The 57,671-nt window shown below is 63.9% G+C and carries 48 protein-coding genes, 1 tRNA gene and 1 pseudogene (1 of these 50 running past the window's edge); 29 read left to right on the forward strand and 21 right to left on the reverse strand.

Annotated features, from left to right (window positions below; all coding sequences use genetic code 11):
• Positions 1–2,530, reverse strand: a 2,530-nt coding sequence (locus tag DUPY_RS06705) for a hybrid sensor histidine kinase/response regulator (protein WP_070247060.1), incomplete at its 3' end; no start/stop codon positions are given.
• Between the two features lie 174 nt (positions 2,531–2,704).
• Between DUPY_RS06705 and DUPY_RS06710 the strand changes: the two genes are divergently transcribed.
• Positions 2,705–3,931: a glycosyltransferase gene (locus DUPY_RS06710; RefSeq protein ID WP_229255263.1), complete on the forward strand. Its 1,227-nt coding sequence runs from the start codon at positions 2,705–2,707 to the stop codon at positions 3,929–3,931.
• Positions 3,932–4,007: 76 nt separating this feature from the next.
• Here DUPY_RS06710 and DUPY_RS06715 read toward each other — a convergent pair whose 3' ends face one another.
• The 6 genes from DUPY_RS06715 to DUPY_RS06740 form a co-directional block, all read right to left on the reverse strand.
• Complete coding sequence (locus tag DUPY_RS06715; RefSeq protein WP_070247062.1) at positions 4,008–4,991, reverse strand: PEP-CTERM sorting domain-containing protein; 984 nt, start codon at positions 4,989–4,991, stop codon at positions 4,008–4,010.
• A 146-nt stretch (positions 4,992–5,137) separates the two neighbouring features.
• Entirely contained in the window at positions 5,138–5,818 is a 681-nt protein-coding gene (locus DUPY_RS06720; protein WP_070247063.1) for an acyltransferase, read from the reverse strand.
• Positions 5,819–5,831: 13 nt separating this feature from the next.
• Positions 5,832–6,989, reverse strand: a complete 1,158-nt coding sequence (locus tag DUPY_RS06725; protein ID WP_084640575.1) for a nitroreductase family protein — start codon at positions 6,987–6,989, stop codon at positions 5,832–5,834.
• Entirely contained in the window at positions 6,986–7,855 is an 870-nt protein-coding gene (locus DUPY_RS06730) for a ThiF family adenylyltransferase (RefSeq protein ID WP_070247064.1), read from the reverse strand. Before DUPY_RS06730 ends, DUPY_RS06725 begins: the two co-directional genes overlap by 4 nt.
• A 126-nt stretch (positions 7,856–7,981) precedes the next feature.
• Positions 7,982–8,182, reverse strand: coding sequence for a YbdD/YjiX family protein (locus DUPY_RS06735; RefSeq protein WP_019922558.1), 201 nt, complete (start codon positions 8,180–8,182; stop codon positions 7,982–7,984).
• A 2-nt stretch (positions 8,183–8,184) separates the two neighbouring features.
• Complete coding sequence (locus DUPY_RS06740; protein ID WP_070247065.1) at positions 8,185–10,260, reverse strand: carbon starvation CstA family protein; 2,076 nt, start codon at positions 10,258–10,260, stop codon at positions 8,185–8,187.
• Positions 10,261–10,447: 187 nt separating this feature from the next.
• On the opposite strand from DUPY_RS06740, the gene DUPY_RS06745 reads away from it, so the two are divergent.
• The 6 genes from DUPY_RS06745 (at position 10,448) to DUPY_RS06770 (ending at position 17,280) form a co-directional block, all read left to right on the forward strand.
• Complete coding sequence (locus DUPY_RS06745; RefSeq protein ID WP_070247066.1) at positions 10,448–11,809, forward strand: cache domain-containing protein; 1,362 nt, start codon at positions 10,448–10,450, stop codon at positions 11,807–11,809.
• A 5-nt stretch (positions 11,810–11,814) separates the two neighbouring features.
• Positions 11,815–12,432, forward strand: a complete 618-nt coding sequence (locus tag DUPY_RS06750) for a response regulator (RefSeq protein WP_070247127.1) — start codon at positions 11,815–11,817, stop codon at positions 12,430–12,432.
• A 232-nt stretch (positions 12,433–12,664) separates the two neighbouring features.
• Complete coding sequence (locus DUPY_RS06755) at positions 12,665–13,840, forward strand: EAL and HDOD domain-containing protein (protein WP_070247067.1); 1,176 nt, start codon at positions 12,665–12,667, stop codon at positions 13,838–13,840.
• Between the two features lie 5 nt (positions 13,841–13,845).
• Entirely contained in the window at positions 13,846–15,936 is a 2,091-nt protein-coding gene (locus DUPY_RS06760) for a putative bifunctional diguanylate cyclase/phosphodiesterase (protein ID WP_070247068.1), read from the forward strand.
• A 62-nt stretch (positions 15,937–15,998) separates the two neighbouring features.
• A tRNA-Ser gene (locus tag DUPY_RS06765) sits at positions 15,999–16,088 on the forward strand.
• A gap of 445 nt (positions 16,089–16,533) precedes the next feature.
• Positions 16,534–17,280, forward strand: a complete 747-nt coding sequence (locus DUPY_RS06770) for a Fic family protein (protein WP_070247069.1) — start codon at positions 16,534–16,536, stop codon at positions 17,278–17,280.
• Positions 17,281–17,473: 193 nt separating this feature from the next.
• Here the strand turns inward: DUPY_RS06770 and DUPY_RS06775 are convergent, their stop codons facing one another.
• From DUPY_RS06775 to curA, 4 genes are all read right to left on the reverse strand, one after another.
• Entirely contained in the window at positions 17,474–18,016 is a 543-nt protein-coding gene (locus DUPY_RS06775) for a hypothetical protein (RefSeq protein WP_070247070.1), read from the reverse strand.
• A complete protein-coding gene (locus DUPY_RS06780; RefSeq protein ID WP_070247071.1) occupies positions 18,013–18,654 on the reverse strand; it encodes a hypothetical protein in 642 nt (213 codons plus the stop codon). The genes DUPY_RS06775 and DUPY_RS06780 overlap by 4 nt, the downstream gene beginning before the upstream one ends.
• Entirely contained in the window at positions 18,647–19,192 is a 546-nt protein-coding gene (locus DUPY_RS27135; RefSeq protein WP_071651593.1) for a PAAR domain-containing protein, read from the reverse strand. Before DUPY_RS27135 ends, DUPY_RS06780 begins: the two co-directional genes overlap by 8 nt.
• A gap of 236 nt (positions 19,193–19,428) precedes the next feature.
• Entirely contained in the window at positions 19,429–20,448 is a 1,020-nt protein-coding gene (gene curA / locus DUPY_RS06790) for an NADPH-dependent curcumin/dihydrocurcumin reductase (protein WP_070247073.1), read from the reverse strand.
• Between the two features lie 364 nt (positions 20,449–20,812).
• On the opposite strand from curA, the gene DUPY_RS06795 reads away from it, so the two are divergent.
• Positions 20,813–21,790: a right-handed parallel beta-helix repeat-containing protein gene (locus DUPY_RS06795; RefSeq protein ID WP_070247074.1), complete on the forward strand. Its 978-nt coding sequence runs from the start codon at positions 20,813–20,815 to the stop codon at positions 21,788–21,790.
• A 75-nt stretch (positions 21,791–21,865) separates the two neighbouring features.
• Here the strand turns inward: DUPY_RS06795 and DUPY_RS28340 are convergent, their stop codons facing one another.
• Positions 21,866–22,117, reverse strand: coding sequence for a hypothetical protein (locus tag DUPY_RS28340; protein ID WP_167359039.1), 252 nt, complete (start codon positions 22,115–22,117; stop codon positions 21,866–21,868).
• 371 nt (positions 22,118–22,488) lie between these two features.
• Here DUPY_RS28340 and DUPY_RS06805 point away from each other — a divergent pair, with 371 nt between their 5' ends.
• From DUPY_RS06805 to DUPY_RS06825, 5 genes are all read left to right on the forward strand, one after another.
• Positions 22,489–23,343 carry a hypothetical protein gene (locus tag DUPY_RS06805; protein ID WP_070247076.1) on the forward strand — a complete coding sequence of 285 codons (855 nt, stop codon included), beginning with the start codon at positions 22,489–22,491 and terminating at the stop codon, positions 23,341–23,343.
• 135 nt (positions 23,344–23,478) lie between these two features.
• Positions 23,479–24,210, forward strand: coding sequence for a hypothetical protein (locus DUPY_RS06810; protein WP_141749446.1), 732 nt, complete (start codon positions 23,479–23,481; stop codon positions 24,208–24,210).
• The gene (locus DUPY_RS06815) at positions 24,207–25,061 is read left to right on the forward strand and encodes a hypothetical protein (RefSeq protein WP_070247078.1); all 855 of its coding nucleotides are present in this window, start codon (positions 24,207–24,209) and stop codon (positions 25,059–25,061) included. Before DUPY_RS06810 ends, DUPY_RS06815 begins: the two co-directional genes overlap by 4 nt.
• A gap of 69 nt (positions 25,062–25,130) precedes the next feature.
• Positions 25,131–26,093: a hypothetical protein gene (locus tag DUPY_RS06820; protein ID WP_141749447.1), complete on the forward strand. Its 963-nt coding sequence runs from the start codon at positions 25,131–25,133 to the stop codon at positions 26,091–26,093.
• Positions 26,090–27,109: a hypothetical protein gene (locus DUPY_RS06825; protein ID WP_070247080.1), complete on the forward strand. Its 1,020-nt coding sequence runs from the start codon at positions 26,090–26,092 to the stop codon at positions 27,107–27,109. The genes DUPY_RS06820 and DUPY_RS06825 overlap by 4 nt, the downstream gene beginning before the upstream one ends.
• Before the next feature lie 22 nt (positions 27,110–27,131).
• Here the strand turns inward: DUPY_RS06825 and DUPY_RS06830 are convergent, their stop codons facing one another.
• Both DUPY_RS06830 and DUPY_RS06835 read right to left on the reverse strand, forming a co-directional pair.
• Positions 27,132–28,805 (reverse strand): phospholipase D-like domain-containing protein, encoded by a 1,674-nt coding sequence (locus DUPY_RS06830; protein ID WP_070247081.1) that lies wholly within the window; start codon positions 28,803–28,805, stop codon positions 27,132–27,134.
• Positions 28,806–28,902: 97 nt separating this feature from the next.
• Positions 28,903–30,282 (reverse strand): MFS transporter, encoded by a 1,380-nt coding sequence (locus DUPY_RS06835; protein ID WP_070247082.1) that lies wholly within the window; start codon positions 30,280–30,282, stop codon positions 28,903–28,905.
• Positions 30,283–30,495: 213 nt separating this feature from the next.
• Between DUPY_RS06835 and DUPY_RS06840 the strand changes: the two genes are divergently transcribed.
• From DUPY_RS06840 to DUPY_RS06850, 3 genes are all read left to right on the forward strand, one after another.
• The gene (locus DUPY_RS06840; RefSeq protein WP_070247083.1) at positions 30,496–31,449 is read left to right on the forward strand and encodes a 2-hydroxyacid dehydrogenase; all 954 of its coding nucleotides are present in this window, start codon (positions 30,496–30,498) and stop codon (positions 31,447–31,449) included.
• A gap of 84 nt (positions 31,450–31,533) precedes the next feature.
• Positions 31,534–32,451 (forward strand): LysR family transcriptional regulator, encoded by a 918-nt coding sequence (locus DUPY_RS06845; protein ID WP_070247084.1) that lies wholly within the window; start codon positions 31,534–31,536, stop codon positions 32,449–32,451.
• Between the two features lie 9 nt (positions 32,452–32,460).
• Entirely contained in the window at positions 32,461–33,555 is a 1,095-nt protein-coding gene (locus DUPY_RS06850) for a porin (RefSeq protein ID WP_070247085.1), read from the forward strand.
• 7 nt (positions 33,556–33,562) lie between these two features.
• Here the strand turns inward: DUPY_RS06850 and DUPY_RS06855 are convergent, their stop codons facing one another.
• Together DUPY_RS06855 and DUPY_RS06860 are read right to left on the reverse strand one after the other, a co-directional pair.
• Positions 33,563–35,425 carry a phytase gene (locus DUPY_RS06855; protein WP_070247086.1) on the reverse strand — a complete coding sequence of 621 codons (1,863 nt, stop codon included), beginning with the start codon at positions 35,423–35,425 and terminating at the stop codon, positions 33,563–33,565.
• A 211-nt stretch (positions 35,426–35,636) separates the two neighbouring features.
• Entirely contained in the window at positions 35,637–38,216 is a 2,580-nt protein-coding gene (locus DUPY_RS06860) for a TonB-dependent receptor (RefSeq protein WP_070247087.1), read from the reverse strand.
• A gap of 382 nt (positions 38,217–38,598) precedes the next feature.
• On the opposite strand from DUPY_RS06860, the gene DUPY_RS06865 reads away from it, so the two are divergent.
• Together DUPY_RS06865 and DUPY_RS06870 are read left to right on the forward strand one after the other, a co-directional pair.
• Complete coding sequence (locus DUPY_RS06865; protein WP_070247088.1) at positions 38,599–39,555, forward strand: GGDEF domain-containing protein; 957 nt, start codon at positions 38,599–38,601, stop codon at positions 39,553–39,555.
• On the forward strand, positions 39,498–40,595 hold the full coding sequence (locus DUPY_RS06870; protein WP_229255264.1) for an AraC family transcriptional regulator: 1,098 nt from the start codon (positions 39,498–39,500) through the stop codon (positions 40,593–40,595). The genes DUPY_RS06865 and DUPY_RS06870 overlap by 58 nt, the downstream gene beginning before the upstream one ends.
• Here the strand turns inward: DUPY_RS06870 and DUPY_RS06875 are convergent.
• Both DUPY_RS06875 and DUPY_RS06880 read right to left on the reverse strand, forming a co-directional pair.
• The gene (locus DUPY_RS06875) at positions 40,570–41,505 is read right to left on the reverse strand and encodes a hypothetical protein (RefSeq protein WP_070247090.1); all 936 of its coding nucleotides are present in this window, start codon (positions 41,503–41,505) and stop codon (positions 40,570–40,572) included. The genes DUPY_RS06870 and DUPY_RS06875 overlap by 26 nt on opposite strands.
• Positions 41,506–41,530: 25 nt before the next feature.
• The gene (locus tag DUPY_RS06880; protein ID WP_070247091.1) at positions 41,531–42,667 is read right to left on the reverse strand and encodes a pyridoxal phosphate-dependent aminotransferase; all 1,137 of its coding nucleotides are present in this window, start codon (positions 42,665–42,667) and stop codon (positions 41,531–41,533) included.
• A 194-nt stretch (positions 42,668–42,861) separates the two neighbouring features.
• Here DUPY_RS06880 and DUPY_RS06885 point away from each other — a divergent pair, with 194 nt between their 5' ends.
• From DUPY_RS06885 to DUPY_RS06900, 4 genes are all read left to right on the forward strand, one after another.
• Positions 42,862–46,386 carry a DUF748 domain-containing protein gene (locus DUPY_RS06885; RefSeq protein WP_229255265.1) on the forward strand — a complete coding sequence of 1,175 codons (3,525 nt, stop codon included), beginning with the start codon at positions 42,862–42,864 and terminating at the stop codon, positions 46,384–46,386.
• Between the two features lie 82 nt (positions 46,387–46,468).
• Positions 46,469–47,323: an EamA family transporter gene (locus DUPY_RS06890; RefSeq protein ID WP_070247093.1), complete on the forward strand. Its 855-nt coding sequence runs from the start codon at positions 46,469–46,471 to the stop codon at positions 47,321–47,323.
• Between the two features lie 85 nt (positions 47,324–47,408).
• On the forward strand, positions 47,409–48,608 hold the full coding sequence (gene alaC / locus DUPY_RS06895) for an alanine transaminase (RefSeq protein WP_070247094.1): 1,200 nt from the start codon (positions 47,409–47,411) through the stop codon (positions 48,606–48,608).
• A gap of 96 nt (positions 48,609–48,704) precedes the next feature.
• Positions 48,705–49,283: a hypothetical protein gene (locus DUPY_RS06900; protein WP_229255266.1), complete on the forward strand. Its 579-nt coding sequence runs from the start codon at positions 48,705–48,707 to the stop codon at positions 49,281–49,283.
• A 30-nt stretch (positions 49,284–49,313) separates the two neighbouring features.
• Here the strand turns inward: DUPY_RS06900 and DUPY_RS06905 are convergent, their stop codons facing one another.
• Positions 49,314–50,360 carry a zinc-binding alcohol dehydrogenase family protein gene (locus DUPY_RS06905; protein WP_070247095.1) on the reverse strand — a complete coding sequence of 349 codons (1,047 nt, stop codon included), beginning with the start codon at positions 50,358–50,360 and terminating at the stop codon, positions 49,314–49,316.
• Between the two features lie 96 nt (positions 50,361–50,456).
• Between DUPY_RS06905 and DUPY_RS06910 the strand changes: the two genes are divergently transcribed.
• On the forward strand, positions 50,457–51,368 hold the full coding sequence (locus DUPY_RS06910) for a LysR family transcriptional regulator (protein ID WP_070247128.1): 912 nt from the start codon (positions 50,457–50,459) through the stop codon (positions 51,366–51,368).
• 196 nt (positions 51,369–51,564) lie between these two features.
• Here the strand turns inward: DUPY_RS06910 and DUPY_RS06915 are convergent, their stop codons facing one another.
• Entirely contained in the window at positions 51,565–51,783 is a 219-nt protein-coding gene (locus tag DUPY_RS06915; protein WP_070247096.1) for a hypothetical protein, read from the reverse strand.
• A 173-nt stretch (positions 51,784–51,956) separates the two neighbouring features.
• Here DUPY_RS06915 and DUPY_RS06920 point away from each other — a divergent pair, with 173 nt between their 5' ends.
• The 6 genes and pseudogenes from DUPY_RS06920 (at position 51,957) to DUPY_RS06940 (ending at position 56,538) form a co-directional block, all read left to right on the forward strand.
• Positions 51,957–52,652, forward strand: coding sequence for a phosphatase PAP2 family protein (locus DUPY_RS06920; protein ID WP_070247097.1), 696 nt, complete (start codon positions 51,957–51,959; stop codon positions 52,650–52,652).
• An 8-nt stretch (positions 52,653–52,660) separates the two neighbouring features.
• The gene (locus DUPY_RS06925; protein WP_070247098.1) at positions 52,661–53,572 is read left to right on the forward strand and encodes a diacylglycerol/lipid kinase family protein; all 912 of its coding nucleotides are present in this window, start codon (positions 52,661–52,663) and stop codon (positions 53,570–53,572) included.
• Between the two features lies 1 nt (position 53,573).
• Complete coding sequence (locus tag DUPY_RS06930) at positions 53,574–54,392, forward strand: metallophosphoesterase family protein (RefSeq protein ID WP_070247099.1); 819 nt, start codon at positions 53,574–53,576, stop codon at positions 54,390–54,392.
• A gap of 141 nt (positions 54,393–54,533) precedes the next feature.
• Positions 54,534–54,811, forward strand: a pseudogene (locus tag DUPY_RS29100) (SDR family oxidoreductase); the annotation flags it as partial.
• A 70-nt stretch (positions 54,812–54,881) separates the two neighbouring features.
• A complete protein-coding gene (locus DUPY_RS06935) occupies positions 54,882–56,036 on the forward strand; it encodes a zinc-dependent alcohol dehydrogenase (RefSeq protein WP_070247100.1) in 1,155 nt (384 codons plus the stop codon).
• Between the two features lie 10 nt (positions 56,037–56,046).
• Entirely contained in the window at positions 56,047–56,538 is a 492-nt protein-coding gene (locus DUPY_RS06940) for a hypothetical protein (protein WP_070247101.1), read from the forward strand.
• A 3-nt stretch (positions 56,539–56,541) separates the two neighbouring features.
• Here DUPY_RS06940 and cls read toward each other — a convergent pair whose 3' ends face one another.
• Positions 56,542–57,671, reverse strand: the 3' portion of a protein-coding gene (gene cls / locus DUPY_RS06945) for a cardiolipin synthase (protein WP_070247102.1). Its footprint extends 265 nt past the window's final position; the window shows 1,130 of its 1,395 coding nt (coding positions 266–1,395); its start codon lies off the right edge, out of view; its stop codon occupies positions 56,542–56,544.

The raw sequence follows: 57,671 nt of genomic DNA on the forward strand, positions 1-57,671 counted from the left end.
GGGGGGGGGGGGGTGGCGGAGCGTCGGCATCCTGCACCGCCAGCAGGCCGGGGGCAACCCGCGGCAGGCTGATCCAGCGGGCGATGGTCTGGCCCAGCGCCTGCTGGGTAAAGGGCTTGCTCAGGTAGTCGTCCATGCCGGCCGCCAGGCACGCTTCGCGGTCGCCCTGCAGGGCGTTGGCGGTGATGGCGATGATCGGCAGGCTGCGCGCGCGGCCCAGTTGTTGTTCGCGGCGGCGGATTTCGGTGGTGGCGGCAAAGCCGTCCATGACCGGCATCTGGCAATCCATCAGCACCAGGTCGAAGTCGCCCGATTGCAGGCTGTGCAGCGCCTCCTGGCCATTGCAGGCGCGGCTCACGTCCAGGCCCAGGCTCTCGAGCATGGCGCTGGCCACTTCGACGTTGACCGGGTTGTCTTCGGCCAGCAAGACCTTGCGGCCGCGGCGCGCGCGGGCCGGCGGGCTGCCGGTGCTGAGCGCGGTCACCGGCGGCGCGGCCGGCGCCACGGCCGGTGTCACGGCAGGTTGTGGCGACAGCATCGCGGACAGGTTGGCGAGCCCATGGGCCGGAGCGCCGTGGCCGGGAAAGCGCAGCGCCGCCGGTGCGGCGCCGGCGCGGCTGAACAGGCAGTAGTGCAAATCGCATTCGCGCGGCGGCTTGATCAACTGAAAAGCGACCCCGGCGGCGCGTTGCTGGATGCTGTCGGCGGCGTCGCGCTCCGTGCTCAGCAGCAGGATGCGCAGGCCCGCCAGGTCCGGTTCGGCGTGGATCGCCGCCGCCAGCGCCAGGCCGCTGGTGCGCGGCAGCGCCATGTCGAGCAGCACGATGTGATAGGGCAGGCCGGCGGCTGCCGCCTGGCGCAGGAAAGGCACGGACTCGGTAGCGGTGGCCGTGGCGGCAGGGACGCGCCAGGTCGCCAGCAGGCGTTCCAGCTCGCTTCTGCTGGTGGGATTGTCATCGACGATCAAGGTGCGGATTCCGTGGGAGGTATGGATGGGATCGTCGGTATCGACGCGCGGCTTGTCGAAATGTACGGCGAACCAGAAGATCGATCCTTGCGTTAAAGCATGATCGACGCCTATCGTTCCTCCCATTAACTCCACCAGCTGCTTCGAGATCGCCAGGCCCAAGCCGGTGCCGCCATGCTTGCGCGTGGTCGAGCCATCGGCCTGCGAGAACGAGTCGAAGATGCGCCCGCGCGCCTCGTTGGACACGCCAATGCCGGTGTCGTGCACTTCGAAGCGCAAGGTCACGCGCTGGGCGTCCTCGGCCGCCACCACCACCTTGACCGTGATCTCGCCGCTGTCGGTAAATTTGACAGCGTTGCCCAGCAAGTTGAAGATCACCTGGCGCAGCCGGTTGGGGTCGCCGCTGATGGCGACCGGGATGTCGCAGGCCACGTTCAGTTCCAGCCGCAGGCCCTTGGCCTGGGCCTGCGGCGAAAACACGTGGTCGATATCGGCCAGCAGGTCGCGGAAATTGAACTGGATATATTCGACCGTGAGCTTGCCGGCTTCGATCTTGGAAAAGTCGAGGATGTCGTTGATGATCACCAGCAGGTGCTCGCCCGAGCGCTTGACCATGCTGGTGTAGTGGCGCTGCTGTTCCGACAGGCGCGTGGCCAGCAGCAGCTCCGTCATGCCCAGCACGCCGTTCATCGGGGTGCGGATCTCGTGGCTCATGGTGGCCAGGAAGGCGCTCTTCGCCTGGCTGGCGGCCTCGGCCGCGTTCTTGGCCTTTTCCAGCTGCTCGGTGCGCACGCCCACCTGGCGTTCGAGCTGGTCGCGGTACTGGGCCAGGGCGCCGTCGCGCGCCTCCACCTGGGCCAGCATGTCGTTGAAGCTGTCGATCAGCGCACCGAGGTCGTCGCCGCGCTGGTGCAGGATGCGTTCGGTAGGCTGGCCGCGGCTGACCAGCTGCGCGGCGGCGATCAGGCGCGCCACCGGTTCCGTCACGCTGCCACGCGAACGGGCGGCAACCAGCAGCGCCGTCATGAAGGCAAGCAGGGCCGCAACGCAGGCGGCGCCCAGGCTTTTCAGGATCTCGAACCACACCGGCAAGGCGCTGCGCTCGAGCATGATCACGCCGCCCGGCTCGCCCCGGACCAGGATCGGCCGGACCACCCGATTGACCGGCTGCCACAGCGCGCTGTTGCCACTAATGCTGCTGCCGACGCCGTCGGCTGGCAGCACGTCCGGTGCTGCCTGGCCCGGCCGCAAGCGCGGCGAACCGTAGCGCGCCAGCAGCGCGCCGTCGCGGTCGTACACGGCTGCCTGCAGCAACTCGCGATCATGGCCAAGCGCCTGCAGTTGCCAGGCGAGCTGCTGGCCGTTGGCGCGCTTGAGCACGCTTTCGCCAGCAGCGCCGAGCACCGCCGCCAGCGTGGCCAGCCGGTCGCGCTCGTTTTCCTGGCCGTGCAGCACCGAGGTGGCGGTAAACGTGAACAACACCAGCAGCAGCGCGCTGCCGGTCGAGAGCATGGAAAGGATGGTCAGTCGCTGGCTGAGGCCAGAACGTTCGTGGCTGGACATTGCGGTGGAACCCTCCAACGGTGGACGCCGAAATCGTCGGCACGGGCGGGCTCATCACTAGTGCCAGTAGGAAAAATATAGGCTTGAGGTTCGGGCGATATTGATCTATATCTAAACAGGGCACGTTTGCGCTATCTCAAACAACACTGGCAAAGGCAACGCAAGCTGATGACGATGGAACGACAAAAAATCCTGTTCATGGCCGAGGCCGTCACCTTGGCGCACGTGGGCCGCCCGCTGGCGCTGGCGCAAGCGCTGGACCCTGGCCGCTATGCGGTGGACGTGGCGTGCGCGCCCGGCTATGACATGTTTTTCAAGGGCAGCAATATCGAACCCTTGCGCTTGCACAGCATTTCCAGCGAGCGTTTTCTGGCGGCGCTGGCGGCAGGCAAACCGGTCTACGATGCGGCCACTTTGCAACACTACGTGGCGGACGATTTGCGCGTGCTGAACGCGGTGCGGCCGCACGTGGTGGTCGGCGACTTTCGGCTGTCGCTGTCGGTCAGCGCGCGCCTGGCCGGCATTCCGTACATCGGCCTGATCAACGCCTACTGGAGCCCGTACGTGCGCCAGCGCTACCGGGTGCCGGCGTTGCCGCTCGCGCGCGTGCTGCCCATCGCGCTGGCCGACCGCCTGTTCCGGCTGGCGCGCCCGCTGGCGTTCGCCTTGCACAGCATGCCGCTCAACCGCGTGCGGCGCGCGCATGGCCTGCCGGCGCTGGGACCCGACCTGCGCCGCGTGTACACCGATGCCGACCACGTGCTGTATGCCGATATTCCGCAAATGTTTCCCGCGACCGCGTTGCCGGACACGCACGCCTACATGGGCGCGGTCACCTGGTCGCCGCCCACGCCGCTACCCGCCTGGTGGCACGAACTTGATGGCGCCAAGCCGGTCGTGTATGTCACGCTGGGCAGCTCTGGCGCCGGCCAAGTGTTGCCGCGCGTGTTGCAGGCGCTGGCCACGCTGCCGGTGACGGTGATCGCCGCCACCGCTGGCGGCGCCAGCCCCGGTGTGGTACCGGCCAATGCGCGGGTGGCGCCGTACCTGCCGGGCGCGGCGGCGGCGCGGCGCGCGCAACTGGTGGTGTGCAACGGCGGCAGTCCCACCTGCCAGCAGGCGCTGGTGGCAGGTGTGCCGGTGCTGGGCATTGCCGGCAATCTCGACCAGTACCTGAACATGGCGGGGGTGGTGGGCTGCGGCGCCGGCCGCCTGTTGCGCTCCGACCGCCTGACCGAGGCGGCGGTGCGCGATGCGGCGCTGGCGCTGCTGGACCAGACCCGGCCCGCCTCGCGGGCGGCGGCGCTGCGGCTGGCGGGACACTTTGCCGGCTACGACGCCGGCCGGCAACTGGCGCTGTTGCTGGACCGGTTGCGGACAGCAGAACAAGCAGCGCCATAAAAAAGGCGGAGCGGGCTGGCACCCGATCCGCCAAAAGCAGCCGCTGGCACGGCGTGAAAACTGGCAATTTATGACATTACGCAGGGCACAGGCCGGCGCCACCGGCCATCTTCGCATCGCTGGCGCCCGATTTACGGCGGGCCAGCGCCAGTCCGGCAAAGCCCAGGGCCATGATGGCCAGCGTGGCCGGTTCGGGCACTGCCTGCGCGGCAAACGATTGCGACGAATCCACTTTCAGGAATGGCACCGTGGTGGGCGTGGTGCCGTCCCACATCATGGTGGGCGTGAAGAACGACGGTACGTTGGTGGTGCCGGTGGTCTTGTCCTGGAAGATCGAGCCGGTCACGATGTCGAGGTAGTTGGCATCGACGTAATCGATCACGAAGCGGGCGTCGAACGAGCCGGTGCCCACGCCGTTGGTGGCCGTAAAGCTGGCGTCGTTGAACACCAGGTGGCCCGACAGGATGATGATGCCGTCGCCGTCCGTGTCGCCTGGCGACGTGCCGCAGCCGGCCGAGGTGGAGCCGGTGCCATAGCAGGCCACGGTGTTGTTGCCATTGCCGGGCACGGCGGTGCTGCTGCCGGCGCCGGGCGTGATCTGGTCGAAATAGATGGCCAGGTTTTGCACGCCGGCGCGCAGTGGATCGACGTCCATGGCGGCCGACTGCGATGGCGGCAGGGTGAAGTGCGCGGTGGTGGGGGTCTGGAAATCAACCAGCTCCTGGAAGCGCACGACCTTGCTGATCTCGAAGGTCTGGTTAAGGCCGGCTGGGGTGACCAGGGCCGGGACATTGCTGTTGGACATGGTGCCAATCACCATCTGCGAACGCAGTTCGGTCAGGTAAGGCTGGGCGCCATTGGGACCACCGACGTTAAGGCCGGGAATGAAGCCGGTGGCCAGGCCGGTGTCGGTGACATTGGTCCACAGGTCGGCATAGGTGCTGTAGTTGCCGGTACCGGTCGTGTCGAGCCCGACCACGGGGCCGGCGCTGGCGGTGAGCGGGGCGGCCAGCGCGGCCGCGATCGTTGCGGCGGCCAGCGCGGTTTTGCATGTTTTCATGGTTGCTCCCAGGGGTAGGTGGCGCCCGGAAATCGGGGCCATGCCAGCTGTAGAGCAAAAGCCTTGCCAGGTTTGGCGATCGCTTTGGAATCAGGCACTTGCGCGCAGGCGGCCGTGCAAAGCGAAGTGAAGTGTAAAAAATTCCGTCACGGTTCAACCGGTGCAGCAGGCGCAGCTTTCAGGCGTCGCGCCGGTACCCCGCCCCATACCTCGCCGGCACCGATGCGGGTATCCTTGGTTACGACCGCGCCGGCCGAGACGATGGCCCGGTCGCCGATCTGCACGCCCGCCATGATGACCGCGGTGGCGCCGATGGTGACGGTGTCGCCGATCACGACCGCCTTCAGTTCGAGCCGTTCGCCTTCGATCACGTGGGCAAAGATCACGGCGTCGTGGCCGATGACGGTGTTGCTGCCGATGCGCGTGAGCGGCGGATCGAGCAGGGCGCCCGCGCTGTAGGTATTGGCGCCCAGCCGCGCGCCCAGCGCCAGGTACACCACCCGCATCAACGGCACCGGCACCACGTGCGAACGCACAAGAGAGTTGAACAGCAGCAGGTAGAACAGCATGTTGACGTTGGCCACCAACTCCTGTGGCGAGCCTGGCGCCACGTCGCCTTCGCGCAGCGGCATGACCCTTAGAAACAGGCGGTAGAGCGCAAACGCCCACAGGTACAGCAGCACCACGCCCGCCAGCAACACCAGCACACCGCGAAAGTCGCCCAGCGGCAAGCAGCCGAACGCGGCCGCGCTGGCAACGGCCAGCGCCAGGCTCGCGCCCAGCAGGCACAGGAACACAACAATATGACGGGGAGGAATCGCTCGCATGGTGATGAGCGCATCATGGCGCGATGATCAGGTCGGCCAGCGGCCGGCGCAGTGACCGCGCCTGTGCCGGCGGCCCGGCGCCGATGCGGCCCATGAACACGGCGCGTTCCCAGGCAGCCTGGCCCACCAGGCGTTCGCCGTCGTGGGCCAGGACGGCGGCGCGCTCCTGCATGCCGCGCGTGCCGGAAAATACCCGGCCGTCGCGCACGTAGCGGGAAAAAATCAGCGGCGTCATTTCCGGTTGCAATTGCAGGCCCAGCGCGGTGGCGGTGAGCCAGAAGCGCTGCATGGCGCGCCCGGCGGCCAGGTAGTCGCCGGTGCGGTGCGGACGGATGGGAGCTGCCAGCACGAAGTGGGCGGCGCAGGCCAGGCCGGGAATCAGGTCCATCTGCAAACGCGGCGCCACCGTGCCTGCCAGCCAGGTGTTAAAAAACTCGACACGGCGCCAGTCGTGCATCACCCAGCGCATCATTTTGGCGGTGAAGCGATCGACGCCGAGCGCGCGGTCGGGCATGCGGTCGGCGCTGTGGCGCGCGTTCCATTCGATGACGGCCTGGTGCACCTGGTGCGCCTCGGGCATGGTCAGGCGCAGCTTGGCGTTGCGAAACATCAAGCCGGCCGCTGCCGTGCGCTGCCTGCCTTCCAGCCAGCAGACGGTGTAGCCGGCGGGCAGGGTGGCCGTGAGCGCGGCCTTCTCGCTGGCCGTGAGCGGACGGCGGCTCAGCGGCAGCCGTTGCACGCTGCGCGTGATAATGTGCGCGGCCAGCGGGTCGGGCGCCAGGCCGGGCTGGTCGATGAATTCGACGGTGAGGGTGGGGCGGTGGGGCGGCGCATCCGCGTGCGGCGTGATGCGGGTGGCCAGCTCGACAGTGCTGGCGGCAATCGCCATGGTCTCGAGCAGGGCGCCGATCGAGATCTGGCTCGGGTGGCCGTCGAGGTCGTACACGCAATGGTCGCGCGTGTCGTGGCCGTGGACCACCAGCCGGCGCGCGTCGAGTAGCTCGAAACGCCACGGCTGGGTGTTGTCGCCGCTGGGCGCCCAGCGCGCCAGCTCTAAAATGCTTTCCAGCGTGGGGTCGAGTTTGTGCAGCAGCCCGCCCGTGGGCGCGGCGCCGGACACGCCAGCAGGCCTGGACGTGGCGTCGGCGCTTGCCGCTTGCGGCGGCTTCATGGCGCCGCCCCGGCCATGCGCTTGCGCGCCAGCATCATGGCGATGCGCTGCAAGGGGTGGCGGTTGCCGCCGGGCCGGTAAGTGCGGGTGAGCTTGTTGCGGTAGGCGTCGAACTGGTAGCCATGTGGTGCGGCCAGCACTTCGCCGCGGTTGAGCAGGATCTTGAGCGCTTCGGTGGCGGCGGCGCCGGCGCACAGCTCGCAGCCCATGATGGTGGACGGCCCGCGTTTTTCCGCCAGGTTGATGGTGGAGGGATCGACCAGGTAATCGCCATGCAGGCCGGCCGGCGCCAGGCCGATCAAAAACCGCAGGGCCTTCTCGCGTTCGGACAAATTACCCCAGCAAAAATATTCCTCGAACGTCATCTCGCCGGGCAGGAAGTTGAGTACGGCGGTGCCCATGCCGAGCGGGGCGGCGGTAATGGCCGGAATGTGGCGCGCCGCGCAGGCGGCAAAGGTGGCCTGGCGCGCATCGAAGGCAAAGAAATCGAGGCCATCGACGTACAGGTCCACGCCCAGCAGGAACCGGAGCAGGTTGTCGTCGTTGACGCCGTCGGTAAAGCTGACGATGTTGATCTCGGGATTGATGTCGCGCGCCATGCGCACCAGCACGTCGGCCTTCGGTTGCCCCAGCGTGGAGACGGTGGCGCCCACCTGGCGGTTGAAGTTGGCAACGTCGAAGGTATCGAAATCGGCCACGTGAAAATTGCCGATGCCGAGCCGCGCCAGCGTGAGCAAATGCACGCCGCCCACGCCGCCGAGCCCGGCAATAGCCACGCGCTTGTCGCGCAACACCGATTGCTCGGCATGAGTAACCCAGCCGATGTTACGGGCAAAGGCGCGTTCGTAAGAAAAAGGGGCTGTCATGGGTCTCCCGGATTGCGCCATCTGTGTGGCTGAGCTTATTTGACGACACACGCGCCAAAAAGTTCCGGAAGAAACGAATAAAAACGGCATTGCGAGCAATGCCGTTTTTATGAGATGGGGCAAGGATCAACAACACCCGCCGCGCTTACCGGCGCCGCCGTAGCGGGCCTCTTGCCGCTCCTTGAAAAACTCCTCGTACGTCATCACCGGCTCACCCGGGTGGGTGACCTCCCGGTGGCTGACATACGTGTCGTAATCAGGCAGGCCCATCATCAGGCGCATGCTCTGCCCGAGGTAACGGCCGGCCTTGGCGATGTCGCCTAACATGATTACCCCTTCGCCAGCACGAGTGGACTTTCGTTCACCGTCGGCAAGCTGTTGGCGCGCGCCTTCATCACGGTGCGGATACCGAACACCAGCACGCTCAGCACGACGATCACGAAGAAGCCGGCCAGGCCCGCGTCGAGGTAATCGTTGAAGACCACCTGCTGCATCTGCGCCATCGACTTGGCCGGGGCCAAAATCTTGCCTTCGTCGATCGCGGCCTGGTACTTCGACGCATGGGCCAGGAAACCGATTTTCGGATCGGCATGGAACATTTTCTGCCAGCCGGCCGTCAGCGTGCACAGCAGCAGCCAGATGGTTGGCACGATGGTCACCCACGCGTACTGGCCGCGCTTCATCTTGAACAGCACGCAGGTGCCCAGCATCAGTGCAATGGCCGCCAGCATCTGGTTGGCAATACCGAACAGTGGCCACAAGGTGTTGATGCCGCCCAGCGGATCGACCACGCCCTGGTACAGGAAATAACCCCACGCCGCCACGCACAGGCCGGTGGCGACCAGGTTGGCGAAGGTATTTTCGGTCTGCTTCATGGACGGCACGAAAGCACCGAGCAAGTCTTGCAGCATGAAGCGGCCGGCGCGGGTGCCGGCATCCACCGCGGTCAAAATGAACAGCGCCTCGAACAGGATGGCGAAGTGGTACCAGAACGCCATCATGGCCTGGCCGCCGATCACGTTCGACAGGATGTGGGCCATGCCCACCGCCAGGGTCGGGGCGCCACCGGCGCGCGAGATGATGCTGTGTTCGCCGACGTCCTTGGCGGTCTGGATCAGCATTTCCGGCGTGACGTAGAAGCCCCATTGCGAAATGGCGGCAGCGGCCGATTCGGGCGTGGTGCCGATCAGCGCGGCCGGGCTGTTCATGGCGAAGTAGATGCCGGGCTCGATGGTTGAGGCGGCCACCAGCGCCATGATGGCCACGAACGATTCCATCAGCATGGCGCCGTAGCCGATGTAGCGGGCATGGGTTTCGTTTTCGATCATCTTGGGCGTGGTGCCCGAAGCGATCAGCGCGTGGAAGCCGGACACCGCGCCGCAGGCGATGGTGATGAACAGGAACGGGAACAGGCTGCCCGCCCAGACCGGGCCGGTGCCGTCGATGAACTTGGTCATGGCCGGCATTTTCAGGTACGGAGCGACCACGATGATGCCCACGGCCAGGCCGACGATGGTGCCGATCTTGAGGAAGGTGGACAGGTAGTCACGCGGCGCCAGCAGCAGCCACACCGGCAGCACCGAGGCGACGAAGCCATAGCCGATCAGCATCCAGGTCAGTTCGGTGCCGGTGAAGTCGAACAGCGGCGCCAAAGCTGGGTGTTCCTGCACGTACTGGCCGCCGAAAATCGCCGCCATCAACAGCACGAAGCCGATGATCGACACTTCGCCGATGCGGCCCACGCGGATAAAGCGCGAGTACACGCCCATGAACAGCGCGATCGGGATCGTGGCAATCACGGTGAAGCTGCCCCACGGCGAGTGCGTCAGGGCCTTTACCACGATCAGCGCCAGCACGGCCAGGATGATCACCATGATCATGAAGGTGCCGAGCAGGGCGATCATGCCGGGAATTTGTCCAAGTTCGGATTTGATCAGGTCGCCCAGCGAGCGGCCGTCGCGGCGCATGGAGATGAACAGGATAATGAAATCCTGCACCGCGCCGGCAAACACCACGCCAGCGAGGATCCACAACATGCCGGGCAGGTAGCCCATTTGCGCGGCCAGTACCGGCCCGACCAGGGGGCCGGCGCCGGCAATGGCGGCGAAGTGGTGGCCGAACAGCACGTTCTTGTTGGTGGGAACGTAGTCGAGGCCGTCATTGAGGCGTTGCGCGGGCGTGAGCCGTTTGGCGTCGAGCCCGAGCACGTTCCTGGCGATGTACAGGCTGTAGTAACGATAGGCGATCAGATAGACGCACACGGCGGCGATCACGATCCAGATGGCGCTGATCGACTCGCCGCGCTTCAAGGCAATAAAGCCCAGTGCGGACGCGCCGAGCAAGGCGACGACGGCCCAGCCCAGCTTGGCGCCGAGTGTCTGGGGTGCGGTTGGTACAGGTGTCATGCTTCCTCCAAGGAATGGGGTCTGCTCTTGCCAATTCGGCATTGTGGCAGCTTATGGCGAGTATTCACGAATTACATAATTGCAGCAAGCGCAGCATTACGCAGCCGTGTTACGTAGTTCTACGTAGGGGAGTTGGCGTGTGGAGGCGTAAAATCCTGCCAATAGAAAATTCGATGGGCAAACCCTCATGAAGTTGCGGCAAAAAGTCATCTTCCTTGCCATCACCCCGCTGATCTTTGCCCTGTGCGCGATCGCGCTGGCGGTGCAGCACCAGTCCGCCTTATTGGCGCAGCAGCAGCGCGACACCATCCAGCAGGCCTACCTGAGCAGCAAGGAAGCGGAACTCAAGCACTACGTGGCGCTGGCCACCCATTCGATTTCGCACCTGTATAACTCCGGCCGCAATGACGAGGCCACCCGCAACGAAGCCAAGCGCATCCTGGAGTCGCTCAGCTACGGCGACGACGGCTATTTCTTCCTCTACGATATGCAGGGCAACACCCTGATGCATCCGCGCCAGCCCGACCTGGTGGGCCGCAACCTGTTCGAGATGCGCGACGCCCTGGGCCGCCCGACCATCCAGAACCTGCTGCAACGCGCCCGCAACGGTGGCGGGCTGGAGCGCTACATGTGGGTCAAGCCATCGACCCAGAAGGCGGTGGCCAAGCTCGGCTATGTGATCGCCATGCCCGAGTGGGGCTGGATGATGGGCACCGGCATCTATCTCGATGACGTGGACCGTGCGCTGGCGCGGATCGACACCCAGCAGTCCGGCAACATCCATAACACCATGCTGTGGATCGCCCTGATTGCGATTGCCGCCGCGCTGGTGGTGGCCGGGGCCGGACTGGCCCTGAACGTCAGCGAACACCGGGTGGCCGACGCCAAGCTCAAGGTGCTGGCGCAGCGGGTGGTGGAGTCGCAAGAGGAAGAACGGGCACGGCTGTCGCGCGACCTGCACGACGGCATCAGCCAGTGGCTGGTGTCGATCAAGCTGCAGATCGAGGCCGGGATGATACGGCTGGCGTCGCCGAAACTCGAGCAGCGCCAGGCCGCCACCGCCGTGTTCGAGCACGCGGCCGACCAGCTGAGCAACGTGATGGGCGAGGTGCGCCGCATTTCGCACAACCTGCGCCCGGCCATCCTGGACGACCTGGGCCTGGCCGCCGCGCTGCACCACCTGGGACAGGAGTACACGCTCAGTTCCGGAACCCCGGTACACTTCGATACCACGGGCGTGGTCGATACCCTGTCGGACGTGGCCAATACCGTGCTGTTCCGGGTGGCGCAGGAAGCGCTCACCAACATCGAACGCCACGCCGGCGCCAGCCACATCGGCATCCGCCTGACCGGCACCGTGCAGGGCGTGACCTTGCGGATCAGCGACGATGGCAGCGGTTTTGACGCGGAAAGCATCGCGCTGCATCCCAAGCACGGCATCGGCCTGCGCAATATGATGGAAAGAATGGACGCCATCGGCGGCCGTTTCGAGATCGTTTCGTCCACCGACGGCACCGTCCTCACGGCTTACGCCGCCAATAACAGTTAACTATGATGACCACACCTATCAAAATCCTGCTGGTCGACGACCACCCGTTAGTGCGCGACGGCCTGCGCGCGCGCCTGGAGGCCATGCCCCAATTCGAAGTCGTGGCCGAGGCCGGCGGCGCTGCCGAAGCGCTGGAACAGGCGGGCCGCCACGCCATCGACTTGGTACTCATGGACATCAATATGCGCGGCGCCAACGGCATCGAAGCGACCGCCCAGTTCAGGCAGGCGTTCCCGCGCATTGCCGTGCTGATCCTGTCCATGCACGACAAGCTCGAATATGTGTCGCAGGCGATCCAGGCCGGTGCGCGCGGCTACGTGCTGAAAGATGCGCCCGGCAAGGACATCGTGGTGGCGATCGAAACCGTAATGTCGGGCGGAATCTATTACAGCGCGGCGCTGGCCCGCCAGTTGGCCCAGCCGCAGAACCAGGACAACCAGCTGACCTCGCGCGAACACGAGGTGCTGCGCCACATCGCCAACGGCGAATCGAACAAGCAGATCGCCCGCGCGCTCGACCTGTCGGTGCGCACCGTGGAAACCCATCGCCTCAACATCAAGCGCAAGCTGGGCATCGAAGGGCAGGCAGAACTGATCCGCTTCGCGGTACAGCACGCGCAATAGTGTCGTCAATTTGTATGTATGCAACACTTTAGAGTCACTTTCCTAATAGTATTAAGCACTTTCTAATATTCCGTGTTTCTGCGGCAATATCTGCTATATTCAGGCTGCTTGGAAAACGGCAATTGTGTAAAAATAGAAATGTTTCCCCATCCTGTAAGTTGGCTCACTACTCGTCATATGGCACATCGCACAGGGTACGAACAACGCGCGCTGAACCTTCAGAGAGAATTTGATGTCTGCGCCTGAAAATAAGCCGTTCCCGCTGGTGGAACTCCAGGCAGTCTCCGACGCCCGCTACGCCTGGGTGGCGTTGCTGCTCCATCCTGTCGCCGCCGGCGAGCAGGACGACGCGCCTTTCCAGGCCGCGCTCACCTTGCTCAAAACCCCCGAGGTATTCGACCTGCTGGCGCCGCTCGACCTGGTCATCCCGGTCGCCGCGCCCGCCCGGCTGGAACTGTCGCAACTATCCGCTTTGCCACCGAACCGCGTCATCCTGCGCGTGCCGGCCGCCGCCTGCGCCGACCTGACCACGCAGAAGAAACTGGCCAGCCTGGCCGAAGCCGGCTACCGCACCATGATCGAAGGCGTGACATCGGGCTCCACCGCCACCCTGTGCGGCGCCCGCGCGCTGATGGTCGATGCCGCCACCACCTTGCCGCCCATGGTGGCCCTGGTCGGTCAGCCCGGCCCGCACCTGGCCACCGGGATGCCGAACGAAGCGCGCATTGTTGCCTGCGCCGAGGCCGGGTTCAGCTGGTTCGCGGGCGAGTTTGCCTGCAACCCGGACCGCGACAGCCCCGCCGACGGCACCACGCGCAAGCGCCTGCTGGCGCTGCTGGGCTTGCTGGCGCGCGACGCCGACACCTGCGAGCTCGAAGTGCTGCTCAAGCAGGATCCGTCGCTCTCATACCACCTGCTTAAATTGGTCAACTCGGCGGCGTTCGCGCTCAGTTCGCCCGTGCACAGCTTCAGCCAGGCCATCACCGTGCTGGGCCGGCGCCAGTTGCAGCGCTGGCTGCAGTTGCTGCTGTACGCGCGCCAGCAGGACGATGGCCTGCCCAACCCGCTGCTGCCGCTGGCGGCAGTGCGCGCCGCCCAGATGGAAGCGCTGTTGCGCGCGCAGGGCGGCAGCCGCGACCAGCAGGACATGGCATTTGTCGCCGGCGTGTTCTCGTTGCTGGACGTGCTGCTCGGCATGACCATGACCGAAATCGTCGCCGCCCTCAGCCTCGACCTCGACGTGGTGATGGCGCTGCTCGACCGCGCCGGCCCGCTGGGCGTACTGCTCCAGCTGGTGGAGGGCCATGACCGCGCCGCTTTGGCCCAGGCCGGCATCGATGCCGAAGCGTTCTGGCAGACACAATTGCACGCCCACCAGTGGGCGCTGCAAGTGAGCCGGAGCCTGTAGCGACCATGCGCACCCATCCCGTCACCGACTTCATCGCCAACAGCGCCGCCCTGTGCGACGCGGTGTTGCGCCTGCGCGGCCACGCGCTGGTGCAGGAGTTGGGACGCATCGTGCGCAGCGTGACCGGCAGTCCGCTCGGTGAATATTTGCCGGCCGAAGCCGCCTCGCTGCTGACCAGGCTGCCGGCGCCGGAAATTCACGCCGCCAACGACGCCCCGGTGCCCACGCTGACCCAGGACATCTGGTTCGACAGCAAGTACTTCGGCCGCTTCACCGTGTCCGGCCGCCTCGACTACAGCGACAGCGACCGCCAGCACCTGGCCAGCCTGGCCACGCTGGCCGGCAGCGTGCTGCAAGTGCACTCGCTGGCGCAGCGCACCACCCACGCCTACAGCCAGGTGGAAGCGCAGTTGCAGCACCAAGCGCAAATCCTCGACCACATCCACGAATCGGTGGTGACGATGGACATGAGCGGCTTCATCCTCAGCTGGAACAAGGGCGCCGAACGGCTGTTCGGCTACACCGCCGTCGAAGCGCTGGGCCGCAACATCCTGTTCCTGTACGAAGACGAGGACATGGGCTTCGACGATCCGTTCGTGGAGCAGGGCGGGCGCCTGATGGAAGTGCGCCGCAAAAAGAAATCGGGCGAAGTGTTCTGGGCCAGCCTGTCGCTGTCGCCGCTGTGCGACGCCAGCAACCGCTCGGTCGGCCTGATCGCGTATCTCACCGACATCACCGAACGCAAGATGGCCGAGGAGCGCATCCACCACCTGGCCTATTACGACGCCCTGACCAACCTGCCCAACCGCACCTTGCTGACCAAGCTGGTGGACCAGGCGTTGATGGTGGCCCAGCGCAGCCGCCTGCAAGGCTGCGTGCTGTTCATCGACCTCAACCGTTTTAAACTGATCAACGACACCTTGGGCCGCAAGATCGGCGACGCGCTGCTGTGCGAAGTGGCGCGCCGTTTTCGCACCGTGCTGCGCGACCAGGACCTGGTGGCCCGCCTCGGTGGTGACGAATTTGCCGTGGGCCTGTTCGACATCGGCCAGCATTTCGAAGCGAGCATGGTGGCGCAAAAGCTGCTGGCCACGCTCAACACCCCGATCATAATCGACGGCCACGACTTGCGCGTGGGCGGCAGCGTGGGCATCAGCGTGTACCCGCAGGACGGCGACGACGCCGAAACCCTGCTGCGCCTGGCCGACATCGCCATGTACCGCGCCAAGCAGGAGGGCGGCATGGGTACCGACGGCGACCACGTGGCGTTCTACAGCCAGGACATGAACCAGGGCATGCAGGAACGCATGCGCATCGAAACCGGCCTGCGCGCCGCGCTCGGCAACGGCGAACTGCTGCTGCACTACCAGCCCAAGTTCTGCATCGAAAACGGCAAGATCATCGGCGCCGAAGCACTGGTACGCTGGCGCCACCCGGTGCGCGGCCTGGTGCCGCCGGCCGACTTCATCCCGCTGGCCGAAGCGACCGGCCTGGTGGTGCAGGTGGGCGAATGGGTACTGGAAGCGGCCTGCGCCCAGGCCAGGCAATGGAAAGACGCCGGCCTGCCGCCGATCCGCCTGGCGGTGAACGTCTCCGCCCGCGAATTCACGGCATCGCTGCCGGGCCGGGTGCAGGACACGCTCGAGCGTTACGGCCTGGAGCCGACCTGGCTGGAACTGGAGATCACCGAAAGCACGCTGATGCACAACATCGACCGCGTGATCGGCATCATGGACCGCATCACCGCCATCGGCGTGACACTCTCGCTCGACGATTTCGGCACCGGCTATTCGAGCCTGTCGTACCTGAAGCGCTTCCCGATCGACACGCTCAAGATCGACCGTTCCTTCACCATTGGCCTGCCGAGCGACGCCAACGACTGCGCCATCGCCAACACCATCATCAGCATCGCCCAGCAGCTCAAGCACAAGGTGATCGCCGAAGGCGTGGAAACCGTGGAGCAACTGGCCTTCCTGAAAAACAGCGGCTGCGACGAAGTGCAGGGATATTTGTTTGCCAAGCCGCTGGAGGCGGCGGCGTTCGAGGAGGCGCTGCGGGCGAACTGGGCGCCGGGACATGCGCATCGCGCGGCCTGAGGCTGGTCGGTAGCCGGATTGATCGCCAAAGCGGGGTGGAATCTGTATAATGCCGGCACATAGGAAGCGTGGCCGAGTGGTTGAAGGCAGCAGTCTTGAAAACTGCCGACGGTGTGAGCCGTTCGTGAGTTCGAATCTCACCGCTTCCGCCAAGAAATAAAAAAACCGCCAACAGGCGGTTTTTTTATTTCTGGTCGGAAGCGAGCAAGGCCCCTGCTGGCCTTGCGTGTGAGATTCGAAGGGCATGGCCCTGCCGGGCCATCCCGCCGGGCGCCGCGCGCCGTGGGCGCACGGTCTACACCTGATGTTCGTCTGCGGATACATCGAGTCTTTGTAGCTAATTCTGAAGCTTTCGCTGGTGTACAATCGGCCTCAATTTCCAAGCCTTACCCCGGCCTTTTTCACCGTAGGCTACACGAACTTTGTCATACCGTAGAAAGAATCACACCAAGGCATTCTGGCCCCTGTTCGCGCGGCATATGCCTGAATCGCCTCAACAGTACCAGTTACTCGAACAGGGTGTATTTGGGGATGCGATTTGAACAGGACCAGATGCCTGTCTCGAGATCTCGGCGAGAACTACTGAAAGACGCCCCTATGAATTTTGACGAACTCGATGCCCTCAAGGCCAAGCTCAATGCGTTGCGGCCGTTACCTGCGGCGGCGCTGCGCAATCTGCATGACGAGCTGGTGCTGCGCTGGACTTACAACTCCAACGCCATCGAAGGCAACACGCTGACGCTGATGGAAACCAAGGTGGTACTGGAGGGCATCACCATTGGCGGCAAGCTCCTGCGCGAACACTTTGATGCCATCAACCACCGCGACGCTATCCTGTACGTGGAAGACGTCGTGCTGAAAGCAGAGCCGTTGAGCGAGTGGCAGATCCGGAACTTGCACAGACTGGTGCTCAAGCACGTCGATGACGACAATGCCGGCATCTATCGCAAGCTGAACGTGACGATTGCCGGTGCGCGCCACGTTCCGCCTGACATGCTGCTGGTACCCGAGCAGATGGCCGCGCTCATGCATTGGTACGATAACGAGGCGACAGCGGTGCACCCCGTCGTTCGAGCGGCCAAGTTGCATGTCGATTTCGTAAAAATTTATCCGTTTGTTGACGGCAATGGACGCACGGCCCGGCTGCTGCTTAATCTGGAACTGTTGAAGGGCGGTTTCCCCGCCATTGTGCTGCCGGTGACTCGTCGTCTGGCTTATTACGAGGCGTTGGACACTGCGCACATGGATGGCGATTTGGGTCCATTTATCGAGCTGGTAGTGGAATGTGTGCGTGAGGGATTTGCTCCGTACTGGCATATCCTGGGGATTGCTCCTGCCAAATGAAGCAACGGCGTGGTGCCATACTGATGGTGCTGTCCGAGCGTTCAAGGACTATCATGCCCGACACCGGTGATATCAACGTACCCGTAAAACTCGTATTTGACCGGGTTGTTACGATTATTTTCGATGGACTTGTCCGATCTGCCCGGCTCCTCGCCTCCATGCCTAGAACTTAGTGCCGGTCAGTTTGGCTTGGTCACTTTTTCTGGCCCTGGTTTGTCCGTAAAGCGTCGAGGTTGCCAGTCGCTGAGTACAAAACATGCGTTCCCTTTTTGTTGCCGAGTTCTAGCAGGTAAGCACTTCGATTTTTCTGGAAGCTTCCGCTTTGGCCAAGATCACCGTAGGGAAAACTGATGCAAAGGTAGGTGCCGTTTTGCTCGGCCAACGTCGCCCACTCTGCCGCGAATGGATCGAGCTCCGTGGGGCGCGTGTCGAAGCCGGTAAGAGGGAGTGCTCCGGCGATGGGGAAGAGCTGCTTGCTGTAGAAGACAGCTTTAACTGGGCCGCGCTCGGCGTATCCTATTGGCGCGCTGCCCCACTTGATGTAATAGACGGCATTGAAACCACCCACGTAATCATCTTCCGAAGTTATTTCTTCGGTGGGTAATGGGTTCCACTTGATGGATGTCGATAGAGACTGCGCGGACAGGCAGCTAACGACAGCCGCTTTCGACGGGGCTTTTGCCGGTACTTCCAGGGCAGCAGCGGAAAGCAAGATCAGTATGCAGAATTGCTTCATTTGTACTCCCATCCTCGCGTCACTTTGAGGAATTCCGGATTCAACTTCCAGAATATCGTACCGCCGTACGCCGCTGTGGAATCGTACTGGTGATCATAGCGTCCGACCTCTTCTGTTGCTGTCGATATCTTTCCCGTGGCGCGGCTTCGGGTCTTGGTCGTTTTCGAGAGGATCACGACTTTTGTGGATTCCTTGATCCCATAGATATTGTGGGATTGATCCGTGAACTTGATGCCGCGCCGGACCTTGAAGTGGCGCGCATAATTGGTCTTGATATCAGCACCATCCCAAAAATATGCGCCATTGGATTTGTCTTCGCCGCCGTTCATCGCATTCACCGCTGCCGCGACAGCGGCCTTCAGGCCTGGCTGTTTTGATATTTCCAGCTCGGACGCATTCATCAGCTTTTTGAATCGCACGTTCCCATCAATGGCTGCGTAAGCGAACGTCTTTTCTTTAGCGGCGAAGCTGGTCACGCTTTTATATCCTCTTGCCTCTTTTTGGCGAATGAGTACGCTCGCCAGCGCAAACATCTCGTCTCGGTCATCCTTGGTGGATGCTTCTCCATAAGTAATCGCTGCCAGCAGTCTCACCTCTGCGTCCAAGGAAGCTACGCTATCTTTGGTCACCTTAGTCATTTGGGTCAACCTCTTCTACGGTTGGCCAAGTGACCAGAGTCAATCGCTGATTGTCACCCGTGATGGTTTCGGTATTTCCATCCTGAAGCCCGACAGCAGCCACATGTATCGTATCGTTCACAAACAGGTCGTAACGGAACCCCTCAACCGCGTGGTTATTCTCATCATGAAGAGAGAAAAATTGTTCCAGGACGTCTTGGGCCTCCTCTGCCGGCCCGCCCGTTTCATGCTGCACATTCTGTGTCGAAGGGTCTTCGATCACCTGGCAGCGCAAACTTTGATTTGGCTTGAGTTTTGGAGGGAGGGCGCAGCCACAGATACAGAGGTCGTTTTCAAGTGCGACCTTTTTACCGTTCCAGGTTTCCGGGATACGGGGGCCTACGCACGTAATCTTCCCGCTGGATTTACAAGCGGGGCAAATTATCGCGTCGCCCTCCAAGGCGATCTTTTTGCCGTTAATGCTGCCATTGCTGCTGGCTGAGATTACTTTACCGCCGGCAGTCGTCGTCGCGCCTAAGGTGATGTGATAGCGCCGCATGCAGTTCCTCGTTCAAGGAGTTCAAGAGTAATGCAAGCGTAATGGGTTTGAGCGCCATTAAATTGATATTAGGCAATTAGTTATGTTATGGCCACTTGCCCCTCTCTTGTCCATATAACCTGAATGCAAGCGAACAACGCTCCTGTGGGCTTCGTGTGTGAAGTTCGAAGAGCACGGCCCTAACGAGCAATACCCCTTCGAACCGATAATTTGCCGGGCGCGCAGCGCCCAGTCAATCACTCCCCGATACGCACCACCAGCTTGCCAAAATTCCGCCCCTCCAACAACCCCATGAAAGCCTCCGGCGCCGCATCAAGCCCTTCCACGATATCTTCCCGATACCGAACCTGACCAGACGCAATCCACGCCGCCATCTCCTTGTAAAAAGCCGGCCGCTGATCAACAAACTCGCGCTGGATGAAGCCGCGCACGTTCAGGCTGCGACTGAGCACTTCCCGCATGAAGCCAGGAAGACGGTCCGGGCCAGCGGGCGGCGCCGTATCGTTGTATTGTGCGATCAAGCCGCACACCGGCACGCGCGCGAATTCGTTCAACAGTGGAAAAACAGCTTCCCACACGTGGCCGCCGACGTTTTCGAAATACACGTCGATACCTTGCGGGCAGGCGGCCTTGAGCTGGTCGGCAAAGTCCGGTGCACGGTGATCGACCGCGACATCGAAGCCGAGTTCGTCGCGCAGGAACGCGCACTTGTCGGCGCCACCGGCGATCCCGACCGCTCGTGCTCCCTTGATCCTGGCAATCTGCCCGACTGCCGAACCCACGGCGCCGCTGGCCGCTGCCACCACGACGGTTTCACCCGGCTTGGGCTGGCCGATCGTCAGCAGGCCGGCGTAAGCGGTAAAACCGGTCATGCCGAGCACCCCCAGCGCCGTGCTAACCGGTGCGACCGACGGGTCGAGCTTGCGCAGGGTGGCGCCGTCGGCGATGGCAAAATTTTGCCATCCCGAATGGGACAGCACGATATCGCCTTCGGCAAATGCGGGGTCGCGTGACTGGATCACCCGGCCGACCGTGGCGCCTTCCATCACGTCGCCAACTTCCAGCGGCGCAGCGTAGGATTTGGCCGCGCTCATGCGGCCACGCATATAGGGATCGAGCGAGAGATACAGGATTTTCAGCAGCACCTGGCCGTCGCCCGGCTCGGCCACTGGTACGGTGTCGAACTTGAAATTGTCGGTGGTGGGCTTGCCGTCAGGGCGGCTGGCCAGAAGGATGCGGCGGTTTTGTTCGTTCAAGGTAGGGCCTTTCGATGATGTAGGGGGAATGAAAAGCTTCAGCCTTCACGATGGAAGGCACTTCACCTTTGGAGCAGAAATTCTAACCTTCCAAACGACTTCGAGTCGTCCGGGACGGTAGTGCCTGTTGAGCATGCTGAGAAGCAAGGTAACGGTGGAATCATCGGCTACCAAGCCGCAAGTGTAACGAAAACGATCTCGCGCACGGTTCAAAAAACCGCCAAGATAGTTCTATTTAAAAAATATTTAAATTGTGACAATTAACGTATTTCTGGATGCCAAACACCATTTATATTCGTCCTTTGATGTGTATCCCAAGTAGCCCAATTAGCGGCCTTGCAAAGACGATGACAATCAAGCGCCCATGACTCTAGCTCTCCGCACGGTTATCGTGCTATCGATGGTTACCGCCGCACTCCCGGCAGCGGCAACCACACTTCCAAGCGACGACCTGCTGGCCGCCCGCTTTTTCGCCGAGCTGGTCGCGCAAAGTATCAAGCAAAAGTTGCTGCCGGGTTCCGAGCAGGCCGGGCAAGGCGTTCGCGCGATAGCGCCGCCTCTGGTGCCGAAGTTCACCGTGGACGGGTGCGAGGTGCTACAGTGGGATCGCAACAGGTTCAGCAAACTGTCGCTCTATATCAACCGTCCCGGGAAATATTGTCTTGACCAGGACTATGAATCTTTCTGTTCGCCGTTCGAGCATGGCTGTCCCGGCCCGGTGATCGACATCCGCGCCAGTGACGTGGACGTCGACTTCCGTGGCCACACGGTCAGCGCATCCGGAGCAGGCGTCGATGGGTACGGCCAGAATATCCGCATTCATAACGGGCGCATCGATGGCGCCGGCGTGGGCATTCATCTATCTGACAAGGGACATTCCCCTTCCGCTGCTTACCCCATTCTGCCGGTCAAGGTCAACGACGTTTTTACCGATACCGGCTTCGTGATCGAGTCCATGCAGTTCGTCGATGTGCGCAAGGCGATCATGTTGTCCGGCAGAGGCAACCTGGTGCGCGATAACACGATCAGCGCCATTTTCAACAAGCAAGATAGCACCCTCGTTCACTTTGCGCTGCTCAGCTATGGCCCGGCTGCGCGGATCGAACGTAATACGTTTCGCTTGAAGGGTCTGGCACCAGGTTTCAATGGATACGCGATGTATTTGCGTTCGGCCGATGGCACGATCGTGGGCAATAACACCGTGCGGACAGGTTTTTCCAATACCGGCACCATCGGGGTGGGGCTGAGTAACACCAACGGCGTAATGCTGCAGGCGAACGAGTTCAGTACCGAAACAGACACTGTGCTCGATGCAGGCAGCAGCCTCAATGGAAGGGATTGAGCGTGACATTTCTCAAACATTGTGTCAGCCAGATGGCTGCCTGAGTTTAATGAGGGTTATCTGTCCTGACTTTGCCTATTCGCCCGTGCTCAGTACAGTAAATAGGCTCGTTTTCTTGCAGCAAGGCGATGGTGCGCTCTCATGGGCGCTGGTGTTTGACCGAAAAAAATGCATGTTGCGTACGACGCGCCGCAACTGGTGCTCGTGGACCGCCGCCAGTCTGGCGAGTTGCTTGACGCTGATATTTTGTTCCGCAACGTGATTGGTAAGCGTTTTCGGCACACCGCCAACTGCATGCGAGACCTTGAAACCGAACTCCTGTTTCATGTCGCCCGTAGTCGACGTTTCACCGCATTCTATGCGATATTTTTAGATATCTGAACATAGGCAGCACGCTGGTCGAGGAATTGTTGGGTGGTTACACGGCGTTCAGCGCCGATATTCTGACGTAGCTGGGCCTGACTCAACCGATGAAAACGTCGCTGGAAAGTGCGAAAGGCCGCGGCAACAAGATGGTTGCAGTGACTCCTATGAATATGTGAAAAACTTCATCGGCACCTCTGGCCATACCGTGAAAGGCGACTGGAAATCGCTGCGCTGCACCGAGAGCCTGGGCAACGACACTGTCAGGCCCGGCACCCACGGCGTTGGGATAGGCGGCCTGCAATTTACACCATTGATATTGAAATGAATTACTGATGAAAAAAATCTTGCGTAATGTGATTCCGCTCCTGCTGGCATCGGCCTGCGCGGCCGCAGCCGGCCAGACCACCGGACTGACGAATACCATCCCGGCCTGTCGTATGCCTGCAGGTAAAGTCCTGCCGGATAAATATTACGCGCTGGCAAAAGCTAAAAACGCGTTCAACTGGGTAGCCGCTGCCACCCGTGGCGACGGTGTGGTGGAAGGCAATGGCTGGGAGCGTGTAGACGGCTCCGAGATGCATGACTGGTTTTCGTTTTACCGCATCGATCTGAATGGCGATGGCCTTTGCGACTGGTATCTGAACGCTGCGGCGCCCATGTCCACGGGCGGCGATCGGGAATCGATCAACACGCTATACCTTGGTCGCGCGGCGGGCTGGACCCGTATTGGCGCCGACGTGCCGCAAGATAAGCCGGACGGGCTGGGGTACGGCAAAACCAGCGCGCAGCAGCGGCAGTTTCTGTTTGGTGAGGAACCGTCGGTCATCCATGACGCGGTCCGCAAGGTCAATTACGTCGTGGCAGCGCTGTACAGCCGGAACGGTCAGCGCAGCGGCAGGCCAGGCTATCGCATCTTCGACTGGGATGCGGACCGTAACACCTTGCGGCTGCTCGATAAATGGGAGCCGGGTTCGAAAGCCGCCCAGGTGTATGCCTACTTCAAGGCGCACGGGGCCAGGATGCGCGCGCCTGCAGCGACCGCAGCAAGCGACACCATTCAGGCCTTCGATCCCGACGTGGAAGCGTTCGAACTCGAACAGGCCTGCGATCCGCAAAGTGCTTTGCGGTCATTTCCCGAAGCGAATGGGGTGGTGTCGAAGTACCTGCTGGTCCGGTGCAAACACTAAGCGGTGACGATGACAACGTACGGAAAATCATGCGTGCACCGGGCACCTCCGGCGCAGCGCCAGTCCGCCATGATGAGGCGGATAACGGGCAGGCGCAAACATAAAGCGGCTCAGCATCTAATGAAAGAAGCGACAGTGAAAAAGATCTGGATAGCGTTGTTATCGGTAACCGTTGTCGTCGTGTCGACTCAGGCGGCGGCACTGCAGCAAGCGGACTTGAGCCTGAAGCCGGCGGCCGCCTGCAAAGGTGCCGGTCGTCCGGCGCCGAAGATGAAGGAAACGGTGCATGCCGAAACGGTGGGCGCGGCGGCCACCACGATAGACCTCAATGGCGATGGCTGGTGCGACTGGATCATGACGTTGGCCTACCCGATGAATACCGGATTACCCGAGTACGGCGCAAAGGAAGCGATCTTGCTGGGCACTGACAAGGGCGCCAGAACCTTTGGCAACATCGAAAAAATGAGACAGCATTGGAGAAAGCAATTGCCCGCGCCCGAAGGCCTGGTGATGCCCGACGGCGTGACGCGAATGGCGCCAGCATTGGTGGCATATTCCAGCAAGTCCAAAGCGCCGTACTTTATCGGCTTCTCCAACGCCTATCCCGACTTCATGGCGCATGCGGACAGTTACGCCGTCTACCAGTGGAATACTGAATTCGACACGCCGCAAACGGTCAGCAATGCGGACTATCTGACAGTGATGAAATTTTTGCGCAAGCAATACTGCGAGGGCAGGCACTATTCGAACCAGGATTTTCAGCATCCCGAAACCAGCAATGCCGACCATCCGCTGGAAGTTGTCGTGTGTTCGCCGCAGATGGCTGATGCGATCAAGCGTGCGGAACGTGGCGTGACCCGCCCATGACGCTTGAGTGGAAACGGCAATTGCTGATGCCTTGCAGAGTGACGCTCTGGCCAGCGTGGATTCGCAATGGCAAGCACGTCAGCGCCAAATTGAAATCGAACTGGGGATGCGTACTGCGCGGATTACTGGCGGCACTTGTGCTCAATGCCGCGGCGTCAACTCTTGCTTTCGCGGCCATTACCGCTGACTTGTCGCGGGATTTCCAGTGGGTGGATCTCACGGCGTGCCAGAAACCTTCCAAGGCTCCGCCGCCCACGCCGCAGGAGTCGTATGCCGCTTATAACGTCCAGCGCAGGTTTGTGGACCTCGACCGCGATGGGACATGCGAGGTGATGGATGTCTGGATTGCGCGTCTGGGCGAAGATCCCTCTCCCGGTATGCGCGAGGTGCAGCAGACTGCGTTCAGATACAGGAATGCTAAGTGGGAAAATTTTGCCATCGATCTAAAATTCTATCCCTACGCGATCTGGTCGACCAAGACGAAAGAAGTGTTTTACATCGAGGCGCCCAGTGGTTCAGATGTTGGCGACAGTATGGCATTTGGCTCTCAAGAAGTCAGAATTTATACCTTGTCTGGTTGGAGGATCAGCAAGGGGGCACTGGACGAGTATGTCCTGACGCCTTACGAGGGTTTGGCCGGGCCTCTGCTCCAGGCGTTGGCGGTTTTATTGACGGAAAATTTGAAAAATGCCGTGGATTTGCCGCAAAAATATCGCGTGCTGGAGGAAGGAATGAAGTGGTACCGTGATAATCAACAAGAAAATATTCGTTGGATCTTGAAAGCATCGTATCAGACGCTCAGTGCTGACAAGCGGGTGCCAGTTGATGCCAAAGGATTACCAGTTCAATGAGAAATAATTGGAAAATATTTGGCGCGCAGCGTCCTGCCCAGCCGTGAAGACCACCCTGAGAAAGAACAGATGAACGACCACGTTGATGCCTTCCGCGCCAGCCTCGCGCAAGAGGCCGAGCATGTATTCGACTACACGCTGCAACTGATGGAACAGGACATCGCCGATGGCTGGCGCAGCTATTACGCGCGCGAAATCTGGTTGCAGGAAAACCTGCCGCCGCCGTTGATCAACGCGGCAGGCCGCCAGGTGATGGTGCAACGGCTGCGCGCGACCATCCTGGGCTCAGCCACAGCGTCGCCCGACGGCGAGCACGAGCACACGGATCCCGGCTACCGCAACTATCTCGATATCGGTGTGCTCGATATCGAAGCGGACGGCGCGCCCCATATCGTCCTCGACCACACCGCCAATACCGTGGCCACGGATGTCATGGAACACCAGCAGCGGCACTTCCGTTACCAAGTATGGGCCAACGAACGCAACTGGCATGTCGAGACATGGGGGCCCGCCACGCACACGCCGATGCCGGTGAGCGTGCGGCGCCCGCGCGAAGCGCCGGTGCGCCTGGCTGGAGTGGCGCTGGAAAATGACGGCGTGTACTGGCGGGCGCTGCACCACGTGGAGTGGAGCATGTACCGCGAAGTGTTCGATTACCTTGCCATGTGCCGTCCGCAATGCTGCATGGACCTGATGAGCGCCATCGCGCCCGAGTTCAGGTATTCGGCAGTGCTGGGCAGCACCAGGCGCCTGGTGTTCGTGCAGCAGGGCGAGGATGCGCTGGCCTGGGCGCTGCTGTGCGACCGGGAACCGCCGCACGACCATTTCGGGGCGCCGCAACTGGTGCTGGTCAACCGGCGTCAGCCCGGGGAGCTGCAAGACGCCGATATTCTGTTTCGCAATGTCATCGGCAAGCAGTTCCGTCACAGCACTTACTGCACACGCGACCTGGAGGTGGCGATACTGTTCCATGTCGGTCGCAGCCGCCGCCTCATGGCGTTCTACGCGCCGTTCCTGGAGCGGTGTGCATGAAACCGCCGCTCAAGCTGAAAAATTCCGACCTGCAAGGGGTGGTGGTGCGCTTGCAGCAAATCCTGGCCGACCATGCCGATACGCTGATCGGCCACTGGATCGCACTGATCGAGCAGGATATTGCCGACGGCTGGCGTGCGTTCTATGCGCGCGAAATATGGATGCGCAATCACCTGCCGGCGCCATTGATCAACCCGCTGGGCCGGGCACTGATGGTGGAACAGCTCAAGCAGGTGATCGCCGCCAATGGCATGCCCCTTCAGTGCGATGAAGCAGGTATGCTCGTTGATCTCGTACGTCGCACGGGCTTGCACGAGTACCGCAACTACCTGCACGTGGGCCAACTGTCGATCGACACCGATGCCGCGCCGCTGGACCTGGTGGCCGATGCCGTCGCCATGGGCCTGCTGGACAACGGCCACCGTCATGCGGACGCCGAAATCAGCCGCGATCAGGATCACTGGTACCTGGAAGCTGCTGCCCGCTGCACCTTGACCATACCGCTGATCATTTCCACTAACCAGAAAACGCCGGCTGTACGCGACCACAACAAGCCGCTGGCGCTCGACCGGCGCTATTGGTCCGACGTCTGCCAGCCTGACTACGCCATTGTCTCCGATGTCGACAATGCCGGCGTTTTCACACCCAAGGTCAGCCTGGCGCTGATGGCCGCCCTGGCGCCGGACTTTCCGTTCTCGGAGGCACTGAGCACGAAAAAGCGGCTGGTGTTCGTCCAGCCAGGCGACCGTGCGCTGGCCTGGGCCATCATGATCGACAAAACCGATGGTGGCCGCGCGTTCCGCTATCCGCCGCCGCTGCTCCTGATTAATTTCACGCCGGGCCGCAAGCTCAAGGATGAAGACATCCTGTTTCACAACGTGCTCACCAGGCATTATCTGTCGCGCGTGATCGACGGGCCGGCTGCGATGGAGCTCGAGTTGCGTTTTCACTTGCCGCGCTATCGACGGCTGATTGAGATATATCGGCCGTATGTTGATGAAGCGCTTGCGCGCTGAACGTCGTGACGCTGGGAATTACCTACACTGCACTGCGCGAAAAATAGTTGCGCTGGCGGCTGCGAAAGCCGGTGCCGTAATACGCTTGCGCCCAGCTGCAATCTTCCACCAGCGGGTTGCTGGCAAACAAGGTGCCGGACGCCATCGCCGAGCGCACCGCGTCGCGGAACGCGTAGTGGGTGTACGACCGCATGAATTCGCCCAGGTAGATGTCGGCCACCTCGTGGTCGTTGGCGATCACCAACATGTTCTCGTCGTTCTGCTTGCTCGATGCCAGGCTGAAATTGGCCGAGCCGCTGATCACCAGCGGCCGCTTGCCCAGCGGGTCGATCAGCATGAACTTGGTGTGGATGAATTGCACGTGTTGGGCCATGGCGTTGCTGCGTTCAAGCAGAAACTGATCGAGCGCATTGGTGCGCAGGTAGGCGCCCATTGCCACGCGGCCGCTCTCGGTGGCGCGAATGTCCCTGACGATGCGGCCGATCTTTTCCACCTGCTTCTTGTTGCCTTTCAGGCCGTCCATCAGCACGTAGCGCACGCCGCGATGCTCGGGTACCAGCGCTTGCCCCAGCCGGTCGTCGATCGAGAATGCCAGCGTGAGCAGCACCGCATCGGCTTCGTGAATTTCGGCGATGTAGCGGTCGAGCGCGTCGCGTTCCTTGCGCGGACTGAAGACCGGCGTGCAACCGTCGGGCCATTGCGCCGGCAACGGGAAAGCGGTGGTGATCGCTGCGCGCAGCGCCACGCTGGCCGGGTCTGCTGCCAGCAATTGCCAGTAGGCGAGGAATTGCTGCGCCACCGTGGCGTCCCATACTTCGTGGCCGGTGTTGAGCTGGCCAAAAAAACCGTTTTGCGACCAGTTGAGCGAGCCGCCCCACACGGCGTGCGGCGTGCCCTGGGTGGAGAGCACGATGAACTTGTTGTGGGCGATGTAGCCGGGATTGTTCTCGCGCGCGATGCCGATGTCGGCCAGGTGCGCCATGTCGAGCTCGCCGATGTTTTCTTCGCGCGGATAGGACGGGCTGTCGTCGTCGCCGTTTTCCTTGGCGTCGTAGATGATGCGCACCGCCACGCCGCGTTCGCGCGCCGCGCGCAAGGCCTCGAGCACCGGCGCGTGGCGCGCTTCGTAGATGGCGGCATGCAGCGCGTCGCCGGCCTGGGCCTGGGCGATAAAGGCGAGCAGGGATTCGAACAGGCCACGGCTGAGCCATTCGAAGGCCTGGTTGTTGGGCACGTCCTCCGGTGCGCGGTTGGCAAAGCGGCGCGCATACTCCTGGGCGGCAATCGCGCCGCGATTGAAGTGGACGGCGTGGCCCGACGCCGTGCGCGTAATCGTGCGCACTGGCACGTCCACCTCGGCCAGCACCGAGAGCGCAGCGGGCGTGCCGCCGAGCGCGACGATGCGATACGTGTAATCGACGCCGGGGCGCACCGTGTAGTCGGCCCACTGGAAGGTCTGCAGCGGGTGGTTGCGGGTGGAAACGCGCGTGTCTTTACCGGTGCCAGGGTCGGTGGTGGCGTAGCGCTTTTGCGCTTCGAGCCAGTCGGCGCGGCCGGTCTCGTGGTCGGTGCGGTGGATGGCGAAGCCTTGCAACTGGCCCGCGCGCGCTTCGGGCCAGTCGAAGCCGAAGAGAATCACGTGGCTACCGGCAATCGCCTGGACATGCAGGCCCCCATCGGTGCGTTGCGCGCGCATGGCTGTCTCCTGACGGATCAGAAAGTGTCAGGTTAGGCCTGCTTGTTCGATGCGGGTTTGGGGTAGCGCACGCTTGGTGCGCCACCCCCCTAGGTTGTTACGCTTCCGGCTCCGCCACCGGCTCCACCACGCTGGCCACCAGCACCACGCACAGCAGCGCCGTGCCCACCATGTACATGAACACGCTGCTCCAGCCGAAATGGTCGAGCAAGATGCCCACCATCAACGGCGCCACTGCGCCGCCGATCTGGCCGAGGAAGTTGACGATGCCGAACGCGGTCGGGTACGTCGATTTGCTCACCAGTCCCATCGCATACGCCGAGTAGCCGGCAAAGCCGATGCCCACCATCAGGCCCGAGATCAGCAGCGTGGCGCCGAGAAACACGGCGCTGTCGGGGGCGTTGATCAGCAGGCACAGCATGAGCGTGGTGCCGATGGCGCCGAGCAGCATCATCGGCTTGCGGCGGCCGTCGAGCAGGCGGTCGGAGATCAGGCCGCCGATCATGTTGCCGGTGACCGCGCCGATGAACGGCGCCGAGGCCAGGAAGCCCATTTTGACCGATTCGAAACCGCGCACCGTCACCAGGTACGTCGGGATCCACGACATGAAGATGTTGGTGATGCCGATCATGCAGCCGTAGCCGAGCGCCACGCCGATGATGTTCCACGACGTGAAGACCTGGCCGATTGTGTGCAGGCGCTCCACGCGGCGGGTGCGGTTGATGGCGTCGAGCAGCGGCATGCTGCGCAGGTGGCGTGGTGCCGGCTTTTTGCCAGCATCGGCAGGCGCGCCTTCGCCACGGATATAGCGCTGCTCGGCTGGCGAGCAGAAGCGGCTCTCGCTCGGCGAGTTGGTCACCAGCAGCAGCCATAGAATCGCGAACAGGAAACCGGGCACGGCAAACACGTAGAAAATCTCGCGCCAGCCCCAGATCGCAATCACGATCAGGCACACCGACGGCACCATTAACGGCCCCAGCTTGGAGGCGGCAATCCACAAACCGGTCGCCAGGCCTTTTTCCTGCGGCGGAAACCAGCGGTTGATGACGTTGGTGCAGCCGATGCCGAGCGGTCCTTCGGACAGGCCCAGGCCGATGCGGTACAGCTGGAGCAGCAGCACCGACGTGGTGGTGGCCATCAGCGCGGTAAACAGCGACGTAAACACCATGCACACGGCCAGGAAAATGCCGCTGGCTTTTTCACCGAGGCGGCGGTACAGCATGCCCACCGGAATTTGCACGATGGCGTAGGCAAACGAAAACAGGCTGACGATCAGGCCCGCTTCGGTATTGGTGATGTGGAATTCCTTCTTCATGTAGGGCAGGGCGATGCCGAAGTTGGCGCGGTCGGCGCAGGCGATGGCCCAGATGCAGAAAATCAGGCCCATCACCACCCAGCGGTAATTGGTTTTCTTTTCTTCTTGCGGTGCTGCAGCTACAGGTGTTGCCGGCATGCTCGCGGTGGATTGCTGTCGCATAGATGTCTCCAGTGGTGTTTTTTTATTTGGTCACAAATCCTCCCACCCGTACCGAACCGCGTCCAATCTTTTATGGACATGAGGTGATCCGCAAATTGAATCATTCCCGGCCGTGTATCAGTTGATAGCGTTTTGGGATTGGACGCGCAAAAAAAAACATCCCATGATGCGCTCACAACTCGATGCTTGCCATCGCCTAACAGGGAGACCCGATTGAAACCACACGTCCTGCAACTGAACCCGATCCTCGTACCAGCGATTAACGACAAGCTGAACGAACTCTACACCGTACACCGCCTGTTCGAGCAACAGGACAAGACGGCTTACCTGGCAGCGCACGGCGCCAATATCCGGGGCGTGATCACCGGCGGCCACACCGGCATTACCAATGCCATGATCGAGAGCCTGCCGGCGCTGCAAGTGATTGCCGTCAACGGCGTGGGCACCGACGCGGTGGACCTGGAATTTGCCCGCTCACGCAACCTGCCGGTCACCGCCACCTTTGGCGCACTGACCGAAGACGTCGCCGACCTGGCCATCGGCCTGATCCTGGCCTCGTGCCGCGAGATTTGCTCGGGCAATGCGTTTGTGAAGACCGGCAACTGGCAGAAGAACCCGCATCCGGGCGCGATTCCGCTGTCGCGCCGCTTCAGCGGCAAGCGCGTCGGCATCGTTGGCATGGGCAAGGTTGGCCGCGCGATTGCCCAGCGCGCCGCCGCCTTCGACTGCCCGATCTCCTATACCGACCTGCGCCACATCGCCGAGTTGCCATACAACTTCGTGCCCGACCTGCTGCAACTGGCGCGCGACAGCGACATCCTGGTGCTGGCCGCTGCTGCCGACAAGGCGCAGGGCATCATCAACGCCGCCGTGCTCGATGCGCTGGGCAAGGACGGCTACCTGATCAACATCGCCCGCGGCAAGCTGGTGGTGGAAAGCGACCTGGTCGATGCGCTCACGCGCGGCGCCATCGCCGGCGCCGGCCTGGACGTGTTTGTCGATGAACCGAACGTGCCCGAAGCGCTGTTCCCGATGGACCGCGTGGTGTTGCAGGCGCACCGCGCCAGCGCCACCGTCGAGTCGCGCACGGCCATGGGCGAGATGGTGCTGGCCAGCCTGGCAGCGGGCCTGGCAGGGCAGCGTCCCGAGGGCAGCCTGACCACCTGAGACGAAAGGCAGAGGTAGAGCGAACCCGTCCTGGAGCAGTTTCTCGCTATCATGGCTGACTTTTGACGCCATACAGGACACACCATGCTAGACCTGGGACAGGTGCGCTGCTTCGTTGCCGCAGCGACCGAACTGAATTTCCGGCGCGCCGCCGCGCTGCTGAACATGACGCAGCCGCCGCTGTCGCGGCAGATTCAATTGCTCGAGCACAGCCTGGGCGTGGAGCTGTTCGACCGGGTGGGGCGCACCGTCAAGCTCACCACGGAAGGCCGGGTATTCCTGGCCGACGCCACCCGCCTGCTGAACCTGGCGGAGCAGGCGGAAACCACGGTGCGCCGCGCCAGCCAGGGCAAGACCGGCAGGGTGCGCATCGGCTTTACCGGCGCGGCCGGCTACGAGCTGATCCCGGGCCTGCTGGCAGCTGCCAAGGTAGCGCTGCCCGAGATCGACGTGGTGTTGTTCGAGCTGATCTCGGTGGCGCAGATCGAGGCGTTTTATGCCAACACCATCGACCTCGGTTTCATGCGCCCGGTGTCCTCGCGCCAGCAGCTGACATTGCAGCTGGTGGAAGAGGAGCCGCTGGTGGTGGCGTTGCCCAAGGGGCACCCGCTGTGCGCGTACGAGCGCATCGCACTCAGGCAGTTGAACGACCAGCCCTTCATCATGCATTCGCCGGTGCAGGGCAAGTATTTTTATGACCGGTTGATGGGCATTTTCTCCAGCAACGATGTGCACGTGCAGATCACGCAGTACATCGACCAGAGCCCGACCATTCTGTCGATGGTGCGGGCTGGGCTGGGCGTGTCGATCTTGCCGGCGTCGGCCCAGCGCTTCCACTACGACAACGTCGAGTTCCGGCATCTCGACGACGTGGTGGCGCAAGCCGAGATGAGCATGGCCTGGCGCGCCGACCAGGAAAACCCCGCCGTCACCGCGTTCCGCCTGCTGGCGATCGAACACTTTGCCGCGCAGCGGCGCGAGGGGGGCGCACACAACAACTAGAGGAGACACATGAATTACAAGCATCTTTCGGCTGCCCTGGCGGTTGCCTCAGCCTTTATTGCAGCCGCACCGGTTCACGCCCAGTCGAACGTCACCATTTACGGCATCGCCGACATCGGCATCGTTGGCGAACGCGGCGGCGCCGACGGCAACGTCACCAAGCTCACCAGCGGCCCGGCAGCAGCCTCGCGCATCGGCTTCAAGGGTACCGAAGACCTCGGCGGCGGCCTGTCCGCCTTCTTCATCCTGGAAGCGGGCTACAACCTCGATACCGGCACGCAGGCCTCGAGCACCATGCTGTTCAACCGCCAGGCGCTGGTCGGCCTGAAGAACAGCGCCGGCACGCTGATGCTGGGCCGCCAGACCACGCCGTACCACAACACGCTGGTGGCGGTGGCCGATCCGTTTGCAACCGGCTACGCCGGCTCCATCAAGAACACCTTCCCCGACTGGGGCACCAATGTCCGTACCAACAACACGGTGATGGTTGCCTCGCCGACCGTGCAGGGCTGGAACGGCGACGTTGCCTACAGCTTCGGCGAGCAGGCGGGCAGCGAGTCTGCCGGCCGCCAGGTGGGCACCTCGTTCGGCTACAGCAGCGGCCCGCTGGCCGTGCGCTTTGCCTACAACCACAAGAACAACGACCTGGTGGGCACGCCGACCACGCCGGCCGTGCTGCGTGGCTCGGCCAGCAACAAGCTGCTGGCGGCCAACTACAACTTCGGTTTCATCAAGCTGTTTGCCGCAGTCGGCATCGACAAGGGTTTTAACGCCGCACCGCTGGGCAATACCGGCAATCCTTATGGCGGCGTGCCACCGACCGCCTCGACCGATGGCCGCGAAGCGCTGCTCGGCTTTACCATGCCGCTCGCCACCGGCACCGTGATGGCGTCGGTGATGCACAAGGACGACCGCACCGCGTTCAACCAGGATGCCAACACCTGGGGCGTTGGCTATGTGTACCCGGTGTCCAGGCGCACCAGCCTGTACACCGCGTACGGCAGCATCTCGAACCGCAACGGCGCCGGCTACACGGTCGCCAACAACAGCGAATCGGGCAGCGGCGACCGTGCTTACAACCTGGGCTTGCGCCACAATTTTTAACGCGTAATCAGTCGAGCTTGAGCGCCCTGGCGACGTCGTCCCACGCCACCATCTTGAAGTTCTGCGGGCCGTCGGGCAGGCGCTTGTAGCCGTCCTGGATCACCAGCATGCCGTTGCCGTACGGGCCGCCGAAGTTGGCCGAGCTCACTTCCAGGCCGTCGGTCTCCGACGTGCCGTCGATGCCGGCGGCCAGGTTGTAACCGACCCGGAAGCTGCCGCGCACTTTGTAGGGCGCCTTGGCGTCCATCACCAGGTAGCTGTTGTCGCCCTGGCTCGATACCACCAGGTAGTCAGCCTTGGCGCCATGGTAGATGCCCATGCCTTCCACGTCGGCCACCAGTTGCGGGCCGGCCGGCATGATCATGTCCAGTTTCGCCGGGGCGTCGCCCTTGGCCGAGACGGTCCACACGCCGCGCCGCTCTTCGCCGAGGAACAGGCGGTGGTTGCGGTCGTCGGCCACGCAGCCTTCGGGCTGGGTCTCGACCTTGAAACGGCGCAGCAGCTTGCCACTGACCTTGTCGCCATCGGCCACGATGCGGTATTGCAAAAAAGTGCCGTCCTTGTCGTTGATGAACGCTTCCACGCCGCCATCGGCCGGGCGGTACAAGCACATGCCGTAGATGTTTTTGAGGCCGGTATTGAAGGCGCCGGCGGTGGCCACCGTGCCTTGCGCGTCGATGGTGAAGACCATCACGCTGTTGTCGTCGCGCTGGGTGGCCACTGCCACGTCGAGCTGGCGGTTGCCGATCTTGACGTCCTGGCGCACATCGACATTGTTCAGGCGGCCCACTTCCAGCAGTTGCAACTGCTTGCCTTGCAGGTTGTACACCAGCAGGCCCTGCTTCTTGTTGGTGCCGAGGATGCGCGCGCCTTGCGGGTCGCTGGCGTTGCGCCAGATGGCCGGATCGTCGGCAGCGTCGCCGGTGCGGGCGACCGGTTCGGTCTGGGCGCGCGGCATGATGATGGCCTTGCCATCGGCCTTGGGCGCGGTGGCGGTCCACGCTGGCGTGCGCACTTGCCAGCCGGCCGCTTCCTCGCCGCCGATGGCCAGTTGCAGCTTGCCGTCGGCGGTCGTGGTGACTGCCAGCTGTTCGGCGCCCTTGATGGCGGTGTCGGTGGCGGACACGGTGCTCCACTTTCCGGCCTCGTGGCGCAGCAGGTGCAGCTGCTTGCCCTTGGCGTCGAGCACGGCCACCCCGCCGGGCAGGATGAACAGTGCGCCCGCGCCTTTTTCCAGCGTGCCGTACGGTTTTTTCAGCAGTACCGCTTCGCGGTGCGGGCCGCCCTCGGCGTCGGCGTTATAGGCCCACAGGCCGGCGCCTTCTTCGCTGATCAGCAGCTGGTGGCTGGTATCGTCCGCGCGGCAGTGCTTGCTGTGCGGTGGCAGGGCCAGCTTGCGCACCGGCAGGCGCTGTTCGCCGTTGATCACCCATTGCTCGGCCTGGCCATCCTTGGCGACCAGGAACAGGTGGTCCAGTTGCTGGGCGTCGCGGTACAGGCAGGCGGTTTCGATGCCGAAGGCGGGAGCGGGAAACGGCGCCTGGGCGGTGAGGGTGCCGGCGGCGGTATCGACCAGGATGGGCACGGCTTGCTCGGCGTTGGCATCGACGATCACGGCCAGGGTGTTGTTGCCGAGCGGGCGGGTGTCGAGGTGCTTGGCGCGCACGGTGAGGTGGGCGCGCTCGGTGCCGTCTGCGGCCAGCAGGCGCAGGGCGGTTTTGTCGAGGGCGAGCCAGTTGCCGTTGGGGAGGGCTGCCAGTTCATGGGCGTGGGTGGTGGGGCCGGGAATGGTGGGGCCGGGGATGGTGGCGGCTTGGGCTGCGGTGGTGAGGGCCAGGGTGATGGCGATTGCGATGAGTGACGGTTTCATTTTTTTGTTGGCGCGTGGGCGCTTGCTCGGTATTGGATCCCCGCCTGCGCAGGGATGACGGCTTTTGGGGCGGCGGCTGGCGGCCGGCGTTCACGGCTGGCGGCTGGCGCTGTCCGGCTGCATTGGACTCCCGCTTGCGCGGCGGTCCGCTGTTACGGGATGACGGCTTTACGGTTGGGGGCTCGCGGTGGATTGCGAGCCGATTCCCGGTTTAGAACAGGCTCACTTTCAAGCTCAGCTTGTAGGTGCGGCCGTATTGTTCGTATTGGGCGTTGTACGCCTTGCTGCCCAGGTAAGTGTAGTATTTCTCGTTGTTCAGGTTGGCCGCTTCCAGGTTCAGCTGCATTTGCCTGGTCAGCTGGTATGACAGCGAAAAATCGACCTGCTTCTGGCTGTCCACGATGCGGTCCTGGCCGGCGTCGAGGATGTCGTCGCCCATTTCCAGCAGGTAAGGCGACTTGTAGTTGACGGCGATGCGGGTGGACAGCGGGCCTTGTTCGTAGCCCAGCATCAGGTTCATCACGCGGTTCGACTGGCCCGGCAGGTGGATGCTGCGTGCACGCATGGCGCCGACGGCCTGGTCGTAGCGGGCCACGTTGGCTTTCGAGCGGGTCAGGCTGCCGTTGGCGCCGAACACCAGGTTGTTGAATGGCGCCGGCAACATGCGCAGCGGCTGGTTGTACGACAGTTCCAGGCCCTTGACGCTGGCCTGGTCGCCGTTGGCGTAGGTGATCGCCGAAGTGTAGCCGGCCCAGGCGCCGCTGCCGGCCAGGTTGGTGGTGTAGGTGAAGTTCTTGATGTCCTTGTGGAACACGTAGGCCGACACCGCGCCATCGTCGCCCAGCACCCGTTCGATACCGAGGTCGAGATTGGTCGATTTCAGTGGCGCCAGGTCGGGGTTGCCGATGGTCGCTTCGGTGTCGCTCGATTGGCTGATGCCGGGTTTGAGCTGGTCGAAGTTGGCGCGCACTACCGAGTGGGTCCAGGCGCCGCGCACGCTGGTTTTGCCGTCGAGGTCGTAGCGGGCTTGCAGGGTGGGCAGCCAGTCGGTGTACGAGCGCTGGCGCTGCACCGGCGTGAAGCTTTCTTCTTCCTCGTTAACGCTGGTGCCAGCCGCCTTGAAGCGCGTGTGCTCGGCGCGCACGCCGGCCAGCAGGTGCCAGTTGTCGAGGTCGTAGCTGTGTTGCAGGTAGGCGGCGTCGATGTCTTCGTGCAGGCCGTAATCGTCCACGGTGGAATCGACCAGCACGCGGGCGTTGGCACGGTTCAAGCCGGCCACCAGTTGGCGGATTGCGCCTGGGTTGATGGCGTTGCCGATGCGGCCCAGTTTGAAGTCGAGCTGTTCGCCGGTAATGTAGCTGGTCAGCGCAGTGCTGGCGCCGCCGATCTGCGAGCTGCTGTACGACCACGCTTCGGTATTGTTGTCCTTTTCGCGGCGGCTCGTCTTGGCGCCGAACTTGAACTTGCCGGTGCCTTCGCCGAGGTCGTACTTGCGGCCGAGGTCGAAGCGGAGATGGCGTTCCTTGTCGGTGGCGTCGCCTTGTTTGAGGGCGATCGAGTTGAGCTTGTACTTGCTGGCGTCGTACAGCGACTCAGGGCCGGTCAGGCGCGGGATATCGGTGCCGGTAAAGCCCACGCCGGCAAAGTTGCTGCTGCCACGGAAGCGGGCGTCGTTGATCGACTCGGGCGCGTCGTCGGTGGCGCGGCTGATGCCGCCCGAGACTTCCAGCTTCCAGCGGTCCCACTTCTGCTCGGTACCGGCCACGACCGAGCTGATGGTCTGGGTGTATTTGCGCTGGCGCAGGCGGCGTTCGCCACGGGCGGTGGCGGTGGCGCCTTCGGCCACGCTGCCGCCGGCGACATTGCTGATGGTCAGGCGGTCGCGCACTTCGTCGTCGCTGAAGTCGCTGATGAAGCTGCGCAGGAAGTACTTGCTGTGCTCGTCGCCGTGATAGTCGAGATTGATGGCGGCGGCGCGGCGTTCGCGCGTGGGCAGGTAGTCGCGCAGTTCCACGCCCGATAGTTTACCGGGGTTGTTACCCTCCCAGGCGCCGCCGGTTTCCACGTTGTCGGAACCGAACTCTCGCTTCTCGAAACTGATGCCGCCGGCCACGCCCAGCTTGCCGTCCATGAAACGGTCGGCAAACAGCATGCTGGCGTTGGGGCTGGTCTTGCCGATGTTCTGGTCGCGGCTGGCGCCGATCGAACCGGACAACAGCTTGCCGGGCAGGTCGAACGCCGACAGGGTTTTCACCTCGACGGTGCCGCCCAGCGAGTTGGCGTCCTGGTCGGGCGTCAAGGTCTTGCTCACTTCCAGCGAGCGGATCAGGCCGGCCGGCAGCACGTCCAGCGCCACCGCGCGCCGGCCCGCTTCGGGTGACGGCACCAGCGCGCCGTTGATGGTGACGGCATTCAGGTCGGGACCGAGGCCGCGCACGCTCACGTAGCGGCCTTCGCCCTGGTCGCGCTGCACCGACACGCCCGGCAGGCGCGCCAGTGCTTCGGCGGCATTCTTGTCCGGCAGGCCGCCAATGTCGTCGCTGCTGATCACGCTCACGATATTGTCTGCCTTCTCTTGCGCGGCGATGGCGTTGCGCAAGCTCGAGCGCTGACCGGCGATGACCACGCTGTTGGCGGCGGTTACCAGCGCAGCATTGGCGCCGTTGGCGCCGTCGAGTGGCACGGCGGTCTGGGCGCTGGCGCAGCTCAGGCCGGCCAGCATGGCCAGCACGCCGAGCGTCAGGGCATTCAGGCGGGGAAGGGTGGAGAGGTGAGGAGCAGTGGTTGTCATGGCGTACCGTGGATTGGATTGCGTGGATGAGGGAACGCTGCGGATTCTAGGGATGCTTTATGTCACTTGCATGACAGGCCGCGACGGGCCGGGCGCAAAAGCGCCGCCATGGCGCGCGCGGCGGCGCCGGGTGAGCTCGATTGACCTGCCGCAGATTGCGCTGGTTTGCGCTCGCCGCCTGTCGCGGGCTGCTGCTGATGGGTAATTTATCCGTGCGTGCTGCAGGTCTGTGCTGGCGACCTTCGCCATCGGGCAACCGGTGAGCCGTAATGACCTGTCCCCGCTGCGGTGTTGTGTATTTGCCCATCTGTGGCTTTGTCACACGGCGGTCATGTGCGGGCGCTAAGCTGCCGCCGCAGTACCCACGTTCCGGTAAAACCCCATGCTGCAATTGCACCGCTCCACCCTGATCGCTTCCTGCCTGGCGCTGGTCGCCTGCCTGTTCCTGTATGCCACCCTGGGCATCGCCAAGCCGTTCCACATGTGGAAGTGGACCGACATCGTCAGCGAAGGCGGTACCGCCGTCATGGCCGCCAGCTGGGTGTTGTTCACCCTGAGCAGCCGCCCCGGCGGCCTGGTCACGCGGCTGCTGGCCGGCGGCCTGGCGATGATCATGGTCGGCTCGTTTGCCGATTGCATGGACGAATTTTTCGCCATCAGCAAGGCGGCCCGGTGGGACCACTGGCTCGAGATGCTGGTGCCGCTGGGCATGCTGGTGCTGACCTGCGGCATGTATTACTGGCGCCACGAGCAGTTCCGCCTCAACGAGCATTTGCAAAAGCGCGAGCGCCTGTTCCGCGACCACCGCGCGTTCGATCGCATCACCCAGCTGGCCAATGCCGACTACCTGCGCCGCCAGATCCGCCTCGAACAGGCGCAGCGGCCGGGCCGGCCCTGCGCGCTGGTGCTGCTCGATATCGACCGCTTCCACCTGATCAACCGTGAATTCGGCCAGCGCGAAGGCGACCGCGTGTTGCAGGCTGTCGGCCACATGTTGCTGCTCAACCTGCGCAACGACGACCTGCTGTGCCGCTACGCCGGCGACCGCTTTGCGCTGCTGCTGCCCGACACCGGCGTGGCCGAGGCTGAAGCAATGGCGCGCCACCTGGCGGCGATGGTGGGGCAGATGCGCCACCACGCCAAGCATGGGCAAGTTGCGATCAGCGTGCGCCATGCCAGCGCCAGCGCGGAGGCCGATGCCGACGTGCTGCTGGCGGAACTGGGGCGAATGTTGGCGGCGTCGGCGCAGGCTGCGCCAGCATCGTCGGCGCAGTCCGATCAGTGGCAGCAGTCGCCTCGATCGACACACGCGGCCGCTGTCGCCGGCGCTTCAGCGTGATCGCCTACCGCCAGGTCGGCGAGTCGTTCATCGTCGCGCGCCACCAGCCGGCGCTGCTGCTCGACTACGCGCGCAGCCAGGACCTGGGCGGTGAGCAACTGCTGCGCGGCACCGGCCTGCCCGACGACGACCCGCCGGCCGCGCACGTGCTGCTGGCGCCGCAGCAATACCTGCAATTGCTGGCCAACGTGATGCGCGGCCTGGCCAGCAGCGACACCAGTTTTATGCTGGGCCAGCAAATGCTGCCCGGCCACTACGGTGCGCTCAGCCACGCCTTGCTACAGGCGCAGAACCTGCGCCAGGCACTCGATATCCTGTGCGCCGGCCATGCACGCCTGTGCCCGCTGCTGACGCCGCGCTGGCGCGAGGAAGGTACGCAGGGTGGACCTCATGGCAGCATGGCCGTGCTGTACTGGACCGACAGCTTCGGCGCACCGAGCCAGTTGCCGGCGCTGGTGGAAATGCACATGACCGCCGTCACGGCCATGTGCCGCTGGCTCGGCGGCGAGCGCCTGCCTTGGCGCTACTGCATCAATCGCAGCGCGCCGGCGCACGTGGAACAGCACCAGGCGCACCTGGGCAGCGACCTGCGCTTCAACTGCCAGTTCGACGCCATGCTGATCGACCCGCTGTGGCTCGATCGGCCGTGGCCCCGCGGCAATGCGCTGGCGGCAGCCACGGCGTTGCAGGATGTGGCGGGCGAGGCGCCGGCACTGGTGCCGAGCCTGCTGACGGCGCTGTACGACTACCTGCTCGATAACATTCGGCTGGGGCCGACCTTGGAGGGCAGTGCGGCCGCGTTCGGCGTCAGTCCGGCCACCTTCAAGCGCCACCTGGCGCGCCACGGCAGCCACTTCCAGGCCGAGCTGGACCAGGTGCGCGCGCACGTGGCGATCCACCTGTTCCAGGTGCGCGGCTATGACAACGAGGCGGTGGCGCAGTACCTGGGCTTCCACGACGCCACCAACTTCCGCCGCTCGTTCAAGCGCTGGACCGGGTTGGTGCCGAGCTTGCTCAGGGATGCGTTGTTGCGGGGGTGACCTCGCCCTCGAGGTGGTACAGCGCTTCCTGGCTCAGGTCCGGTTCGAGCGACTCGGGCGGCAGTGACACCAGCGGGCGGTCCATCGGCATGGGGAACGGTTTTGGCGCTGGCACGGGCCGGGCCGCCACCAGCGGTTTCGGTGCCGGTTCGCCGTTGAGCTCGAAGGTGATGAGGGTATCGTCGGGCCATTTGCCGTCGCCGAGCGGGGCGTTGAATTCCAGGTCCTTGCCATTGCCAGCCTTGACCTGCTGGCGCGAGCCGGCCGTGTAGGTGATGCGGTCGTACGGCGCGGGTGCGTCGAACACCTTGCCCTCGTCGCGCTCGCATGGGCCCTTTTCAAACCAGCTCTTGGCGTCGAGCATCAAGCGTTCGCGCAACATGTCTTTTTTCAGGATCCTGACCTGGACTTCGCACGCCAGCCGCAGGTCGCCCAGGCGCAGCACGTTGGGCGGCAGGTCGGGCGTGCGCACGTAGACGATCGGGTGCTGGTACAGGCCTGACGGAAAGCGCCGGCTCATCACCACGTACGCGCCGTCGGACCGGGCGCGCTCGTTCGGTGGCAGCACAAAGCTCAGGTCGGGCGCCAGCGGCAGCGGCACCGACCAGCCCTTGACGGCGATGGCGGCGCTGGAGTCTTCGGTCACGCCATCCTTGACCTTGGGCGGCAGCATGCCCTTGGGCATCTTGTAGCGCATGGTAGCGCCCGGCGCCAGTCGCGAGCTGAGGCGCTCGAACGTGTCGACGCCGGCTTCCAGCCCCTTGTAGCTCCAGGCCATCTGGACGGTGCCGGACTGCAGCGGGCCGATGACCGTGACGGCGGCGTCGCCGAGCGGGGAGGGGGCTTGCGCGCCGGCGCCCTGGTGTACCAGGAGCAGCGCGGCCAGGGTGATAGTCGTTAGATTATGCATTGTTACGCATTGTTTTTATCAGGTTTTAGCGGGCAGCCTGCGCCGCAAACCACGGCTGCAGGCGGGCGATGGCATCGACGATTTGCGGTGTGGACACGGCAAAACTCATGCGGAAGAAATGGCGGCCGTCCACCGGGTCGAAGTCGATGCCCGGGGCGGTGGCCACGCCGGTGTCCTGCAACAGGCGCTGGCAAAAGTCCAGGCTGTCGTCGGTCAGGTGGGCGATGCTGGCATAAATATAGAACGCGCCGTCGGGCGGGGCGATGGCGCGCAGGCCCAGGTCGGGCAGCGCGGCCAGCAGCAGGCGGCGGTTTTCCGCGTACACGTGCAGGTGGCTGTCGAGTTCGGCCAGGTCGTCGAAGGCGGCCAGCGCCGCGTGCTGGCTCAGCGACGGCGCGGTCAGGAACAGGTTGCCGCAGTAAGCCTGCGCACGGGCCACGTGATCCGGCGGCACCAGCAACCAGCCCAGGCGCCAGCCGGCCATGCTGAAGTACTTGGAAAAACTGCTCACCACCAGCGCCTCCGGTGCGTAGGCCAGGATGGTCTGGGCCGGCGCCACGTAGCTCAGGCCGTGGTAGATCTCGTCCGAGATGATGCGGATGCCGCGTTCGCGGCACACCTCGGCAATCGCGGCCAGTTCCTCGGCGGCGATCAGGGTGCCGGTGGGATTGGCCGGGCTGGCGATGATCACGGCGGCGGGCGCCGGTTCGAGCGCGGCCAGCGCAGCGGCGGTGAGCTGGTAGCGCACTTCGGGACCGCAGGCGATTTCCACCGGTTGCAGGTGCAACGCTTTCAAGGCATTGCGGTAGGCCACGTAGCCGGGCCGCGCCAGCGCCACGCGGTCGCCGGGAGAAAACAGGGAATTCAAGGCCAGCACCAGTGCCGGCGACGCGCCGCAAGTGAGCACGAAGCGTTCGGCATCGACCGTCACGCCGTAACGCTCCTGGTAGTGGCGCGCCAGGCGCTGCTTGAGCGGCGCGCTTTCCCAGTAGCCCATGGCGTCGTCGTCCAGCACCGCGTGCGCGCGGGCAATCGCCGCCGGCGGCGCGCCGGTGGACGGCTGGCCGAATTCCATGTGAATAATGGAACGGCCCTGCGCCTTGAGGGCGTGGGCCAGGCGGCTGATGGCGATGGCGTGGAACGGTTCGAGTTGGGCTTGCATACTGTTGCTTTTTACGTCACGAGTCGGCGATTTTCGTATTGTAAGCCCTGCACGAATTACTTGGCGGACTCGGCGGGCGCTACGGTGCCAGTCATCACGTCGCTCTCGCCCCCCGTGCCAGCGGCCTGCTGGTCGATCGCGCCAGGCAGGGAATATAATGCCGGTTGTTGCAACTTTGTATAGATGAGCGGGCGATGGGCAAAAGGTGGAAGCGGTGGAGCTTGGGCGTGGCTGGCGCGGTGGGGCTGTACGCGGCGGCGGGCGGCTGGGTGTTGCCGCAGCTGCTCAAGGCGCAGTTGCCCAAGCTGGCCGAAAGCCGTCTCGAGCGCAAGGCCAGCGTGGGCGCGCTGCGGTTCAATCCGTTCACCTTGCGCCTTGAAGCGCAGGACCTGGTGCTGACCGAAGCCGATGGCGCGCCGCTGCTCGCGGTGGGGGCGCTGGCGGTGGAGTTGCAATGGCGCTCGCTGCTGCGCCGGGCCTGGACCCTGGCCGAGGTGCGCATCGTGGCGCCTTCGGCGCAACTGGCGATCGACAAGAATGGCTCGTTCAACCTCGCGCGCCTGATCGACACCCTCAACCGCGACCGCACCGAAGAGCCGCCTGCACCAGCGCCGCGCCTGGTGATCGAGCACTTCGTGCTGGAGCAGGGCAAGCTGGCGCTGCACGACCGCCATGCCGGCTACGACGACACTTACACGCCGATCGCCTTCGAACTGCGCAACCTGAGCACGCTGCCGAACCAGCACGGCGACTACACGCTGAGCGCCGATGCCGGGCGCGGCGGCAAGCTGCACTGGCAGGGACGGGCCAGTCTTGCTCCCTTGAGCGGCAGCGGCGCGCTGGTGCTGCGCAATGTCGCCTTGCCGGGGCTGGCGCCGTATCTGCAAACGTTGGCGGGGGTAACGCTGGCACAGGGGCGGCTGTCGGCTACCTTGCCCTACCACTACGCCTACGCCGACGGCAAGCTCGACGCCCGCCTGCCCGGCGCTTCGATCACGCTTGACCGGGTGGCGCTGGGACTGGCCGGCAGGCCGGCGCTGAAGATGGACGCACACCGTATCAAGCTGGGCCTGGGCCTGCACGCGCGCACTGCCGCCAGCGGCGTGCAGCTCGACATCGATCAGGCTGGCCTGGCCGTGGAACAGCTGGCGCTGGCCAACGGCGCGGCTGCGCCGGTAACGGTGGCGCGGCTCGGTATCGAGGACGGCGCGCTCGACCTGGCGGCACGGCGCGCCAGCGTCGGACGTTTTTACGCGGAAGGCGGCGAGCTCGATTTGTCGCGGGACGCGGCTGGCAAGTTGCGTTTGCTGGAGGGTTGGCAGACAGACGCCCGTGATACTGGTCGCGCGGATGGCGGCAACCCTGGCAACCCCGCTCATGACGGCGGTGGCAACAGTGTCACTGTCGCCGAGGTTGACGGCGGCACCAACGGTACCAACGGCAGCAACGGTAGCAACGGCACCAACGGTACCAACGGCAGCAACGGCCGCAGCGGCAACGGCACCAACGGCCACACTGGCGACAAGACTGGCGTCGCGCGCTCGGCGCCGGCCGGCAAGCCCTGGGCCGCCGTCATCGAGTCGGTGCAAGTGCGGGGTTTCGGCGCGCTGGTCGATGATGCGGCCAGCGGCGTCAAGGTCCACCTGGAAGATTTTTTTCTGAACCTGGCGCACGCCGGCACCGACCTCGAGCGTCCGGTCGTGTTCGACGGCGGCGTTGGCCTGCGCGAGGGCGGCCAGTTGAGCGCCAGCGGATCGTTCGTGCCGGCCGGCGCCGTGGTCGATGCCACGCTGGCCTTGAACGGTTTGGCGCTGGCGCCGTTGCAGCCGCTGCTCGACAAACACGTCAAGCTCCAGGTGGCCGATGGCAGCGTGTCGGCCGCCGGCCGCCTGCGCACCGGCGGCAGTGGCTCAAGTGGTCCAAGTGGCTCCCATGGCGCCGACCAGGGCGCGCCGGCGCTGCGCTACGACGGCTGGCTCGAGGTGGCGCGGCTGGCGCTCAACGAGCACGATGGCGATCACTTCGCGCACTGGAAATCGGTCCGCGCCGACCAGGTGGCGCTCACGCTGGGCCCGGACCGGCTCGAAGTGGCCGAGCTGCGCGTGGTCGAACCGAACGCCATCCTGATCATCAACAGCGACCGCAGCCTCAACGCCCAGCGCCTGCTGGTGCAACGTCCGGTAGTCGCGCCGACCACCTCCGCGCCTGCAGCCGGCGTGCCAGCCGAGCCTCTGGCGACAGGCGCTGCGCCAACCGCCGCGCCAGCAGGAGCGGCCACATCGGTGGCTGGTGCTCCGGCGACCGTGCGGCCGGTTGGGTTCCCTGCAACGCGTACCGAAGCCATCGCAGAACCGTTCCCGGTGCGGGTGCGCCGAGTGCGCGTTGAAAACGCCAAGCTCGACTTCACCGACCTCAGCCTGCGACCGCAGTTTGCCGCCAGGGTGGTGGAGTTGAACGGCATCGTCTCCGGCCTGTCCACCCGGCCCGGCGCCCGCGCCCAGATCGAGCTCGACGGCCGGGTGGACGATTACGGCCTGGCGCGCATACGCGGCCAGTTGAATCCCTTTGCGCTGACCGACCACACCGACGTGCAAGTGATGTTCAAGAATCTCGACCTGGTATCGGCTTCGCCATACAGCATGAAGTTTGCCGGCTACAAGATCGCGCAAGGCAAGGTTTCGCTCGATCTCGACTACCAGGTGCGGCATGGCGCGCTGCAAGGCAGCAACCGCATGGTGCTCGACCAGCTGACCCTGGGCGAACGGATCGACAGTCCCGACGCGCTCAAGCTGCCGCTGGAACTGGCGCTGGCGCTGCTCAAGGACGCCGACGGCCGCATCGATCTCGGTGTGCCCGTTTCGGGCAACCTCGACGATCCGCAGTTCAGCTATGGCGCGGTGCTGTGGAAGGCCGTCGGCAACATCATGACGCGGGCGGTGACGGCGCCGTTCCGCGCGCTGGGCCGTTTATTCGGTGTCGATGGCGAGCGTTTGCAGGCGGTGGAGTTCGATGCCGGCAGCGACCGCCTGCTGCCGCCCGAGCGCGAAAAATTGCAGCAGGTGGCGCAATTGCTGGCGAAAAAGCCGGAGCTGGCGCTGGCCGTGCCGGCCCGCTACAGCCGAACGGCTGACGGCCTGGCCCTGCGCACCCAGGCGCTGCGCCGCACGGTGCTGGCGCGCGCCGGCGTGCGGGTCGAAGCCGATGAGCAGCCCGGTCCGCTTGACCTCGGCGGCCGCAAGCTGCGCGCCGCCTTGCGCGACCTGTATGCCGAACGCTTTGGCAAGGACGCGCTGGCGCAGCAGAAGCTGGCGGCGGAGCAGGCGGGCGGTGGCGGCGCTGCCGATCTTGGCCCGGTTGCCGGTAACGGGGCGGTCTCTGCTTCTGCTTCTGCCGCTGCCGCTGCCGGCGGCGCATCAGGCAAGCTGCCGCTGCTGCAGCGGCTTGGCAAGCTGGTGCAGGGCGAACCGCAGGTGGCCGATCCGTCCGCCTTCTACGCGGCCTTGCAGGCGCAACTGGTCGAGCGGCAGGAGTTGGCGGCAGACGCCTTGTCGCAACTGGCTGCGCGCCGTGCCGCCACCATCGTCGCCCAGCTCAAGCTGGCCGGCGCCGGTGCCCACGCTGGTGCCGGTACCGTGGCGGTCAAGGCCGGTGCGCCTGAAGATGTGAAGGTGGCGCCGGGCCGGCCGGTCGCGCTGGCGCTGGAATTGTCGGCCAGATGATGACGATCAATCATGCAACCGGGCCCGCTGCCTCCGGCAGGGCGCGCCTGCACCGCTGGACGCACGCAACAGGCGAAAACCGATGACGACAGAAAAATCCATCACCCCCGGCAGCCCGGTGCTGGCCGGCCTGGCGCTGCTGGCCAGCCAGGTCTCGCTCAACGCCGGCGCGGCCGTGGCCAAGTACCTGTTTCCGCTGGTCGGCGTCGAGGGCGTGACCGCGTACCGGATCGGCTTTGCCGCCTTGCTGATGATGGCGATCTTCCGGCCGTGGCGGGTGCCGCTCACCTGGCGCCAGGCCGGCAACGTCGCCGTGTACGGCAGCGTGATCGGCCTGATGAATTTGCTGATCTACCGGTCGTTCAGCCATATTCCGATGGGCATTGCGGTGGCCATCGAAGTGTCCGGGCCGCTGGCGGTGGCGGTGTGGACCTCGCGCCGGCCGCGCGACCTGGCGGCGGTGGGGCTGGCGGTGCTGGGCCTGTATTTCCTGTTGCCGATCCACGGCAAGGTCGATCAGCTCGACCCGGTCGGCGTGGCGTATGCGGCCGGGGCGGCCGTGTGCTGGGCGCTGTACATCGTGTTCGGCAAGCGCGTGTCGGTGATGCACGGCGGCCAGGCGGTGGCCTGGGGCATGACGGCCGGCGCGCTGTTCATCGTGCCGCTCGGCGCATGGACGTCGGGCGCGGTGCTGCTCACGCCCACCTTCATGGCGGTGGGGCTGGCAATCGCGGTGATGTCGAGCGCCTTGCCGTACACGCTGGAGATGTTGTCGATGCGCAGCCTGTCGTCGCGCACCTTCAGCATGTTCAGCAGCGCGGCGCCTGCGCTCAGCGCACTGGCCGGCATGGTACTGCTGGGCGAGCACCTGACGCCCACCCAGTGGCTGGCGATTGCCAGCATTGTTGCGGCCTCGGCACTGACCACCTTGCGTTGAACTTCAGAATTCGGCTAGTATGGATTCCGGTGCAACATTGCATCGACGTCGCTCGGACGGTTCCGGGCGCTTACGTGAGACTTCCATGACTGACACCCAAACTCCGCGCAAATTTTCGCGCATCGATCGCCTGCCTCCCTATGTTTTCAATGTCACCGCCGAGCTCAAGCTGGCGGCGCGCCGCCGTGGCGAAGACATCATCGACATGTCGATGGGTAATCCTGATGGCGCCACGCCGTCGCACATCGTCGACAAGCTGGTCGATACCGTGCGCCGGCCCGACACCCACGGCTACTCCGCCTCCAAGGGCATTCCGCGCCTGCGCCGGGCGATTACCAGGTGGTACCAGACCCGCTACGCCGTCGAGTTCGATCCCGACTCGGAAGCTATCGTCACCATCGGCTCCAAGGAGGGCCTGGCGCACCTGATGCTGGCCACGCTCGACGCTGGCGACACCGTGCTGGTGCCCAACCCCAGCTACCCGATCCACATCTGGGGCGCGGTGATCGCCGGCGCCAATATCCGCTCGGTGCGCATGACGCCCGGCGTCGATTTCTTCGAGGAGCTCGAGCGCGCGGTGCGCGAGAGCTACCCCAAGCCGAAGATGATGATCCTCGGCTTCCCGTCCAACCCCACCGCGCAGTGCGTGGAACTGGAGTTTTTCGAACGGGTGGTGGCGCTGGCCCGCCAGCACGATATCCTGGTGGTGCACGACCTCGCTTACGCCGACATCACCTATGACGGCTGGCAGGCGCCGTCGATCATGCAGGTGCCGGGCGCGCGCGACGTGGCAGTGGAATTTTTCACCATGAGCAAAAGCTACAATATGGCCGGCTGGCGCATCGGCTTCATGGTCGGTAACAAGGAGCTGGTGGCGGCGCTGGCGCGCATCAAGAGCTACCACGACTACGGCAGTTTCACGCCGGTGCAGGTGGCCGCGATTGCCGCGCTCGAAGGCGACCAGGGCTGCGTGGAAGAGATCCGCGCCATGTACCAGGGCCGCCGCGACGTGCTGCACAAGGGCTTGTGCGAGGCGGGTTGGCCGGTGGATAAACCGAAGGCCTCGATGTACATCTGGGCCCGCATACCGGAAGCGTACCGGCACCTGGGCTCGCTGGAATTTTCCAAGCTGCTGCTGGCCGAGGCCAAGGTGTGCGTCTCGCCCGGCATCGGCTTCGGCGAATACGGCGACGACTACGTGCGCTTCGCGTTGATCGAAAACGAGGCGCGCATTCGCCAGGGACTGCGTGGCATCAAAGCCATGTTGCGCAAAAAAGCCACGTAGCTGCCGTGTAAATTTGCGCAAAGTTTAATCGGTATCAAATAGATTGTTTGATCAGACGGCTATGGTGGGGTTTCGTTTGCTATCGGAGCCACCACCATGACCACCGTTCCTGTCGGCGACAGCACCCGCCACCTGATTGCCGCCGTTAAAAAACTCGAACACTCGCTGCACACGTCCGGCCTGCCGCGCTGGATGTCGCGCCTGCCGGTCTGGTGGCTGAGCTGGCACTACTCCCGCATGCTCGACCATAAAATCGCCCGCATGCGGCGCATCGCGCGCAAGTTCGAGTCGTGGCTGCCGGCCATCCGCGCAGCCGACCAGGACCCGCGCACCCGGCTCGAGTTCATCGACCTGGACCACGCCATGCACGACGACATCGACGCCACCCGCCAGACCATGTGGGAGCTGCGTGCCTACTGCATCGACATCGCCACCATGTTCGGCCAGCTGGGCTACCAGTCGGCGCAGCTGAACCGGCGCCAGCGCCTGTTTTTGTCGGTGATCGAGCAAACCTGTGTGCAGGCCGCCACCATGCAAGAGACGCTGGTGGCGCACGATACCCGGGTGCTGGCGCTGTTGCAGCAGTCTCAGCAGTCGCGGCCGGAGCAAAGCCCGCACAGCCAACCGGGGTCGGATCCCGCCGGGGTCCGACCCCAAGAGGCGAGGGCGGCTTAACGCCGCCAGTGTGGTTCCGGGCTCAGCCTCTTAAAACCCTTCCAGCACGATCTTGCCCTTGGCGCGGTTGCTCTCGATCAGCGCGTGCGCGCGCTTGAGATTGGCCGCGTTGATGGCGCCGTACCGTTCACCCAGCGTGGTCTTGAGCACGCCCGAATCGACCAGTTGCGCTACGTCGTTCAGCAGCTGATGCTGCTGCGCCATGTCGTCGGTCTGGAACATCGAACGGGTGAACATGAATTCCCAGTGCAGCGATACGCTCTTGCGCTTGAGCAGGCGCACGTCGATGGCAGCCGGGTCGTCGATCAGCGCCACCTTGCCCTGCGGCGCCACCAGTTCGGCAATCGCCGGCCAGTGGTGGTCGGTCTGGTTCAGTGCGGCCACATAGGTCACCGGCGGCAGGCCCAGGCGGGCGATTTCTTCATTCAACGGCTTGCTGTGGTCGATCACGTGGTGGGCGCCCAGTTCGGTCACCCACTGCGCCGTGTCGTCGCGCGAAGCGGTGCCGATCACGGTCAGGCCGGTCAGCTGGCGCGCCAGTTGCACCAGGATCGAACCGACCCCGCCGGCCGCGCCGATCACCAGCAGCGATTGGCCGGTGACGCCGGTGGCACCCATGACACCTTTGTCCCCGTTGTCACCGTTGCGGCTGACCTGCAGCCGCTCGAACAGCAATTCCCACGCAGTGATGGCGGTCAGCGGCAGGGCGGCCGCCTGGGCAAAGTCGAGCGTGCGCGGCTTGTGGCCGACGATGCGCTCGTCCACCAGGTGCAGTTCGCTGTTGGTGCCGGGGCGGGTGAGGTCGCCTGCGTACCAGACTTCGTCGCCGGGCTTGAACATGGTGACGTCGGGGCCGACCGCCTGCACCACGCCGGCCGCATCCCAGCCGATCACCTTGGCGGCGCCATCGGAAGGCGGGGCGTTGGCGCGGATTTTGACATCTACCGGGTTGACCGAAATGGCCTTGACCGCCACCAGCAGGTCGCGCCCCTGCGCTTGCGGGGCGGGCAGGTCGATATCGAGCAGGGCGTTGGCGTCGGTAATGGGCAGGGACTGGCGGTAGGCGATGGCTTTCATGGGAACTCCGTTGAGATTAAGTCAGCGTATGATCATTTATTTCGCGGACGCGAAAAAGAGCCATTTGGCTGAAACACTTTCAAGGAAATGAAGATATTGCTGCGATTCGACGATTTGATGGTGTTTGTGCGCACGGCCGAGCGGGGCAGCCTGTCGGCGGCGGCGCGCGAGCTGGAGATTTCGCCGGCGCTGGCCAGCGCAGCGGTCAAACGGCTGGAAGGTGAGCTTGGCATACGCCTGTTCGCCCGCACCACGCGCTCACTGCGCCTGACCGACGAAGGCGAACGCTACCTGCGCCACGCACGTGCAGCGCTGCGCGCGCTGCAGGACGGCCACGATGCTGTCATCGAAGGCAAGGAAACCCTCGGTGGCGTGCTGAAAATCTCGATGCCGTCCGACCTGGGCCGCAATATGCTGGTGGGCTGGCTCGACCAGTTCCAGGCCCTGTATCCCAAGGTGAGTTACCAGCTCAGCGTAAGCGACCGCCTGTCGGATTTGTACCGTCAGCCGGTGGATATCGCCATCCGTTACGGCGTGCAGGACGACTCCAACCTGATCGCGCTGCCGCTGGCGCCCGACAACCGCCGGGTGCTGGTGGCATCGCCCGACTACGTGCGGCGCCACGGCGCCTTGGCCGACCTGCGCGACCTGTCGCGCCACAACTGCCTGCGCTTCATGCTCGACGACGTGATCCATGACCGCTGGAATTTCTATCCGGCCCACGGCGCGCCCGCCAAGGGGACGCCGGTAGCGGTGCAGGTCCATGGCGACCGCAGTGCCGACGATGCCGACCTGGTGCGGCGCTGGGCCGTGGCCGGGGTAGGCGTCGCCTACAAATCCCGGCTGGACGTGAGCGGTGATCTCCGCGCCGGGCGGCTGGTGGTGCTGATGCCGGACGTGGCCGGCGAGCCGACGCCGCTGCACATGGTGTGCATGCACCGGTCGCAGGTGTCGCCGACGGTGCTGGCCTTGCGGGATTTTCTGCGTGAACAGTGCGGCAAGGCTTAGAAGACCATTAAGCCGGGGCGAGCTCTACTGTGCTGCGCGGAAAAACAGTTAACATGGATGCAGTGTTTTCACTTGGGCGTTTGACGGTGGGCCAGTTGCCAGATCCAGGTGAGGAGCGCCTGGGAGCTGGCGGCATCTGCCGGGCTATCGGGCGACTGGATCGGGCAACTGGTACCGACAACTGCTAGAGCAACCATTAGTGCGCCTTCGACATGATGAGCAGCCAGCGGCGGCACAGCAGGATCTCGAGGTGGCCGGCTTGCACACCGGTGTCGCACTCGATGACCGGGTTGACCGCATAGAAGCGTTTGCGGAAGTCACGACAGACCAGCAATTCGCGCTTGCCCATGCGAACCGTGAACGAGGTTGGCATGTATTCGAGACCGAAACGGGAGCTGAGGCTGCTGTTGATCATGACATTTCCTTTAGGGCGATGTGTTTAACGAGGAGTTCAGAATAGCATAACTACTGTATGGATAAACAGGTACTGTGTAAATAAACAGTAAATTCGTTGTTTTGTGATTTTTACGCCAACTTCTACGGCGACCCACGCGGAGGCACCAAATTTTTAGCAAACTCTTACGTTTTATGGGGGCAAGACTGACTCCCGGCGGCCAGTTCGGCCTGCACCTGACCCTGGGCGTGCTGATCATGATCGTCTCGGTCGGCATCTTCGGCCAGATCACCGACGAGGTGACTGACCAGGACGCCATCACGGTCTTGGACTTGCAAATCGCCCATTGGTTCAATGCCAACCACGTCGAGCCGTACACCAGCTTCATGCTGTTCATTTCCTTCGTGCACAAGGTGGGCGGCATGATCGTGCTGGTGGGCGCTTTCGGTTATTACCTGTGGCGCCGCCAGCAGCGTTACTGGCTGCTGGCGCTGGGTGTGACTGTTTTGCCGGGCATGATCCTGAACGTGGTGCTCAAGCAGGTGTTCCAGCGCAGCCGGCCGTTCTTCGAGGAGCCGCTGGTCACGCTGTCCACCTACAGCTTCCCCAGCGGCCACACGGCGGCGGCCACGCTGTTCTACGGCGTGCTGGCCTGCTACATCATGATCGCTTGCAAGGGCTGGAGTGTGCGTTTGGCAACAGCGGCATTCTGCATGCTGATGATATTCTTGGTGGCATTCAGTCGCGTGTACCTCGGCGCGCACTATTTGAGCGATGTGCTGGCCGCGATGGCAAGCAGCGCAGCCTGGTTGACGATCTGTATTACCGCCATCTCCACGCTGCGCCGCCGTAGCGAAGCGCGTTCGCTTGCAGCCAACGGAATTATGTAAGGAACTGCGTGCTCAATTCGATAGTCGTCATCATCAACGCCAGCGCCGGTCTCGGCTACTGCGGCGGCTGGTCCGCTGCGCTGGCGGAAAAATTCCGTCGCCACGGTGTCGAGCCGGACATCCTGCTGGCCAAGAGCGGTGCGGAGATGATCGAGCGCGCGCGCCGCGCTGTGGCAGACAAGGTGACGGTCGTGGTGGCAGGCGGAGGCGACGGCACCATCAATTGCGTGGCCTCGCAGCTGGTGGGCACCGACACCCACCTGGGCGTGCTGGCGCTCGGCACCCTCAACCATTTCGCCAAGGATCTCGATATCCCGCTCGACCTCGACGAGGCCGTGGCCCACGCGGTCACCGGCAAGCCGTTGCGGGTGGACGTGGGCGAGGTCAATGGCCGCATCTTCCTCAACAATTCCAGCCTTGGCATCTACCCGGACCTGGTGCGCGACCGCGAGGAGCAGCAAAAAAAACTCGGCCGCAGCAAGTGGCACGCATTCGGCCGCGCGCTGTTCGTGGTGCTGCGCCGCTTTCCGTTCATGCGGGTGCGGCTGACCATCAATGGCGAAGAACACCTGCGCCGCACGCCCTTCGTTTTCATCGGCAACAACGAGTACCTGCAAGGCTTCACCATGGGCGCGCGCGAGCGGCTCGACAGCGGCAAGCTGGTCATGTACGTGGCGCAAAAGCCCACCCGGCTGGCGCTGTTCCGCTACGCCATCCACGCGCTGTTCAACCGCCTGTCCGAGGCGCGCGATTTCGACGTGCTGACCGCCACCGAGCTGGAGATCGACACCCGCCACCGCCATCTGCGCGTGGCCACCGACGGCGAAGTCACTGAAATGAAGCCACCGCTCAAGTACCGCTCGCGCGCCGGCGCGCTGAGCGTGATCGCGCCCGGCCGCACCATCACGCGAGGAAATTGATATGCGCACCATCGTTCATTTATCCGACCTGCATTTCGGCCGCGTCGATCAGCAACTGCTGGACCCGTTGCGCACGCTGGTGGCCTCGCTGGCGCCTGACGTACTGGTGGTTTCCGGCGACCTGACCCAGCGCGCCAAGACCGAAGAATTCATCGCCGCGCGGGCCTTTCTCGATACCTTGCCCGGCCCGCAGATCGTCGTGCCCGGCAACCACGACATCCCGCTCTACAACGTCGCCAGCCGTTTTTTAACGCCGCTGCGCCGGTACCTGCGCTACGTCACGCTGGACCTGACGCCCGAGTATGTCGATGACGAGATCGCCGTACTGGGGCTGAACACGGCGCGCTCGCTCACCATCAAGGACGGCCGCGTCAACCCGGAGCAGGTGGCCTTGATCCGCCAGCGCATGAGCGCGGTGCCGAAGGATGTCACCCGCATCGTCGTTACGCACCACCCGTTCGACCTGCCGCAGACCTTCGACAAGGACGACCTGGTCAACCGCGCGCCGATGGCGATGCGGGCGTTTTCCGAGTGCGGCGTCGACCTGCTGCTGGCCGGCCACTTCCATGCCAGCAGCGCCGGCCTGAGCACCGATCGCTACAAGCTGCCCGGCTATGCCGCGCTGGTGGTGCAGGCCGGCACGGCCACGTCCACCCGGGGCCGCGGCGAGTCGAACTCGTTCAACGTCATCCGCGTGCACAGCGACAAGATCGAAGTGGTGCGCTACAGCTGGGTCGATGGCACGGCCACGTTCGAGCCGGCGCAAACCGAAATTTTCGAGCGCATCGGCGAGGCCTGGCATACCACGGCGGTGGCCTGAGCCTCCAGTGCTGCAAACAATGGCAACACCATTGAGCCCCGGCGTTGCTGCAAACAGCGCGGCGATGAAATCGCTGAACACGGTCGCGCGCCGTGCCACCATTCTTTGCATCGGGTAAACGGCATTGAGCGGCGAGGGCGGGGTTCGTCGGTGATCCTGACCGGCTCGACCGCAGCCAGTGGTGGCACCGAGGCGTTCAGCGTGTATGCGGCGTCCAGGGCAGCCGTGCGCGCCTTCGCCCGCACTGGATCCTCGATCACCTGGCCAGCGTGATTCCGTCCGGCCGCGTGGCCGAGCCGGACGAGATCGCCAAGGCCGCAGTGTTCCTGGCCTTGGACGACGCCAGCTTTATCAACGGCATCGAACTGTTTGTCGATGGCGGCCAGCGCCAGATCCAGGCAATCGGGCATTCAATGTGAAATGACTAACAGATGCGGTCACCACGATTGTGAAACCATGGCTCCAATATGTGAACTTCACGGAGGTCCCATGCTGGCCATGAATTACCGCGGTCCCTATCGCATCCGCGCCGCCCACAAGCCCGACCCGGAGATCGAACACCCCGGTGACGCCATCGTGCGCGTTACCCGGTCCTGCATTTGCGGATCGGACCTGCACCTGTACCACGGCCTGGTGCCCGATACCCGGGTCGGCTCCACCTTCGGCCACGAGTTCGTTGGCGAAGTGGTGGAGATCGGCAGCGCGGTGCGCAAGCTCAAGATCGGCGACCGCGTGCTGGTGCCGTTCAATATCTTTTGCGGCAGCTGCTATTTTTGCGAGCGCGAGCTGTACGGCAATTGCCACAACGTGAACCCGGAAGCGACCGCCGTGGGCGGCATCTACGGCTACTCGCACACCGCCGGCGGCTACGATGGCGGCCAGGCCGAATTCGTGCGCGTGCCCATGGCCGACGTGGGCCCGATGGTAATCCCCGACGACATCGACCATGACGACGCCGTGCTGCTGACCGACGCAGTGCCTACCGGCTACCAGGCTGCCGAGATGGGCGATATCAGCGCCGGCGACACGGTCGTGGTGTTCGGCGCCGGCCCGGTCGGCATCTTTGCCGCCAAGTCTGCCTGGCTGATGGGGGCGGGCAGGGTGATCGTGGTCGATCACGTCGATTACCGGCTCGACTTCGTGCGCCGCTATGCCCAGTGCGAAGTGGTCAATTTCAAGGACGTCAAGGACATGGCCTTGCACATCAAGAAGATGACCGACTGGCTCGGCGCCGATGTGTGCATCGATGCGGTTGGCTGCGAAGCGGCAGGCAACGCCATGCAGTCGCTGACCGGCCGCTACACCATGCTGCAAGCCGGCTCGGCAACGGTGCTGCACTGGGCCATCAACTCGGTGCGCAAGGGCGGCAACGTCTCGATCGTCGGCGTGTATGGTCCCACCTTCAATGCGGTCCCGATCGGCAATGCGCTCAACAAGGGGCTGACCTTGCGCATGAACCAGGCCAGCGTCAGGCGCCATCTGCCCCGCTTGCTCGAGCATATCCGCGCCGGTCATCTCGATCCCAAGCAGATCATTACCCACCGGGTGCCGCTGGCCGACGTGGCCGATGCCTACCAGATCTTTTCCAGCAAATTGGACAACTGCATCAAGACGGTCCTGATACCGTCCGGTGCCACCAGCTAAGGAGCGACTCATGCCTGATCAACTTTTGGAAAGTACCGTGATGCGGCGCGATGACATTCCCGGCTGGGGCAGCGACCTCGATCGTGCCAACCGGCCAGCGGTGCCGATGGAACGCATGCCGGCCCGCCTCGACGGCCCGGTGTTACCGCCTGTGCAACAACACGGCGCGACCGAAGTGCTGGTATCCCCCGAACGGCCGGCGATCACCCCGGTATATGGCACCACAGCGCCGCCACGCGGCGTGAGCGGCGCGATCCGCCGCAGCGCATTCGCCCGCACCGAGAACGACCTGCGGCACTGGCTGCTGTTGTTGCTGGCCGATCGGGTGGATGCCGTGGAAGGCATCGTCGAAGACTTGCGCGACGGTCACGTGCCCAACCTGCTGCGCGAAACGGGCTTGCCGGCGGCATGGCGCCACAATCCGCGCGGCGTGGTGCGCAAGGCCGCAGTCAGCGCGGCGGTGCTGGGGATCGCCTGGTGGTGGCTGAAAAAACGCTCGTAGCGTTTACAACCAGTAATTGGTCCACTGCGCCGCCCACTCCTGCATGCGGTCGAGCCATGGCCGGTCGCGCCATTTTTCCAGCGTGATCTGCACCGAGTCGCGGATGTCTTCCTGGAACGCGCGCTCCATCTCGTTGCCGAACGCCTCGCCCAGCACCACCACGTTCAATTCGCTGTTGTGCAGGAAGCTGCGGGTATCCATATTGGTCGAACCGACCGTGGACCATTTGCCGTCGATCACCGCTGTCTTGGCGTGCAGCACCGACAGCTTGAGCTGGTAGATCTTCACGCCCGATGCCAGCAGTTCATCGTAAAAACTGCGTCCTGCGTGAAACACCAGGCCGCTGTCCGACACGCCCGGCAGCACCAGCTTGACATCGACGCCGCGCTTGGCGGCAGCCTTGAGCGCTTCGACGGTCTGCTTGTCCGGCACGAAGTAGGCAGACGTGATGTGAATGGTCTTTTTCGCTTCCTGCATCGCCAGGTTGTAGGCCTTGAAGATTTCGAACTGGCCGCCCGGGTCGCTGCCGAGCACGCGCACCACCTTGTCGCCGGCGATGAAGGGAGTGGGGAAGAAGTCGGCGTCGATCAGGTCGGCGCGGTCTTGCGCGGTCCATTGGCGCACGAACAGGTACTGGAACGCTTGCACCGCAGGTCCCTCGACCTTGATGTGGGTGTCGCGCCAGCCGACGTCGTTTTCACTTTTGGACGATTTGTTACGCGAACGGAACAGCGAGCTCTTGGAATAAGTGCCGCTGATGTTGATGCCGCCGGTGAACGCGATGCGGCCATCGACAATCAGTACCTTGCGGTGGTCGCGGCTGTTGAGTTTCCAGCTTTCGCCGGACAGCTTGGCCGGATTGACCGGATTGAATTCCAGCAGGCTGATACCGGCGTCGCGCATGCGCTGGAAGAATTCCTTCGGCACGCCGAGGGTGCCCACGCTGTCGTAGATGATGTTGACCGCCACCCCGGCCTGGCGCCGTTCGATCAGGGCGTCGGCGAACTTCATGCCCATGCCGTCTTGGTCGAAGATATAGGTTTCCAGGTTGATGCTGTTCTTCGCGCCCTGGATGGCCTTGAGCATTTCGCTCATGGTCTGCGGGCCGTCGAACAGCAGCGTGGTCTTGTTGC

It is taken from the genome of Duganella phyllosphaerae, assembly GCF_001758785.1.
Lineage (GTDB): Bacteria > Pseudomonadota > Gammaproteobacteria > Burkholderiales > Burkholderiaceae_D > Rugamonas > Rugamonas phyllosphaerae.

Excerpts from the sequence above, each read along its gene's own strand:
- DUPY_RS06935 (WP_070247100.1), top strand. The coding sequence starts at position 54,882 with ATGCTGGCCATGAATTACCGCGGTCCCTATCGCATCCGCGCCGCCCAC.
- DUPY_RS28340 (WP_167359039.1), bottom strand. The coding sequence starts at position 22,117 with ATGAAACAGGAGTTCGGTTTCAAGGTCTCGCATGCAGTTGGCGGTGTG.
- DUPY_RS06815 (WP_070247078.1), top strand. The coding sequence starts at position 24,207 with ATGACGCTTGAGTGGAAACGGCAATTGCTGATGCCTTGCAGAGTGACG.
- DUPY_RS06750 (WP_070247127.1), top strand. The coding sequence starts at position 11,815 with ATGACCACACCTATCAAAATCCTGCTGGTCGACGACCACCCGTTAGTG.
- DUPY_RS06885 (WP_229255265.1), top strand. The coding sequence starts at position 42,862 with ATGGGCAAAAGGTGGAAGCGGTGGAGCTTGGGCGTGGCTGGCGCGGTG.
- DUPY_RS06900 (WP_229255266.1), top strand. The coding sequence starts at position 48,705 with ATGACCACCGTTCCTGTCGGCGACAGCACCCGCCACCTGATTGCCGCC.
- DUPY_RS06835 (WP_070247082.1), bottom strand. The coding sequence starts at position 30,282 with ATGCGACAGCAATCCACCGCGAGCATGCCGGCAACACCTGTAGCTGCA.
- DUPY_RS27135 (WP_071651593.1), bottom strand. The coding sequence starts at position 19,192 with ATGCGGCGCTATCACATCACCTTAGGCGCGACGACGACTGCCGGCGGT.
- DUPY_RS06845 (WP_070247084.1), top strand. The coding sequence starts at position 31,534 with ATGCTAGACCTGGGACAGGTGCGCTGCTTCGTTGCCGCAGCGACCGAA.
- DUPY_RS06730 (WP_070247064.1), bottom strand. The coding sequence starts at position 7,855 with ATGACAGCCCCTTTTTCTTACGAACGCGCCTTTGCCCGTAACATCGGC.
- DUPY_RS06795 (WP_070247074.1), top strand. The coding sequence starts at position 20,813 with ATGACTCTAGCTCTCCGCACGGTTATCGTGCTATCGATGGTTACCGCC.
- DUPY_RS06825 (WP_070247080.1), top strand. The coding sequence starts at position 26,090 with ATGAAACCGCCGCTCAAGCTGAAAAATTCCGACCTGCAAGGGGTGGTG.
- DUPY_RS06905 (WP_070247095.1), bottom strand. The coding sequence starts at position 50,360 with ATGAAAGCCATCGCCTACCGCCAGTCCCTGCCCATTACCGACGCCAAC.
- DUPY_RS06915 (WP_070247096.1), bottom strand. The coding sequence starts at position 51,783 with ATGATCAACAGCAGCCTCAGCTCCCGTTTCGGTCTCGAATACATGCCA.
- DUPY_RS06820 (WP_141749447.1), top strand. The coding sequence starts at position 25,131 with ATGAACGACCACGTTGATGCCTTCCGCGCCAGCCTCGCGCAAGAGGCC.
- DUPY_RS06740 (WP_070247065.1), bottom strand. The coding sequence starts at position 10,260 with ATGACACCTGTACCAACCGCACCCCAGACACTCGGCGCCAAGCTGGGC.
- DUPY_RS06805 (WP_070247076.1), top strand. The coding sequence starts at position 22,489 with ATGAAAAAAATCTTGCGTAATGTGATTCCGCTCCTGCTGGCATCGGCC.
- DUPY_RS06715 (WP_070247062.1), bottom strand. The coding sequence starts at position 4,991 with ATGAAAACATGCAAAACCGCGCTGGCCGCCGCAACGATCGCGGCCGCG.
- DUPY_RS06930 (WP_070247099.1), top strand. The coding sequence starts at position 53,574 with ATGCGCACCATCGTTCATTTATCCGACCTGCATTTCGGCCGCGTCGAT.
- DUPY_RS06710 (WP_229255263.1), top strand. The coding sequence starts at position 2,705 with ATGGAACGACAAAAAATCCTGTTCATGGCCGAGGCCGTCACCTTGGCG.
- DUPY_RS06880 (WP_070247091.1), bottom strand. The coding sequence starts at position 42,667 with ATGCAAGCCCAACTCGAACCGTTCCACGCCATCGCCATCAGCCGCCTG.
- DUPY_RS06940 (WP_070247101.1), top strand. The coding sequence starts at position 56,047 with ATGCCTGATCAACTTTTGGAAAGTACCGTGATGCGGCGCGATGACATT.
- DUPY_RS06770 (WP_070247069.1), top strand. The coding sequence starts at position 16,534 with ATGAATTTTGACGAACTCGATGCCCTCAAGGCCAAGCTCAATGCGTTG.
- DUPY_RS06720 (WP_070247063.1), bottom strand. The coding sequence starts at position 5,818 with ATGCGAGCGATTCCTCCCCGTCATATTGTTGTGTTCCTGTGCCTGCTG.
- DUPY_RS06780 (WP_070247071.1), bottom strand. The coding sequence starts at position 18,654 with ATGACTAAGGTGACCAAAGATAGCGTAGCTTCCTTGGACGCAGAGGTG.
- DUPY_RS06735 (WP_019922558.1), bottom strand. The coding sequence starts at position 8,182 with ATGTTAGGCGACATCGCCAAGGCCGGCCGTTACCTCGGGCAGAGCATG.
- DUPY_RS06755 (WP_070247067.1), top strand. The coding sequence starts at position 12,665 with ATGTCTGCGCCTGAAAATAAGCCGTTCCCGCTGGTGGAACTCCAGGCA.
- DUPY_RS06775 (WP_070247070.1), bottom strand. The coding sequence starts at position 18,016 with ATGAAGCAATTCTGCATACTGATCTTGCTTTCCGCTGCTGCCCTGGAA.
- DUPY_RS06865 (WP_070247088.1), top strand. The coding sequence starts at position 38,599 with ATGCTGCAATTGCACCGCTCCACCCTGATCGCTTCCTGCCTGGCGCTG.
- DUPY_RS06860 (WP_070247087.1), bottom strand. The coding sequence starts at position 38,216 with ATGACAACCACTGCTCCTCACCTCTCCACCCTTCCCCGCCTGAATGCC.
- DUPY_RS06830 (WP_070247081.1), bottom strand. The coding sequence starts at position 28,805 with ATGCGCGCGCAACGCACCGATGGGGGCCTGCATGTCCAGGCGATTGCC.
- DUPY_RS06890 (WP_070247093.1), top strand. The coding sequence starts at position 46,469 with ATGACGACAGAAAAATCCATCACCCCCGGCAGCCCGGTGCTGGCCGGC.
- DUPY_RS06855 (WP_070247086.1), bottom strand. The coding sequence starts at position 35,425 with ATGAAACCGTCACTCATCGCAATCGCCATCACCCTGGCCCTCACCACC.
- alaC (WP_070247094.1), top strand. The coding sequence starts at position 47,409 with ATGACTGACACCCAAACTCCGCGCAAATTTTCGCGCATCGATCGCCTG.
- DUPY_RS06850 (WP_070247085.1), top strand. The coding sequence starts at position 32,461 with ATGAATTACAAGCATCTTTCGGCTGCCCTGGCGGTTGCCTCAGCCTTT.
- DUPY_RS06745 (WP_070247066.1), top strand. The coding sequence starts at position 10,448 with ATGAAGTTGCGGCAAAAAGTCATCTTCCTTGCCATCACCCCGCTGATC.
- DUPY_RS06920 (WP_070247097.1), top strand. The coding sequence starts at position 51,957 with ATGGGGGCAAGACTGACTCCCGGCGGCCAGTTCGGCCTGCACCTGACC.
- DUPY_RS06760 (WP_070247068.1), top strand. The coding sequence starts at position 13,846 with ATGCGCACCCATCCCGTCACCGACTTCATCGCCAACAGCGCCGCCCTG.
- DUPY_RS06875 (WP_070247090.1), bottom strand. The coding sequence starts at position 41,505 with ATGCATAATCTAACGACTATCACCCTGGCCGCGCTGCTCCTGGTACAC.
- DUPY_RS06725 (WP_084640575.1), bottom strand. The coding sequence starts at position 6,989 with ATGAAGCCGCCGCAAGCGGCAAGCGCCGACGCCACGTCCAGGCCTGCT.